We start from the raw sequence: 55446 nt of genomic DNA, 5'->3' as shown, positions 1-55446 counted from the left end.
GCCCACAGATCGGGGCGGCGCACCAGCGCGCCGCCGGTGGGGATGCCGCCGCTGCTGGCGCCCTCGGCAGCCAGCCGCCCCGGGCGGGTGTAGCCGAGGGCGATGAGATGCTCGGCGCAGTCGATGAAGTCCGTGATGGTGGCCTCCTTGCGCTCGCCGCGCCCGGCCTCGTGCCACTCACGGCCGTAGGCGCCGCCGCCGCGCAGGTGCGCGACGGCGTAGACGCCGCCACGCTCGTACCAGGCGAGCATCTCGGGACGGAACTCCGGCAGGTCGATGAACCCGTGGGAGCCGTAGCCGGTGAGCATGGCCGGGTTGTCGCCGTCCAGCTCCAGGTCCTTGTGGTGGATGACCGTGAGCGGGATCGGCGTCCCGTCCCTCGCGGGCACGTGCAGAGTACGGACGTGCACGTCGCCGAAGTCCACCGGTGAGCGGGGCGCCAGCTCGGTGTCCTGGAGGGACTGGCCGTCGTAGCGGTAGAGCCGCGGCGCGTCGGTCCAGCCGGCCACCAGCAGCAGGGCTTCGGGCCGCGTCGGGTGGGTGGTCCACTCCAGGATGGCGCCGTCCACCGGCATCGGGAGGTCGGCGGGCTCGCCGCCGGACAGGGGTACGTGCCGTACCCGGCTGACGCCGCCGTCGAGATCGCGCACCAGCAGCCGGTCGCCCACCACCCGCACCGACTCCACCGCCCGCTCACCCGCGGGCACGACCACCCGGGCTCGGGACAGATCTGGTGCGGCAAGCGGAACGGCCAGCACGCGGGAGCGCGGCGCGTCCCGGTAGGAGACCAGGTAGAGGGTGTCGTGGCTGGTGGCGAAGGTGGTCACGCCGTCGACCACGCCCGCGACCTTCCGCCACGGGCAGGTGGCCGGGTCGGCCAGCCCGGCGCGCGGCGCCACGTATATCGTGCAGTCGCTCAGCTGCTCACTGGTCCAGGGCCAGGGGCTGAGCGCGCCGTGGGAGATGATCGCCAGCATCCACTCGCCGTGTGGCGGCACCACCAGGAAAGGCCGGTCGCGCGGGGTCAGCTCGATGTGAGGGTTGAGGCCGCGGGCCAGCACCACCGTGTCCTGCGCCGGGTCGGCACCCAGCTGATGCAGGAAGGAGCGGCTGTCCAAGCGGTGCTGCTCTGCGTAGCGGTGATAGACGAACGACCGGCTGTCCTCCAGCCAGCTCAGGAAGGCGAAACGCGTCGTGGGCGGGATCGTGTCCAGGAGGGCGCCGGAGTCGGCGTCGATTACGTGGATGGAGCTGTTCTCCGACCCGGAGTCGGAGACGGCGCAGGCGACGTGGCGGCCGTCGGGGGAGGGCACGTACCAGTCGATGGCGTGGTGCCCGTCGCCGGGCACCGTGGCGGGGTCGAACAGGAGCCTGCTCGCTCCGTCGGCCTCGGTCACCGTCAGCACCGGCACGCGGGCGTCCGGCTCGCGTACCAGGGCGAAGACCTTGTCGGCTGTCATCGCGAGGCCGAAGTACTGCGTGAGCGCGCTGCCCAGTTCGCGGATCCGGGTCAGCAGGCCGGCGCGGTGCGGCAGGGCGTCCAGGTGCTCGCGGGCGTGCCTGGCCTGGCCGTCCAGCCAGTGGTGGAACTCCTCGCCTTCGGTTTCCATCCACCGGTAGGGGTCTTCGAGTGTGATGCCGTGGAGGGTCTCGCGCACGACGTCCACCCGGGCGATCGGGGATTCGGTGATGTCGCTCATATGCGCATGATCATATGCTTGAGATCCAGTGACTTATCGGACATTGGATCACGCGTCCCTCCGCCGGGCTCGCCTGACGGCCATGCCGAGTAAGCAACAGTCACGGCCTCTGACCAGCCCTATTAACCCTTTCTGGCGTACTTGGTCTGCCCCCCTTCCAGTGCCGCCGGTCGGCTGGCTCGCAGCTCGCGCAGGTCCGGGATGTGGTTGTAGAGCGTGCCGGGGCTCACGCCGAGCAGACGCGCGATCGCAGTGATCGAGTGCTCGGGATTGGGCAACAGGTCCCGGGCCGCGCGCAACAGCTCGGGCGTGACCACGGTGGGCCGGCCGCCGATGCGACCGCGGGCCCGGGCGGCGGCCAGACCCTCGCGGGTGCCGGCGACGATGAGCTCGCGGATGAACTCGGCCAGCGCGGCGAAGACGTGGAAGACCAGGCGCCCTCCGGGGGTGGTGGTGTCGAGGTTCTCGTGCAGCGAGGTGAAACCGATCTCGCGCTTGCGCAGTTCACCCACCATGGCGATCAGATCGGTCAGCGAGCGGCCGTAGCGATCCAGCGACGGCACCACGAGCGTGTCCCCGGCGGCCAGGAAGGCGTGGCAGGCGGCCAGCTCGGGCCGCTCAGCGGTTCTGCCGGACTTCTTGTCGGCGAAGATACGTCGGCAGCTGGCCGCGGTGAGCGCATCGAGCTGGCGTTCCAGCTTCTGCCCGCCGGTGGAGACGCGGTGTTTTCTGAAGGCGAAGGGCTGAAGGGGGTAGCCGAAATCCCTAAGTTACTGGTGAGTTACTTTGCCCCTCGCCGTAGCTTCGGGAGCACTGGGCCAACACGGAACGGTGACGAAGTCAGGAGCCTGATCGACGAGCGGAGGGACGTGGAGATCCGTCCGCGGACGCTCCCGATCATGGTGCTGCCTGTCTCGTGGCGTTCCACCCCGAACAGGGCTGGGGTCTGCTCTGCGACGGCGTCGTGCTGTTGGACGACCCAGGCGAACCGCTGCCCGACGGACGCGGCAAGGCCCTCACCCATTTCAAGACCATCGACAGCGTGTCAGGGCACCTAGCAGAGCGCCAGGGCCGTATGGATCAGATGGAGGTGGGTGAACGCCTGAGGGAAGTTGCCCAGATGGCGCGCCTGGACGGGGTCGTACTCCTCGGCAAGCAGGCCCACGTCGTTGGTGAGGGCCAGCAGCCGCTCGAACAGGTCCGTGGCCTCGTCCTTGCGGCCGACGAGGTAGAGCGCTTCGGCCAGCCAGAAGCTGCAGGCGAGGAAGGCGCCTTCGGTTCCGGGCAGGCCGTCGATGTCGTTGCTCTCGGAGATCGGATAGCGCAGCACGAAGCAGTCGGTCATCAGCTCGCGTTCGATCGCGTCGATCGTGCCGATGACCCGGGGGTCCTCAGGGGCCAGGAAGCCGACGATCGGGATGAGGAGCAGCGCCGCGTCGAGTTCGCGAGAGCCGTACGACTGGGTGAACGTGCCGCGCTCGGTGTCGAAGCCCTTGTCGCAGACCTCGGCGTGGATCCGGTCCCGCGTGGCCCGCCAGCGCTTGAGGGGCCCGGTGTGGCCGAGCTCTTCGATCGCCCGTACCTGCCGGTCGGCCGCCACCCACGCCATGACCTTGGAATGGACGAAGTGCCGCCGCGGGCCGCGGATCTCCCACAAGCCCGCGTCAGGCTGGGCCCAGTTGCGCTCCAGGAAGTCCATCAGCCTGCAAACGGTGGACCAGGCGTAGTCGTGGGGCGGCATCCCCAGCTTACGGGCCCGGTAGAAGCAGCTGAGCACCTCGCCGTAAACGTCGAGCTGAAGCTGGCTGGCCGCGCCGTTGCCGATCCGCACCGGCCGGGAGCCTTCGTAGCCGGGAAGCCAGTCGAGCGTCTGCTCTGGCAGGCGCCTTTCGCCTGCCACGCCGTACATGATCTGGAGGTCCTCCGGGCGGCCCGCGATGGCGCGGAGCAGCCAGTCGAGCCAGGTGCCCGCCTCGGTGATGTATCCGGATTCGGTCAGGGCGTCGAGTGTCATCGCGGCGTCGCGCAGCCAGCAATATCTGTAGTCCCAGTTACGCACCCCGCCGAGATGCTCGGGAAGCGACGTGGTGGGAGCCGCCACGATGCCGCCGGTCGGGCTGTAGGTGAGCGCCTTGAGTGTGATGAGGGAGCGGATCATGGCGGCGCGGCAGCGGCCCGGAACCCAGCAGCGGGAGACCCACTCCTCCCAGAACAGGCTGGTCTTGGTGAGTTGCTCGCTGGGATCGATGCCGCAGGGTTCCGGCTCATGCGAGGGGTGCCACGTGAACACGAACGACCGGCGTTGCTCTGCGGCGATCGTAAAGGTGCCGGTGTGCCGGTCGCCGCTGCCCTTCAGGTGGAGGGGAGCGTCGATCCAGACCGAGTCGGGCCCGCCGATGGCGTGGAGGCGGACGCCGAAGCGGCGGGTCCAAGGGACGATCCTGCCGTAGTCGAACCGGATGCTGATCTCTGTGGTCATGTCCACCGTCCCAGACACGCCGTCCACGATCCGGACCAGGGTGGGGTTGGCGTGCCGGGGAGGCATGAAGTCGATGACCTTGACGGTCCCTGTGGAGGTCTCCCATACGGTCTCGAGGATCAGCGTGTCTTTGGCGTACGCGCGTCGCGTGGCCATCTCGTGCTTGGCGGGGGCCAGCCGCCAGAATCCGTTGGACTCGTCGCCGAGGAGCTTGGCGAAGCATGTGGGGGAGTCGAACCGGGGAAGGCAGAGCCAGTCGATCGATCCGTCGCGGCCGACGAGGGCGGCTGACTGCGTGTCCCCGATGAGGGCGTAGTCCTCGATCCGCATGTGGACCACGCTACTCGCCGGGCGGCGCGTCATCGCTCGGGCGTGTGACCGTAGGCGCCAGAAGGCTGAGCAACTCCGCTCGGAGACGGCGAGCGCGGCCGACAGCTTCGCCGGCCGTCCCGCGGCGGGCGGTGAGGGGTCGGTGTGGACCCCGCGAATACGGCACCTCGGCCAAGGGGCGGCCCCGCCTGGCGCGGGTCCTGGCGATGGCCTCCCTCGTCGGCTCGGTCGGGATCATCGTGCTCGCCGCCGCACTCCCCTCGACCTGACTCCCCCACGCCCGCCACATCCGCCGCTGACCGGATAGTCCAGCACCATCACAGGGGCGCTCCGCAGCAAGCGATCCCCACTCCGATTGCCGGACGTAGGCGGCTGGGGTGCAGGGCAGGTGACCAGCAGGCCGGCCTCGGGAGGAAGTCGCCGGAGCTGATCCGCCCGCTCCGGTGGGCCTTTGCGGAGCTCCTCCCCTGGCCGACGCAGCCGGGGCAGCTGTGGGGAAGGCGGCCGGCGACCGCTCGTGCGACGTCCCTCGCACGCCGTTCACGGATGGCGGATCGGCGGTGTTCCTTACCGGCCCCGTCCGTGCCGGTCAGCGGCGGCACTCGCACGGCGCCGTACGCGAGGGCGGCGCCGTACATGAGCACGATGTCGTACGGGCACTACGACGCCGTACGCGACCACGATGCCGTATGCGCGTACGACGTCGTACGCGAGTGCCGGATCACTCGACGCGCAGCCCCTCCGGGCGCATGAGTCGGAGCTGGACCGGAAGGCTCGCCACGGTCACCAGCCCGACCACCCCCACTCCGGCGGCCACCGGCACGAACAGGTGCGCAAGGCTGACATGGATCGGGAAGTCCAGCATCGCCAGCAGGGCCACTCCGAGTGCGGTGCCGGCCAGCATGGCGGGGATGAGCGCGAGCGCGACCGGCACCGCCATCTGCCAGAGCGTCGCCCGGGTCAGCGTGCCGCGCTTCGCGCCGAAGGCGGTCAGCGCGGCCAGCAGGGCGCGCCGCTCCCTGAGCTGGTCCAGGGTCGTCGCGAGCATGCTCGTCCCGATCAGCAGCAGGACCGCGACCGTGCCCGCGAAGATCCCGCTCAGGATCCCCTTGAACCTGTTGTTGTACTCGACCTCCTCGATGCCGTCCACGGACATCAAGGGGCTGACCCGCGCCGCTGTGTTCCGTACGAACTCTCCGGTGTCCGGATCGGACTGGTCGAAGTCGATTGACAGCAGCAGATGCAAGGGCGCGGCCGCGAGCCGGCCCGCGGCGCCGGGCGTCACGAGGATCATCCGGGTCCACATGGATCCGGACGGCAGCGCCCTGCCCTCCACCCGCTTGGCGGTTGCCGGGATCGTCCAGTCGGCGTCCATGACGGTCATCCGCTGTCCGGCGCGTGGCATGTCGGAGTCGCCCACGAGGAAGATGTCTCCGGAGCCGCACCGGGTGATCTGCGCCATCTCCCGCAGGTCGGCGCAGGAACCCACCACGACCGAGGCGTACTCTTCGGTGCCCTTGTCGAGCGCGTCGGTGTACGCGACGGTCGTGACGGTGCGCACACCCCGCGTCTCGGCGAACCGCCGGGCGATCTCTCTGGCGTCGGCGTACGTCGTTCCCTGATCGAGCGAGGCGGTCACCTGGGCCCGGCTGAGATCCGCGCCGGTCGCGGAGGTGAACGTCGTCTCCATCCCGGCGACGAACGTCTGCAGGGCGATGGCCCCGGCGGCGGCCACCGCGACCCCGCTGACCAGCCGGGCGGCGGAGGCGCTGTCCATCTGGATCCGGCGGACCGCGATCTGCCACGACACGCCGCCTCCGGCGCCGAGCCGCCGCACGACCGCCTCCACCAGCCACGGCAGCAGCGTCGCCACCCCGGCGAGCAGGAGGACCGCGCCGCCGCCCACCTGGACGCGGGCGAGTTGTCCGTCGGTGTCCACCACACCGACGAGCATCGGGGCGAGGAGAGCCAGGCCGGCGGCGGGTGGCAGCAGCCGCCACCACAGCCGCCGGCGGCCCTGTCCGGCGCGGCGGACCACGCCCAGGGGTTCGACGGCGACCTTGCGCAGCACGCTCAGGGCGACCCCGACGGCCAGCGCCGGGACCGCGACGACGATCAAGGCCGTCAGGGGGAGGCTCGGCCGTACGTCCGCCGGGAACACGCTGATGTCCCAGAGCGTGAACTGCCCGACCAGCTGCCGGCCGGCGAGGAAGATCACGGCGCCGACGCCGAGCCCCAGCAGGCCGCCCGCCAGCGCCTCTCCCGCCGCGAACCGCCGGGTCATCGGCAGGTCGGCGCCCATCAGCCGCAGCGCGGCGAGCCTGCGGTCGCGCGACTCACCGCCGAAACGCACCGCGGCCGCCATGAAGATCGCCACCGGTGCCAGCAAGGCCACGAAGGCGACCACGGCCAACAGGATGAGCCGCGAGTCCGTCCCGGGACTCGGATGGGGATCTCCGAAGGCGGCCTGCCGCCACACAGCACCCCTCGTGCCCTCCAACTGGTCGGTGCCGGCGTAGAACGCGTACTCCCCGGGCCCGGACAGGCCCGTGTCGGCGATGCGACCGACGACGCGATAGTCCAGCCTGGCCCGCAGCAGTGTGCTATCCGGGTCGGCCAGCAGGTCGGCCAGCGCGGGCGACACCACCATCTCGCCCGCCTTGGGCAGCGCCGACACACCGGGAGGGGCGGGCGCCGCGGAGCCCTCGGCCTGCAGAAGGCGCCCTCGGATCCTGACGCCGCGGAACTCGGTGTCGGCCCTCCCGACCAGCAGGGTGCGGTCGGACCGCGCCGCGTCCTGGGGGGTGTCCACGCGGGCGCTGACCCGCGTGTCCCTCGCCTGCAGCAGGTTCGGCACGGACGCGGCCAGCAGCAGGAAGGCGACGCCGAGGCCGACCGCCGTCGCGGTCAGCGCCACCCGGGTCCACCCGGTGACGCCGCCCCGGGAGGCGAGCCGTACGCCGAAGGCGAGCTGGCGCAGCCAACGCGCGCTCATCGGGCCGACCCCGCGCTCGTCCGGATCCTGCCGTCGCGCACGACGACCTCGCGATGGGAGTAGGCGGCGACGGCAGGCTCGTGGGTCACCAGCACGACGGCGGTCCTCGACTGCTCGGCGCACTCGGTGAGCAGCCGCATCACCATCTCGCCGTTGAGCGTGTCGAGCGCGCCGGTCGGCTCGTCGGCGAAGACCACGCTGGGCTCGGTGACCAGCGCCCGCGCGATCGCGACCCGCTGTCCCTGTCCGCCGGACGCCTGGCCGGGGCGCTTCCCGGCGACGCCCGCGACGTCGAGCCGCTCCAGCCAGTACGCGGCCCGCCGCTCGGCCTCCTTGCGCCGGACGCCCTCCATCCGCAGCGGCAGCGCCACGTTCTCCAGGCAGGTCAGCTCGGGGACGAGCTGGCCGAACTGGAAGACGAACCCGAACTCGCCGCGGCGCAGCGCGCTGCGCTCGGCGTCGGACGCGGCGGTCAGGTCCCGGCCGCGGTAGCGCAGCTCTCCGGAGTCGGGGCGGACGATCCCGGCCAGGCAGTGCATCAGCGTCGACTTGCCCGACCCCGACGGGCCCATCACCGCCAGGATCTCGCCGGCCCGCACGTCCAGGCTCACTCCGTCGAGGGCACGGGTCGTGCCGTACGTCTTGGACAGGTCGCGGGCGGTGAGCAGCGGAGCGTCGGCGGTCACGACCGGACCTCCTCGGCGAGCCGGTCCAGGCGGGCGCTGGTCAGCTCGAGCCAGCGCAGGTCCGCCTCCAGGTGGAAGATGGCGTGGTCGCAGATGAGCGCGTCCGCCAGATCGCCGCGTGTCTTGCGCCGGGTCAGGGTCCGCATCAGGTCAAGGTGGGCCGCGCGCTGGACGTCGAGGACCGCCGCCGCGTCCCGGCCGGTCAGCAGCGCGAGCACCACCTTGGTGTAAAGGGTGCTGTGCAGGTAGAGCTCGGGGCTTTCCGGCCGGGACAGCCACCCCTCCACGTCCGTGACGCCGGCGGCCGTGACGGCGTACCGCTTGCGCTCCGGACCGCCGCCGTGCTCGACCGCGTCGACCTCGACCAGACCGTTCTTCAGCAGGCGCGCGAGGGTGGCGTAGACCTGCCCGTAGTGCAGCGGGCGGTCCTGGCCGAACTGCGCGTCGAACTCCTGCTTGAGGTCGTATCCGTGCCGGGGGCCCCGCTCGAGTAGCGCCAGCAACGTGTGGGAAAGTGACATGACCGTGACTATACACTCTCTCTATACACACTATGCATAGAGAGAGTGCGGTCTCCCGCCGCAGGTCACGGGGCCCGGGCCACTCAGACCCGTTTGCCGATGGCCTGCCGGATGACGTCACGGGCGCGGTCCATCATCGCCACCGGCGTGCCGATGAGAAGGTTCTTGGTCACCGACTCGGTGCCCGGATGGGGGTGGGTGGGCCCGATCGCCTCGGCGGCCTTGACCGCCGCCGCGAGGACCCGCCGCTCGGCCAGGGTGGTGTGCGCCCGGAAGCGCGGGAACTCGTAGCGTTCCTCGCTGCGCGCGTGCGCGGTCACCGCACCGCGCAGCAGGGCGAGCTTCTCCATGAAGTCGGGGCTGTCGGGCCCGGCCTTGTCCATCTCCATGAGGAGCCGCTTGGCCTGGTTCTCCTCCGCCAGCCGGTCCTCCACGACTCCCGCGCCGCCGTCGAGCTTGCGCCGCGCGTACGGATGGACCACCTCCTCCTCGGCGGTCTCATGCACGGCCAGCATCCGCACCAGGCGGGTGAACGCCTCACCTCGCTTGTCCGGCGGGGCCTGCTCCACCTCGTCGAACATGTCCCTGATCACGGCGTGCTGGGCCAGCAGCAGATCGATGACGTCGGTCTCGTCCATCAACTCGGGAGCGGTCCGCTTCTGCGTCATAGTGCCTCCTTCCGGGCAGGTCCGGTCTTCCCCGGCGCGGGACGGGCCACTCCGGGGCTTGCCAAGCGCAGAACGTTCATGGGCGCGTTGCGGGGAATCCCTGGAGAGCTTCACGGGTACGCCCGGCATCGCGGTCGCCGACGACTCCCCGCACGTGTGTACGCGGGGCGGCCCCCGAGCGGGACGCGTTGGACATCGGGATCCGGTGCGCGTGACAGCGCCGGTCAGCTCGGACGAGCCGAGGCAAAGGAGCCGAGGGTAGATGACGTTCAACCCATTGCGCGAGCGGGGCATCCCGCTCGACCAGCAGGTGCGTAACTGGAGCGAGCTCGACGTCATGCCGATCGACCCGGATCACGCCGATCCGTACACGCGCTGCCGGGTCATCACGATGAACGGCATCGAGACCGAGGCGATCTTCTTCAGCCACCACATGGCCCGGCACTGCCCCGACCTGGAGACCAAGCAGCAGCTCGCGCGGGTGCGCTACATCGAGGCGCAGCAGCAGAAGGCGGTCAACTGGCTGCTGCCCGGCGTGGCCTCGGTGCTGGAGACCACCATCGCGTACGAGCAGGTCGCGGTGGACCTGACGGCCTGGGTGGCCAGGATGGAGCCCGACAGCTACCTGAAGCAGGCCTACCAGTTCGGCGTGCTGGAGGACTTCGACCACCTCTACCGGTACGCCAACCTGTTCGAGATGATCGAGCACCGCAAGGCGGAGACGATCGTCGACCGGCTGACCGAGGTGATGCCGGGCCGCCCGACCTACCTGCAGCACCGCGACCCGATGGACAACGTGCGTGAGCCGTACAACAGGGCCGCGGCGGCGCCGCTGTCCAAGCTGCACGCGCTGACGATCATGTCGGCCGAGCAGCAGACGATGAACTTCTACATGAACACCGGCCCGATGTACATGGAGCCGATCGCCCGGCAGCTCTACCAGGAGATCGGCCTGGTCGAGGAGGAGCACGTCACCCACTACGAGTCGCTGATGGATCCCGGCGAGACCTGGTGGGAGCGGCTGCTGCTCCACGAGTACAACGAGTGCTACCTCTACCACTCGTTCATGGAGACCGAGTCGGACCGGAGGGTGAAGGCGATCTGGGAGCTGCACCTCAACATGGAGCTGGAGCACCTGCGCCTGGCGGCGGAGCTGTTCAAGAAGCACGACGACCGCGACCCGGAGCAGGTGGTGGGCGACCGGTTGCCCGCGCCGGTGACGTTCGAGCCGAACAAGGAGTACATCCGCGAGATCCTGTCCACCCAGATCGACTACACCACCCTGGGCACCGGGTACGTGCAGGAGGCGCACGAGCGCTTCCAGCGGATGCAGGAGAAGATCCTGGGCGGCGAGCGCTCCCCGTCGGAGGTCGTCATCGACGACAACCGGCACAAGTCCGGCGAGGAGTACCGGCTGGAGATCGAGGGCCCGCACCCCATGCCCAGCCTGCGGGTCCACCGCTGACGCGCTCGCGGCGACGCCGCCCCGAGCGGTGAACGACGGGGCTGCGGAAAGGCGGGGCGTAAAGACGGACGGGGGCGGCTCCGTCCCGCGGCCGGATTCACCGGCCGGGGAGGAGCCGCCCCCGCGTCGTGCTCAGGCCAGGGCGGGCTCGGCCGAGCCGCCCGCCTTCCGGGCGGGCGCGTCGTCGAGGGGCTGCGGCGGGGCCGTGAAAACGGCCTCGTCGAGCCGGTTCTCCGACCGGCCGACCAGGACGGGGACGACCATCTGGCCCGCGACGTTGGTGGCGGTGCGGATCATGTCGAGGATCGGGTCGATGGCCAGCAGCAGGCCGACGCCCTCCAGGGGCAGGCCGAGCGTGCTCAGGGTGAGGGTCAGCATCACGATGGCGCCGGTCAGGCCGGCGGTCGCGGCGGAGCCGACCACGGAGACGAACGCGATCAGCAGGTAGTCGCCGACGCCGAGCGGGACGCCGAACACCTGCGCCACGAAGATCGCGGCGAGCGCGGGGTAGATCGCGGCGCAGCCGTCCATCTTGGTGGTGGCACCGAACGGCACTGCGAAGGAGGCGTAGTCGCGGTCCACGCCGAGCCGCTCGGTGGTGACGCGCTGGGTCAGCGGCATGGTGCCGACGGACGAGCGGGAGACGAAGCCCAGCTCGATCGCGGGCCAGGCGTTGCGGTAGAACGTGAGCGGGCTGACCTTGCCCACGAAGGCGAGCAGCACCGGGTAGATCACCAGCAGCACGATGAGGCAGCCGGCGTAGACGCCGCCGCTGAACTTCGCCAGCGGGGCCAGCAGGTCCCAGCCGTAGGTGGCGACGGACTTCCCGATCAGGCCGGCGGTGCCGATCGGGGCCAGGCGGATGACCCACCACAGGGCCTTCTGCACCAGCTCCAGGACCGAACGGCTGAAGTTCAGGAACGGCTCGGCCTTCTCGCCGACCGCCATGGCCGCCGCGCCGAGGACCACACCGATGAAGACGATCTGCAGGACCTTGAGCTCGGTGAACGCGGTGACGATGTTGGTCGGGACGATGCCGGTCAGGAAGTCGATCCAGGTGCCCGCGCCTTCGAGGTCGACGGCCTTGGCGCCCTCGGTCGCGATGGTCACGCCCTTGCCGGGGTTGATCGTCAGGCCGAGGCCGATACCGGCCGCCACGGAGATCAACGAAGTGATCATGAACCAGAGAAGCGTCTTGCCGGCGAGCCTGGCGGCTCCGTTGACGTTGCGGAGGTTGGCCACGCTGACGACGACCGCGGTGAACACCAGCGGCGGCACGGCGAGCTTGAGGAGCTGGACGAAGATCTTGCCGACCTCGGTCAGAGTGTCGGTCAGCCAACCGACCTCCGCGGAGCGTGCGACGAGTCCGAGGACGACGCCGACGACGAGGCCCAGCAACAACTGCAGGGAGAACGAGAACTTCTTCACGAACAAGACTCCGGGAAGAGGGCGCGCCGGAACAAAGACGGCACGCGGGTGAGGTGGGGGAAAGAGGGGAAGCGCGGGAAACGCGGGGAAAGGCCGAGCGCGGGCGTCAGCGACAGAGATCGCCGTCGACGCGGCACAGATCGACGTGCAACCGCTCGACGAGCCACACGACGACCACCGAGAACCTCACGAGCCGCTGCAACATGCCGCACATAGGTCTTATTCCAGTCTCATCTGTGATGTACCTCACAAGGCGCAGATTTTCGGACGTGACACCCCCTCCGCACCTCGAAAAGAGTCGTCGCGGCAGGCTGGGACCATGAGCGACGACGTGACTTCCTTCGACCGATGGCGCGCGACGGCGGGCGAGCCCGCCTTCAGCGAATGGCTGCGCTCCTCCTGCGAGCCGGACTGGACCGCGGTGGTGACCCACCCGTTCGCCGAGGCGATCACGCGCGGCGAGGCCGACATGCGGCACTACCTGGCGCAGGACTTCCAGTTCGTGGACGCATTCACCGCGCTGCTCGGAGCCGCCGTGGCGAGCGCCGACTCGTTCGAGGCCCGGGTGCCCATCGGCCGGTTCCTCGGCCTGACCGTGGCCGACACCGAGCGCGGCTACTTCCATCGCGCACTGGCCGCGCTCGGCGTGGACCTCGCCGCGCCGACGCCGGAGCCGGTGACGGAGGACTTCCGCGCCCTCATGGACGAGGCGCGCTCCAGCGCGGATTACCCGCTGATCATCGCGGTGCTCTGCGTCGCCGAGTGGACCTATCTCGGCTGGGCGAGCCGGGCCGCCGCCCCGCTTCCGGAGAGCTTCGTCCACCGCGAGTGGATCGAGCTGCACGAAGGTCCGGAGTTCCGCGCCTGGGTGGGGTTCCTCCGGGGCGAGCTGGACCGTCTGGGCCCCGGCCTGCCGGAGGCGGAGCAGCGGCGGGTCCTCGACGTCTTCCGCCGCGCCACCCACCTGGAGCGGCGCTTCTTCGACATGGCCGCGCGGGCGTCCGGCCAGTCCCGTCCGTAGTCGTACGCGGCACGAGTAGCCCGGGCCTGCGCGCGGCCGGCCCGGTGTTCGCGTCGCCCCTGGTCCCGTCGCTGCCTTGCACATACCCTGCCCACCTATGGTATTAACTCGTACAGCATTGTTCGAGTTAATGAGGATGCCATGGCGCACAGCTCTCCCGCCTCCCCGCCCTCTCACGTCGGCCGTCCCGAGCCGCCCGACCCCCGACGCTGGCGGGCACTGGCGCTGCTCGGCGTCGCCCAGCTCATGCTCATCCTCGATGTCACCGTGGTGAACGTCGCCCTGCCCGATATCGGCGCCGACCTCGGCCTGGGCCGGGCCACCCTCACCTGGGTCGTCACCGCGTACACACTGTTCTTCGGCGGGCTGATGCTGCTCGGCGGCCGGCTGGCCGACGTGCTCGGCGCCCGCCGCCTGATGCTCGCCGGTCTCGGGATCTTCGTCCTCGCCTCGCTGGCGTCCGGCCTCGCGAACGGCGCCGCCATGCTCGTCGCCGGACGCGTCGGCCAGGGCCTCGGCGCCGCGCTGCTGTCCCCGGCCGCGCTGGCCACCGTCACCACCACCTTCCACGGCGCCGAACGCACCAAGGCGCTCGGCGTGTGGGCCGCCCTCGGCGGGGCGGGCTCGGCCATCGGCGTGCTCCTCGGTGGGGCGCTGACCGCGGGGCCCGGCTGGCGCTGGATCTTCTTCATCAACGTCCCGGTCGGCCTGGCAGTGCTCGTCACGCTGCCCCTCGTCGTCCGGGTCGGCGCGGCCCATACCGGCCCGCGGCGCGTCGACCTCCCCGGAGCGCTGCTCGTCACCGCCGCCACCGCGTCGTTGATCTACGGCCTGGTCAACGCCGGCGACGCGGGCTGGGGCGACACGGTCACGCTCACGGCCGTGGCGGCCGCGGCCGTCCTGTACGCGGTGTTCGGCGTCGTGGAGCGGGCGGTGCGCACCCCGCTCATGCGGGTGCGGCTGCTCACCCGGCGACCGGTCCTGTCCGGGGCGTTCCTGATGCTGGTGGCCACCGGGATGCTGATCGGGCTCTTCTTCCTCGGCTCCTTCTACCTTCAGCGCCACCAGGGCTACAGCGCGCTGCTCACCGGTCTGCTGTTCCTGCCGGTGGCCGTCGGCACGGGGCTCGGCGCCCACCTGGGCAGCCACCTGGTGGACCGCCTGGGCGGACGGCTCCCCGCGGCGATCGGCCTGACCCTGGCCGCGGCCGGCACCGGCCTGGTCGCCCTGCTCGCCGTCACCCCGACCCTCATGGTGACGGGACTGACCGTCGCCTCGATCGGGCTCGGAGCGGTCTTCGTCTCGGGGACCACCACCGCGCTCGCGCCGGCCGCCCCCGAGGAGTCGGGGCTCGCCTCCGGCGTCGTCAACACCTTCCACGAGCTCGGCGGCGCGGTCGGCGTCGCCGTGGTCTCCAGCCTCGCGGCGCCCAGCCTGACCGGCCCTGTCCTCACCGGGTTCACCACCGCGTTCACGTCCTGGGCGGTCGTCGGCGTGGTCGCCGCGCTCGTCGCCCTGGCCCTGCTGCCGCCGGGCCGCCTGCCCGCGTTCGACGGCCCCCGCGTCCACTGACGGCGACTCCCCGCGGGTCTCCTCCCCGGGCGCGTCCGCGTGGTCGATACGCTCGTTGCGTCCGGCACGCGGTTCCGCGGATCTCGCGGACGCGCCCGGCGCCGCCGCCGGCCCTCCGGCGGGTGACGCACCGTACCCGGCCGCGGGCACGCCGCCGTGCCCGCGGCTCCGACGCGAGCAGGAGACCAGGTCCATGACGCCTCCCCGGCAGCCCCGGCCCGCCCGGCGCGCCGACGCCGAGCGCAACATCGCGGCGATCGTCTCGGCGGCGCTCGACCTGCTCGCCAAGGATCCCGACGCGAGCACCGCCGACATCGCCAAGGCCGCCGGGGTGGGACGGGTCACCCTCTACGGGCACTTCCCCACCCGGGAGGCGCTCGTGGAAGCGGTGCTCGACCGCGCGGTCGCTCTCGCGGACGCCGCCCTCGACGACCCGGCGTACGAGGGGCTGCCCGCGCAGGAGGCGATGAGCCGGCTCATCGCCTCAGCCTGGGAGGTCCTCGACGGGAACCGCCGGCTGCTGACCGCCGCCGACCGCGTCCTGCCCGCCGAGCGCATCCGCCACTACCACGACGGCGCGCTCGCCCGCGTCGAGCGGCTCATCCGCCGCGGCCGGGACGAGGGGGTCTTCCGTACCGACCTGCCGCTGAGCTGGCTGGTCACACACTTCTACGCCACACTGCACAGCGCGGCCCAGGAGGTGGAGGCGGGGCGGCTCGACCACGCCGACGCGGCCCGCGTGCTCGACGCGACCCTGCGCTCCGTACTCGCGGCGGGCCGCTAGCCGTCTTCGGGCGGCCGTCCAGCCCGGCACGCCAAACATCGGCCGGTCTTGGACCGGGGTTTACCGCCGGCTCGCTAGCGTCGGTGGTGTGGGTGAGCAGGAGGCCACCGCCAGACCGGACGCCGCGGACCGCCTCTTCGAGGCGATCAACGCCCATGACCAGGACGCGGTGACACGCTGCTACACCGCGGAGGCGGTGCTCGTGACCCCCGAGATCGTCGCCGAGGGCCGGGAGCAGATCGCCTCCTATTACGTCCATACGTGGGAGGGGTTCCCCGACGTGACGCTGGCCGTCATGGGGAAGGCGGTGTGCGGCGATCTCATCGTGGTCGAGGCGCTCTCCGCGGCCACCCACGGCGGGCCCTACCTGGCCCTCGGCGGCGACGTGCTCCAGGCGACGGGCCGGCGGGTCAGAGTCCGCTCCTGCTGGCTCTTCACCGTCGAGCACGACCTCATCGCCTCCCAGCGCCTCTACTACGACCAGTTGCAGACGTTCACCCAGCTCGGGCTCACCCTGTGCGACAGCGGCGAGCCGCTCCCCTAGCCCACCGGCCCGCTCTCCCCGCCGGCCCGCAGCAGCCGCTCCCCCACCTCGCGCAGATGGCGACGCAGCTCCGAGGGCGGCTCGGGGGTCTCGCCGAGGGTGAAGTCGGCGCCGAGCGCGACCAGGTCGAGCGCGATCCGCTCCGGCGAGTCCGCACCGAGGTGGACCACGCACGTGTGCTCGTCCACGGCCTCGATCCTGCGGGGCAGAATCGACGGCGCCCGGGCGCGCACCTCCTCCGCGGACGCCCGCACCGTGGCCCGCGCCCTGTAGCGGTACGGCGTCCGCGCCACCGCCCGGGAGAGGTACGCCCGCACGTCGGGCGCGGGCGGCTCACGCGGCGTGAACCGCCACCCCGTGGAGCGGAGGTCGGCGATCCGGTCCACCCGGAAGGTCCGCCAGTCCTCCCGGTCCGGATCGTAGGCCAGCAGGTACCACAGGCCGTGCCCGCTGACCACGCTGTACGGCTCGACCCGGCGCCGGCTGACGGCCCCCTCCCGGCTGCGGTGCTCGAACGCCAACAGCTCCCGGTCGCGGCAGGCGGAGGCGATGGCCGCGAGCACCATCGGATCCACCCGCGGCAGGCCGGCCCGGGCCACGGGGCTGATGGCCTCGGCCAAGGCGGCGACCCGGCCGCCGAGCCGTACCGGGAGGACCTGCCGCAGCTTGGCCAGCGCCCGCACCGACGACTCGGCGATGCCGGACACCGTGCCGTCCGCGGCGGTCAGCAGCCCGACGGCGATCGCCACCGCCTCGTCGTCGTCCAGCAGCAGCGGCGGCAGGTCGCGGCCGGAGACCAGCCGGTAGCCGCCCGCCGTCCCGGTCGTGCCCTCCACCTGGTAGCCCAGCTCGCGCAGCCGTCCCACGTCGCGCCGGACGGTCCGGTCGCTGACCCCGAGCCGTTCGGCCAGCTCCGGGCCCGGCCATTCGCGCCTGCTCGGCAGCAGGGAGAGCAGGCGCAGCAGCCGGGCGGGCAGGTCGTTGCTCATTTCTTGAATCTGCCACACCTTGCGGACACGCCCTGTCCTGAAGGGGTCCTAGCGTCGGCGCATCCTGAGCGACCGACGAGAGGACGACGAGATGATCCACGTGAACGGCCCGGTGCTCCGCCCCGAAGACGCCGGTTACGACGAGGAGCGGACCGGGTTCCAACTGGCCGGGCGGCACCGGCCCCAGATGATCGTGCGGGCGGCCGGTCCGGAGGACGTGCGGGCCGCGGTGGCGCACGCCGCCGCCGCGAACCTGCCGGTCGCCGTGCAGGCCACGGGGCACGGCGTCGCCGTACCTGCCGAGGAGGGCGTGCTGATCAGCACCCGCGCCATGACCGGCGTACGGGTGGACCCCGCGGCGCGGACCGCCTGGCTGGAGGCGGGCGTGCGCTGGGGGCAGGTGATCGAGGCGGCGGCCCGCCACGGCCTCGCCCCGCTGTCGGGCAGCTCGCCGCACGTCGGCGCGGTCGGCTACACCCTCGGCGGCGGCCTGGGTCTGCTGGCCCGCCGGTACGGCTACGCCGCCGACCACGTGCGGGCGGTCGAGCTGGTCACCGCCGACGCCCGCCGGATCCGGCTCACCCCCGACGACGAGCTGTTCCCCGCGTTGCTGGGCGGGGGCGGCAACTTCGGCGTGGTGACCGGCATGGAGATCGGGCTCGTTCCCGTCACCCGCCTGTACGGCGGCGGCCTGCACTTCCCCGCCACGGCCGACGTCCTGGAGGCGTGGCGCGACTGGACCGCCACCGTGCCGGACGAGCTGACCTCCAGCATCGCCCTGGTCCTCATGCCCGACCTGCCCGCGCTGCCCGAGCCGCTGCGCGGGCGGCACATCGCCATCGTCCGGATCGCCTACATCGGCGACGCGTCGGTCGGGGAACGGCTCGTCGCGCCGCTGCGGACGGCCGGCCCGGTGCTCGTGGACACGCTGCGCGAGCTGCCGTACACCGAGTCGGAGTCGATCAGCAACGACCCGCCGTTCGCGCACGCCTACAGCGGCGAGAGCGCCATGCTCGGCCGTCTGGACGCGGCCACCGCGTTCGACCTGGCCGGGCCGGGCGCGGCCGTCCCGTGCGTGCTGCAGGTGCGCCACCTGGGCGGCGCGCTGGCCAAGCCCTCATCCGCCGTCATCGGGCACCGGGACGCCGAGTACGTGCTGCACGTGCTCTCCGCCCTCGACGGCCACGACCCGGCGGCCGTCAAGGACACGCACCGGCGCCTGATCGGCGCGCTCGGCGGATCGGCCACGTTCCTGAACTTCCACTACGGCCCGGCCACCGCGGAGCAGGTGCGCGCCGCCTACGACGCCGACGCCTGGCATCGCCTCACCCGGCTGAAGGCCGCCCACGACCCGGACAACATGTTCCGCTTCAACCACAACATCGCGCCGGCCCGCTGACCTACCGGGGCCGGTACACGTACGGCGTGGTGGTGGTCAACGGCACGAACCCGAGCCGCAGCAGGATCGGCCGGCTCTGGTCGGACGCGTCCACCTGGAGGTAGCGACAGCCGCGCTCGGCCGCGAGCCGGGCGCGGAAGGCGACCAGCGCCCGGTAGAGGCCGCGCCCGCGCCACTCCGGGACGGTGCCGCCGCCCCAGAGACCGGCGAAGTCCGTGCCGGACGAGATCTCCATGCGCGCCGCGCTGACCGGCACGTCTCCGGCCATGGCGACGACGGCGGCGGCCGTCTCCGGCGCGTCGGCGAGCCGGGCGAGGAAGCCGGCCACGATCTCGGGGCGGTCCACGCCGAAGGCCGACCGGTGGACGTCGGCCATCAGCTCCGCCGAGGCGGCGTCGGTGACCGGCAGCAGGTGAATGCCTTCCGGGAGCTCGACGGCGGTCGGCACGTCGGCGACCTCGGCCACCATCACGGTCTCCTCCGGCTCGGGCGCGAACCCGGCCGCGCGCAGCCGCCCGGGAAGGTCGGCCGGCCGGTCGTGCGTGTACAGCTTCCACTCGAACTCGCGCCCGGCGGCGGTGAAGCGGCGCACCTGGGCGGCGATCGCGGCGTCGGCGCCGGCCTCGTCCAGGTCCGACCACAGCACGCCGTTCCAGTCGTCGCCGGAGCCGACCTGCCGGACCACCCCGTCGGCCCGCTCGATCCGCGCTCCGGTGTTGTCGGCCCGGGCGTCCCGTCTCATCTGCTGGTCGAACAGCGCCAGCACCATGTCCTGATTCACCCGCACACCCCAGCAGCCGCGCCCCGCGTCCGGCAACCGGATTTCCCGGGGATCGGACGCCTCCCGATACCGTCGAGAAAAAGACGACAGAGGGTGTCGGGTATCCGCGACATCATCGCCGCACCGGTCGCGCACGCCGCGTGACCGGACACAGAAGGAAGCGCGGAATTGAAGCGCGGAGGGAAGGACGGACACACATGTCAGGACCACTGGCCGGCAAGGTCGCCCTGGTCGCGGGGGCGACGCGGGGCGCGGGACGGGGGATCGCGGTCGAGCTCGGGGCGGCCGGGGCCACCGTCTACGTGACCGGCCGCAGCACCCGGGAGCGGCGCTCGGAGTACGACCGCCCCGAGACCATCGAGGACACCGCCGACCTGGTCACCGCCGCCGGCGGCCGGGGCGTCGCCGTACCCGTCGACCACCTGGTCCCGGACGAGGTCCGGGCGCTGGTGGAGCGGATCGACGCCGAGCAGGGACGGCTGGACGTCCTGGTCAACGACATCTGGGGCGGCGAGCTGCTGTTCGAGTGGGAGGCCCCGGTGTGGGAGCACGATCTCGACAAGGGGCTGCGGCTGCTCCGGCTCGCCGTCGACACCCACGCGATCACCAGCCACCACGCGTTGCCGCTGCTGCTGCGCCGACCCGGCGGCCTGGTGGTGGAGGTGACCGACGGCACCGCCGAATACAACCGGGACACCTACCGGGTCTCGTTCTTCTACGACATCGCCAAGGCCGCCGTGCTGCGCATGGGGTTCGCACTCGGGCACGAGCTGGGCCCGCGCGGCGCGACCGCCGTGACGCTCACCCCGGGGTGGATGCGTTCGGAGATCATGCTCGACCACTTCGGCGTCACCGAGGAGAACTGGCGGGACGCGCTCGAACGGGTGCCGCACTTCTGCATCTCCGAGACGCCGCAGTACGTGGGACGCGCCGTCGCGGCGCTGGCCGCCGACCCGGACGTCGCCCGCTGGAACGGGCAGTCGCTCTCCAGCGGCGGGCTGGCCCAGGTGTACGGCTTCACCGACCTCGACGGCAGCCGCCCGGACGCGTGGCGGTACATCGTGGAGGTCCAGGACGCCGGCAAGCCCGCCGACGCGACCGCCTACCGCTGACAGAGCGGCGCGGCCCGCGCACGGCGGTCACGTCCCGTAGAGGTCGGCCGTGCGGCGGGCCGCCCCGGCGATCCGCTCACGCAGCTCGGGCGGGTCGAGCACCTCGGCGTCCGGCCCGAGCCGCAGGAGCTGGTCGTAGGCGACCTCCTGCGACTCCACCGGCAGCCGGACCGTGACCAGGCCATGTTCGTCCGGCTCGCCCGCCGCGGCGAGCGCCTGCGCCGCCGCGACGGGCTCCAGCACCCGGGGCAGGCGCGCCACGCCCAGCCGGCTGAGCCGTACGGTGACGTGCTCGCGCAGCAGCGACCGGGCGAACTCCGCGGATTTCTCCTCCCAGAAGGCGGCGAGGTCGAAGTCCGCGGCGCGGACGAAGCGCTCCTCGCCCGCCTCCGCGGCCTCGAAGCGGTCCACCCGGTAGGTGCGGAGCCGCCCGTCGTCCGCGCGGGCGACGAGATACCAGTGCCCGGCCTTCAGGACGAGCCCGTACGGTTCCACCGTGCGCTCGTGGACCGCGCCGCCGCGCGCGTACCGCGCCCGCAGGACGCGGTCCTCCCACACCGCGCGCGCGACGGCGCCGAGGAGCGCGGGCGGGCGCGCGGCCTTGAACCACGCGGGCGCGTCCAGATGGAACCGCTGGACGACGGTGCCGGGGGCGTCGCCGAGCGTTGCGGCCACCTTCAACCGCGCGGCGAGCGCCCGCCCGGCCAGCCCCATCTCGTGCAGCGGACCGGGCAGCCCGGCCAGGAGCAGCACCTCCGCCTCGGCCCGCTCCAGCCCGGTCAGCCGGGTCCGGTAGCCGTCCACCAGGCGGTATCCCCCGGCCCGCCCGCGCTCGGCGTACACCGGCACGCCCGCCTCGGTCAGCGCGGCGACGTCACGCTGCACGGTGCGCTCGGACACCTCCAGCTCCGCCGCCAGCTCGGCGGCCGTCATCGCGCGCCGCGTCTGCAGCAACAGCAGCAGGGACAGGACCCGAGCGGCTCGCACCCCTTACTCCTCGCGCCCGGCGCCCGACGGGGACGGCGCGGGCGCCCCGGCCCGGCCCACCGCCGCCGCGGCCCGGCGCGACTCGGCGACCGTGCCCGCCGCTCCGCGGACGAAGTTACCCGCCACCTCGACGTTCCCCTCCGGATTCACGCCCGGCCTCGGGGGCGAGCGTCTCCCTGTCGTTCACCGTCCATCTTCGCGCGAAAACACATCGCCAAAGCCCACACGCCGTCCCCCCGCCCGGACGGCACGCCGCGGCCGGACCGCGACGGTGTCCGCGCGTACAGCCGGAGACGACTAGCCTGGCCCATCTCGGGGCAGCCGAGCCTTCGGGCGAGGCGGAACAGGAGTGGCGTGCTGCGGTGGGTGATCATCGTGATGGCGGGGGCGCTTGCCCTGCTTCTCGGGGGGCACGGGCTCCTGCCGGATCTGAACGGGTTCACGCCCGTGCTGGAGAGCCTCCTCCCCTGGCTGGGCCTTGGCGTCCCCATCCTGCTGGTCGGCGCGCTCGTCAGCCGTTCCGGCAAGGCGGCCCTGGCCGTCCTGCTGCTCCCGGCACTGGTGTGGACCGTCATGTTCGGCCCCGACCTGCTGCGCTCCGCGCCCGGCGGCCCGAGCGACCTGACGGTCGCCACGCTCAACGTCGGCGTGGTCAACAACAGCTCGGGGCGAGCCGTACGCGCGGTGGCCAAGGGCCGCGACCTGTTCGCCGCGCAGGAGCTGACCCCGGGCGGGCCGGCGGCCAAGGAGCTCGACCAGCTCTTCCCGTACAAGGTGCAGGTCAGCACCATCGGACTGTGGAGCAAGCACCCGATCGTCGAGCAGCGCCGGGTGGACATCGGCCTGGCGTGGACCCGCGCGCTGCGCGCGGTGGTCAAGACGCCCAAGGGCAAGGTGACCGTCTACGTCATGCACCTGGCCTCGGCGCGCCCCGGGGCGACGGCCACGCGTGACGACACCCTCGACCACGCCCGCCGCCTCATCGACGGCGACCCGAGCGAGCACCTGCTGCTCCTCGGCGACCTCAACACCGCCACCACCGACCGCAAGCGCTCCGACCTGGTGCCCCCGCTGCTCGACGCCCAGCAGGAGGCGGGCGCCGGCTTCGGGTTCACCTGGCCGTCGTCGTTCCCGATCACCCGGCCCGACCACATCCTCTACCGCGGCCTCACCGCGACCAGCGCGGGCGTCGAGGAGGCCGTCGGCAGCGACCACCGCGCGGCCGTCGCCACCCTGCGCCTGAACTGACGCCGCTGACGGGGCTCAGACGCGGTGCAGGTGGGCGAGGGTCTGCCGCAGCTCGGCCTCCAGCACCGCGCCGGCCGCGTCGGCGTCGCCGCGCGTGACGGCGTCCACCAGGGCGGCGTGGGCCGCGTCGCCGTGATCGGGGTCGTCCTCGCGCAGGCCGAGCAACCGCACCAGTTCGACGAGCCCCTGCCGCAGCGCGGGGACGAACTCCGCGAACAGGTCCACGAGCACGGGGTTGCCCGCCGCGGCGACGACGGCGGCGTGCACCGCGATGTCGGCGTCGACGAAGGCCGCGTCGTCCCCGCTCCCGGCGGCGCGGCGCGCGTCGAGCGCGGCGGCCAGCGCCGCGACGTCGGCGTCGGTGCGGCGGACCGCGGCGAGGCGGGCGGCCTGCACCTCGACCATCATGCGCACCTCGTAGACGTCGCCGATCGCGGAGCGGCGCAGCCGGGCGGACCAGTCCTCGGCGGGCTCGGTCGCGATGACGAAGACGCCCGCCCCCTGGCGCGCCTGGACGAGTCCGGCCCCGGCGAGTGCCCGCAGCGCCTCCCGGACCGTGGACCGGCCGACGCCGAGCGTCTTGGCCAGGGCGTTCTCCCCCGGGAGCCGGGCGCCGACCGGCCAGTGCCCGCCGGTGATCTGCTCGCGCAGGTGCTGGGTGGCCTGTTCGACCAGCGGGCTGGGGCGCAGCGTCCCGAGCGCCATCCGTTTTCACCTCTCAGGTTGTCTGAGGACCTGTGATGTGGTTAGTGTACTCGCCATGACGCTGCGCGGTCTCCTTCTCGGCTGCCGCGGCGGGGCCTGACGCGACCGGCACCCCGCCGCGGTGCCCACTCGTGCCGGTCGACGTACCGACCCCGCCACCGGCAAGGAGACAGATCCGCGATGACCGATTCCCCCACCAGCAGCTCCACCGCCACCCGGGCGTTCCCCACGCTGCGCACACCGGACGGCCCCGTCCCCGCCGACGCCCCGGCCTGGAACCCGCAGCGTGCCAGCGCGATGCCGTACCACCGCTACCGGCCGGCGCACGAACGCGTCCACGTCGCGCTGGGAGACGACCGCCGCTGGCCGTCCCGGCGCCTCGACCGGGCCCCGCTGTGGGTGCCGGTCGACCTGCGCGACGGCAACCAGGCGCTGGCCGAGCCGATGGACCCCGCACGCAAGCGGCGGATGTTCGACCTGATGCTCGCCATGGGCTTCAAGGAGATCGAGGTCGGCTACCCGTCGGCCAGCCGCACGGACTTCGACTTCGTCCGGCTCCTGGCCGAGTCGGACGCCGTACCCACGGACGTGACCGTCGTGGTCTTCACCGCCGCCCGCGCGGATCTGATCGAGCGGACCTTCGCCTCCATCGAGGGCCTGCCGCGCGTGGTCGTCCACCTGTACACCGCGACCGCCCCCACCTGGCGCGAGGTCGTCCTCGGCCACGACCGCGCCGACCTGCGCGACCTCATCCACGGGGCCGCCGAGCGGATGGCGCGGCTCGCCGACGCCCGCCCCGGGCCGCCGGTGCGGTTCGAGTTCTCCCCGGAGGTCTTCAACCTCACCGAGCCGGACTACATCCTGGAGGTCTGCAACGGCCTGACCGCCCTGTGGGACGCCTCCCCCGACCGGCCGGTGATCCACAACCTGCCCGCCACCGTCGAGATCGCCACCCCGAACGTCTACGCCGACCAGATCGAGTACATGCACCGCCACCTGGATCGACGTGAGTCGGTGATCCTCTCGATCCACCCGCACAACGACCGCGGCACGGGCGTCGCCTGCGCCGAGCTCGCCCTGCTCGCCGGGGCCCAGCGCGTCGAGGGCTGCCTGTTCGGGAACGGCGAGCGCACCGGCAACGTCGACCTGGTCACCCTCGCCCTCAACCTCCACTCCCAGGGGGTGGACCCGATGCTCGACTTCGGCGACATCGACGAGATCAGGCGGACCGTCGAGCACTGCAACCGCCTCCCGGTTCCCGACCGGCACCCGTACGCGGGCGACCTGGTCTACACCGCCTTCTCCGGCACCCACCAGGACGCCATCAAGAAGGGCCTGGCCCACCACGAACGGCGCGCCGCCGACCTGGGCGTCCCCGCCGCGCGGGCCCCCTGGGAGGTGCCGTACCTGCCGATCGACCCGGCCGACGTGGGCCGCGACTACCAGGCGGTCATCCGGGTCAACAGCCAGTCGGGCAAGGGCGGCATCGCGTACCTGCTGCAGACCCACCACGGGCTGGACCTGCCGCGCCGCCTGCAGATCGACTTCTCCGCGGTGGTGCAGCGCGCGACCGACGACGGCGGCCACGAGGTCACCGCCAAGGACCTGTGGGAACTCTTCCACGCCGCCTATCTCGCCCCGGGCGAGGACGGCCCGCTGACACTCGCCGCCTGGGCCACGGCCGAGACCGCTCCGGGCCGGCACGAGTTCACCGGCACCCTGGTCGCCGACGGGCGCGAGAGCGAGCTGCGCGGCGTGGGCAACGGCCCCCTGTCCGCCCTCGCCGACGCGCTCGCGTCCGCCGGCGTCGCGATCGACATCCTCCAGTACGCCGAGCACGCGACGGGGACGGGACCGGACAGCCCGGCCGTCGCGTACGTGGAGTGCCGGGCCGGCGGCGTCACACGCTGGGGAGCGGGACGGGACACCTCCGTCCTGACCGCGTCGGTACGGGCGGTGCTGGCCGCCGTCAACCGCGCCCGCTGAACCGGGCGGCCGCGCCCCGCCCTGTCGTCGACGACGCTCTCACCAGGTGACGCAGGGAGCGTCGGTACCGGTCAACGTATCCGGCGGAACGGGCGCCCGCGCGAGGCGTCGAGCACTGGTCACTGGTCGCGCTGGTGGTGGCGCAGGACCCGGGCGAGCAGCCCGGCGAGCTGGTCCCGCTCCTCGGTGGAAAGGGGGGCGAGCAGCACGTCCTGCACCTCCGCCAGCACGTCGTCGAGCCGCCGGAGCTGCCGCACCCCGGCCGCGGTGATCGTGATGATGTTCCTGCGCCGGTCGCTGGGATCGGGGGCGCGTTCGAGCAGCCTCCGATCCGCCAGCTCGTTGATCATCGAGACCATGTCGCTGCGGTCGACGCCGCAGCGACGGCCGAGCGCCGCCTGGCTGGCCGGGCCGAACTCCTCCAACGCCGCGAGCAGCCGGTAATGGTAGGCGCGCGCCTCCGCCGCGGAGAGCCCCTCGGAGACCATGCGATGGGCATGGGTCGCGGTCTGGGTTATCAGCCAGCTCGGCGTGTTCATCAGCCGTGAGGGGGCGGCTGCGTCGGCCGTCTCGTCCACCATCCGGGGAGTCTAGCGGCGGCTCTCTCCCTCTCTCGTCAGGCGGCCCCCGCTCACGGGGTCCTGCGTCCATATGCGGCTGCGCAGGTCCATGCCGCGGATGACCTGGACGCGGAAGGGGACGAGGCGCAGGATGTGCAGCTTGGGATCGGCGGGCGACCGCCAGAAGTCGCCCAGGTCATAGCCGGCCCCCCGCGGGCTGGTGGCACGGTAGAGATCCCACACGTGCCGCCGGACGTCCCGGTCGTCCGCCCACTCCGCGACGGCGTCGACGGCGACCGAGTTGTTGCCGGGCCTCCAGTAGGAGAACGAGGTGTGCGGGTTGCCCGCCAGGTGGGCCGCCTTGACCGGTGTCCGGTAGGTGGCCAGCCAGCCGAGCGGCCGGCCGTCCACGGTTTCCCAGACGGGGATGAGCACCCGGGTGCGCGGCCGGTTCCGGGCGTCCACGGTGACCATGGTGGCGTACACGGTGGCCCCGATGAAGGCGTTGAACTCGGCCTCGATCTCGGCGAACGACGTGACGGTGCGACGCATCGGTCGGGTCCCTTCTTCAGATAGAGGTGATCAGGCGGAGGGCTTCCGGCGAGGTGTCAGGCCGGGCGCTTTCTCAGGCCGGACGCGCTGACCGCGGCGGCCAGAGCGGCGGCGACGATCGGCACGGCGAGCGCGGCGCGATACGCGTCCAGCGGGTCCCCCGCGTCCGCCACGGCCACGATCACCGCGGTGCTTGCGGCCAGCCCGAGCGCGGCGCCGAACTGGAAGGAGGTGTACAGCAGCCCGCCGGCCAGCCCCTGCTCGCTCTCGTCGACGCCGTCGGTCGCGACGATGGTCAGCGGGCCGTACGCGAGGGCGAACGCCAACCCCAGGATGATCATGGTGGGGAACATGGCGAGGTAGACGGTGTCCGTGCCGATGGGCAGGAACAGCACGTACGACAGCACGGCGAGCAGCAGCCCGGCCAGGATGACCTTCGGATTGCCGAAGCGGTCGACCAGCCGCGGGGTCAGGGTCGGTGCGAGGACGGCGTCCGCGCCGATCGCGAGCATCGCCAGGCTGGTCTGCAGCGAGGTCCAGCCACGCAGTTCCTGCAGGTACAGCACGGCGATGAACTGGAAGCCGAAGAAGGCTCCGGAGAACAGCAGCCCCGCCAGGTTGGCGCGCACCAGCGGCGCGGAGCGGAAGATGCCCAGCCGCACCAGCGGCGCGGCGGAGCGGCGTTCGGTCACGAGGAAGACCGCGACCAGGGCCAGTCCGGCGGTGAGCGTGCCGACGGTCCCTCCGGCGCCCATGTGGGACGCGCGTTCGACGCCGAGCACCAGCAGCATGATGGCGCCGGTGATGGTGACCGCTCCCATCACGTCCACGCGCCGGTCCTGGGAACGTTTGGACCGAGGAGCACCAGCAGGAGATCTCCACCGCCCGCACCGCGTACGACGAGCGGGCGGCCGAGGAGGAGCGGCTGCTCCAGGCCCCGGCCGCCCTGCCCAGCTGACATCGACGCCACCCGGTCTCCCAACGGGTGAACCGATGGACCGGCGGGGTATGACTCGTTAAGCTCCAGGGTATGACCAAGAAGATCACAATCTCGCTGCCGGACGATCTGGCCGCGGAAGCGCAGGCGTCCGGCAACGCCTCCGCGTACATCGCGGACGCGCTGCGCCAGCGCCGCCGCGTCGAGCAGGATCTCGCGATCATGGACGACCTGTGGGGCGCCGGCTGGCAGGACGGCATCACCGACGAGGAGCGCGCCCGCGCGGCCCGCCTCCTCGCCGGAGACTCCGAGGCCGACGCGGCGTGAGCGACGCGATCCCCCCGGCCGGGCACGTCTCCGGCCACGTTCTCGACCTCGACGCCCTCGTCCACCTGATCGAGGGCAAAAGCATGTACGGCAGGGAGGTCGTACGGCAGTCCTCGACCTACGGCGTCACCCTGCTCATCCCGCCGCTCGCCGTCCAGGTCCTCTCCCTCGGCCCCGCCGCTCCCCGGCTGGAGCGCTTCCTGCGCATGTCGATGGTCGTGGTCGGTGCGCTCTCCCCCGACGACGCGGCGGCCGCCACCTCGGTCGCGACCACGATCCGCGCCAACCTGCACCGCCACCGTCCGGGATCCGGCGAGGAAGGGCTGTCCGAGGTCCTCGTGGCCGCGCACGCCGCCGTCTACGCGACCCGGCGCCAATGGCGGATCCTCACCACGACCCCCTTCCTCTACGACGGGCTGGACGTGCGGCTGGAGATCCTGCCCTGACCTACCCGGGGGCCGCGCTCCGTCGGCGGCCCCCCGCCGGGGCCTTCGCGCGCGGTCGACGCGGCGTTCGCCCAGGTCGCCGTTCGCCGCGGTTCCGCGCCGGACGTCGACCGTCAGCCTGCGACCAGGTCCATACGGAGGAACTCGGTGATGCGGAGCAGCCTCGGCGGGCGTGCCACTTCGTCGGGGAGGGCCTGGAACGCCTCGTCTTCCCCGATGAGGCGTGGGGCGGCGAGTTCCACCTCCCTCCCGTCGACCCGTAGCCGTGCACCGCCGGACGCCAGGACGTTCCGCACCCAGTCCGAGCGCGATCCATACACCAGAACGAACAGGTAGCCGCCGTCGACAGGGTGCGCGTCGAGCGGCGTGCGGTACGTCGCGCCGGAAACGCGACCGACGTGAATCAGCACCGGCCACCTCCCGCCCGCGATCGCGCGAGGGTTGAACACCCTCTTGTTCACGTGCCCCCACCACTTCGGCATCGGCATCGGGATCTCCTTCTCTCGCCCCGGCGGGGCGCGTCGCAGGTCAGACGTTCGCCGAGCCCCCGACAGATGCCAACCCTGGAGGACTTACACCCGTAAGGCGGCTTACGGGCGTAAGGTTGCCTTACGCTTGTAAGCCTGTCAACCCGCCCAAGCCCCGGAGCCGTCGTGTCACCACCACAACCGCTCAGCAGAGGTCGCGTGCTGGAAGCCGCGATCCGAGTCGCGGATCGCGGCGGCGTGGAGGCGATCACGATGCGACGCGTGGCGCAGGAACTGGGCGTGGAGGCGATGTCGCTCTACCACCACGTGCCGAACAAGGACGCGATCCTCGACGGCGTGGTGGACATGGTGTTCGCAGCGATCGAGCTACCCGGCGCCGAGTGCGACGATTGGCGCGACGCCATCCGTGCGCGCGCTTCCTCCGCGCGCGCGGTCCTGTCGCGGCACAGCTGGGCTCTCGGCCTCATGGACTCCCGCCGCAACCCGGGGCCGGCGACACTACGCCACCACAACGCCGTCCTGGGTGTCCTCCGGGAGGCGGGGTTCACGCTGCCGATGGCCGCGCACGCCGTCTCGCTCATCGACAGCTACATCGGCGGGTTCGTCCTCCAAGAGGCGAGCCTGCCGGTGACGACCCCGGACGATGTCGAGGCAGTGGCCGACGGCATCCTCGGGCACCTGCCGACGGGCGAGCTGCCGTACCTCAGGGAGATGATCGTCGACCACGCCCTGCAGCCGGGCTACGACCACACGAGCGAGTTCGGCTACGGCCTGGACCTGATTCTGGACGCGCTCGAAGCTCGCCGGAGGCAGAGCCCCGACGCCGCCCCGTGAACCGCTACGTGGCGAGCGAGGACGCGTTCGGGAGAAGATCCCCGAGTCCGGCATACTGGCGCGACCCGATCTTTCGTGATCTTTCCTCCTGAAGGACCCGTATGAACGCGAGCGCGAGCTGGGTGCCGGCCCGCTCCCTCCGCCCGATCCGCGGCCTCGCCGCCTCGACCGTGACCCTGATCGCGCTGTCGGCTCTCGCGTCCGCCTGCCTGTCGACGGCCCACCTGATCACCGGGGAACCCCCGGCCGCGCGGACCGTCCACGTCGCCGGCCTGTACGCGCTGGTCCAGGCCCCGGCCGGGATCGCCTTCGTCTGCTGGCTCCTGCGTGCCCGCGCCAACGCGTACGCGATCTCGCCGGAGGCCTTCCACCGGTACGCCGCGCTCTTCATGGTGGCGGGCTGGCTGCTGCCCGTCGTCCAGCTCTTCGTCCCGAAGGGGATCGTCGACGACATCTGGGCCGCCTCGCAGCCGGCCGAGGGACCGCGCGGCTTCCTCGGTGACCTGCGCGACGCCCGCCGCCCGGCGCTCGTGTGGGCGTGGTGGCTCGCCTACCTGGCGATGAACGCGGCGTGGGCGGCGGCCGTCCGGACCGTTCCCGGTACCGCATCGCCCGCCGTATCGCCCGCCGTCCTGGTCTCCGCCGCCCTTGCCGCGCACGCCGCGCTGTCGCTGCTCGCGGGAGCGCTCGCCGTCGGCGTCGTCACGCGGATCACGGCGTTCCAGGGACGCGCTCACGGCCGCCGGCCCCAGCCCGCCGGCTGACCACCCACCCACGTACGGCCGGCATTGTCCGTCAGACCTCTATGTCGAGGTGTTCCCCGTCGGCGTCTGGCCGTGATGGCGCAACCCGAGGCTGGAGGACGCCTCGCTTCCCGGCATCGGTCTCCTGCCGACCCGAACCCCGACGCGGTCGCTGAAGCGTCTGCGAGAGGGCAGCCCTTGAGACCTCACAGGACCGGCCCGGGCACATGATCCTGTGAAAATTCACATGACGGCCCGTGCAGAGATCGGCTAGGGATACCCCATGCCGATTCGTGTGCGCCTTGACGACCTGTCCCGGGAGACCTGGGAGGAGGTGGCCGACCTGACGGTGGCCGACGACCAGCGCGACCTCATCGCGTCCAACCTGTACTCGATCGCGGAGAGTCACTTCTTGCCGGGCTTCGTGACCCGTGCGGTGACGCACGATGAGCGCGCTGTGGGCTTCGCGATGTACGGCCCCGATCCCGACGACGGTCAGATGTGGCTCTACCGCTTGATGATCGACAAGGATCACCAGGGAAAGGGCCTGGGCCGAGCCGCTCTCCAGCAGGTAATCGCCCATGTGCGGGACGAGTTCGACGCGCCGGTGCTGCGGCTGGGCGTACGCACGGACAACGTCGCGGCCAAGGCCCTCTACACCTCCGCCGGGTTCGTCCCCACTGGGCAGGTCTTCGGCGATGAGGACATCCTGGAGCTCCGTCTCTCCGCCACCGACTGAGCCGCCCCCGATCTTCCTGACCGCTCGGCGCCGCCGCCTCCGGCCCGTCCTCCTCGGCTCGGTCGGCCCCCACGGCGGTGTGACCGCCGCGCCGGCCATGGCCCCGGCCATCCCGGGCGGCAGCGTCGGTAGGGGTGCCACGGGCTGAGGACGACCTCCCCCACTTCCTCGGCGAACCCGTCCCATCAGGGGGCGTGTCGCGGCGCCCGTTCAGCTCCAGCCTGCCCCGGGCAACGCCGCCGTGCCCGCCGGGGATCCGGCCGGCCCCTCCCGGGCGTGTGGAGGTCAGCCGAACCAGCCGGGGACGTCGAGGCGGAAAACGTCGTGCGGCGTGACGCGCCGCAGGTCGGCCTCCAGGGCGCGCAGCCGGTCCTCCCCCAGCGTCGCGGCCCAGCCCGCCCGCAGCTCGTCGAAGATCCGCGCGGACAGCGCCAGGGCGTCCAGGCCGTGCGGAGTCAGCCGTACGATCTTACGTCGCGTGTCGCGCGGGTCGCGGGCGCGCTCGACGTAGCGGAGGCGTTCCAGCGTCTCGACGGTCTTGCCGGCGGCCTGTTTGGAGACTCCGAGGGCGCGGCCGAGCTCGACGGCGGTGGTGCCGTCCACGCCGATCGCCCGCATGACGAACCCGTGTCATCCGTGGGGGTCTCGGCCGCCGACGCGTGCGACCTCGCGCCCAAGGGCGCCGAGCGGCTCGTGCCGCCCTGGATCGCCTGACCGCCCGTTCCCCATTCGCGAGTCCGAAGCCCCGCGATCGGCCCCGGGCGAGGCCACCGGACGCGCGGGAGGGACGACACCCTAGCCCCGCCCCTCCCGCGCGTCCCCGAGCAGGTGGGCGACGACGTCCGCCGCGCCGTACCTCTCGGGCAGGTCGCCGAGGAAGTCCAGATCCTGGCCGAGCGTGAGCAGGGGCGGTTCCGCGTAGCCGTCCGGCCGGTGCTGCCCGAGACCGATGGCGGCGACCAGGCCGTTGCACAGGCACCGACGCCCCTGGGTCTCCTCCGGCCGCCCTCCCTTGCGCAGGTAGGCGTCCACCGGCTCGGCCGGGCAGCGGAAGCCCACCCCGCCGTCGGGGCGCACGTACGGAGTGCGAAGGTGGCCGAGGTCGCACAGCCGGGCCCGCCGCTCGTAGACCTCCGGCTCGGCCAGGGTCTCCTCCAGCCCGGCGACCTTGAACGGGAACCCGGCCGGCGAGGCGTGCGGGTCGTTGCGCACCCGCAGTGCGCCCGCCCCGGCCCGCTCCAGCAGCCGCCGCCGCTGCTTGTCGTCCAGCCCCGACTCCCGGCACAGCGCGAACGCCGTCCCCACCTGGACGCCCTCCGCGCCCGTGGCCCGCGCCCGCGCCAGCCCGTCCCGGCTCGCGTACCCTCCGGCCAGCCAGAACGGCAGGCCCAGCGCGGCCACCTTTCCCAGGTTCACCTCGTCGCGCGGGCCGTACACCGGCTGCTCGCTCTCGTCCAGCCGCATCCGCCCGCGCGGCGGCGCACTGTGCCCGCCCGCCACCGGCGTCTCCACCACGAACCCGTCCGGCCGGGTCTCCGGCGTACGCGCGAGATAGCCGGCGAGCACGTCGGAGGAGACGATCGCCAGCAGGCGCGGCCGCTTCAGCGGCTCGGGCGCACGCCCGAGCAGCGCGACCGGGTCGACGCCGACCGTGTGCCGCTCCCCCGACTCCGCTCCCACCACCGTGACCGAGACCTCGGCCGGCAGGTGCGCGGCGAGCCGGTCGAGCAGCCGCGGAATCTGCGACGGGATGCCCGCCCCCATCAGCACGTAGTCGACGCCCGCGAGCATCGCCCCGTACGCCGCCGCCGGCGTCGCCATCTGGATCTTCTCCAGATAGTTGATCCCGATCAGGCCGCCGTCCCGCCGGGCCAGGAACACCTCGGCGAAGTTGGCGACCACGGCCAGCTCGTCGCGCGCCCGGTTCGGGCGCAGACCGAGCCGGGGCACCGGCCGGTACGGCACGCCGGGCCCGATCCCGTCGCGCACGTAGTACCTGGCCAGGATCCGCTCGCTGATCGCGGGAACCGGGAACGCGGCCAGCGCCGCGCGCAGGTGCCCTCCCGGGTCGCCCTGCTGGAGCCGCCGGGCCAGCGTGACGTCGAGCGCCACCCCGGACACCACGCCGAGCTGTCCGGTCCGGGCGACGGCCCGCGCCAGCCGCCACCCGGACACGCCTACTCCCATTCCTCCCTGGATGAGCGTGGGCAGCCCACCCCCGGACACGGCCGGCGCGGACGGTACCGGGCCGCGAACCGGCCGCTCGGCGATGGTCAAGGGGAGAACCTCCTGCTCGGTGGCGTGCCGGACCCGTGCGCGGTCCGGGCACGTCAGTGGGTGCGGGACGAGTCAACCGGCCCCTGGCGATCTTCCTGTAGTGACCAAAGTCCCGAGAGGCGGGGCCCGCCGTCACATCGAGGCCGCGCCGTCACTCCGAATCGCACGGTTTATCACTCTCCGTGACGGAGCATCCCTGATGTGACCAGAGGGAACGGGGAGTGGGGCCATGGCGGGGATCGACGGGCCGGTGAGCGACGCCCTCGTGCGGCTGGGCCGCTACCTCCACCCCGGGACCGTCTCCGCCGACCTGCGCAGCCTCCACCAGGTGGGCAGGCGCCAGGGCGACGTCTTCTATCGCGACCGCTGGAGCCATGACAAGGTCGTGCGCTCCACGCACGGGGTGAACTGCACGGGCTCCTGCTCCTGGAAGGTGTTCGTCAAGGACGGGATCATCACCTGGGAGACACAGCAGACGGACTACCCGAGCGTCGGCCCGGATCGTCCCGAGTACGAGCCGCGAGGGTGCCCGCGGGGCGCCGCGTTCTCCTAGTACACCTACTCGCCGACCCGGGTGCGCTTCCCGTATGCCCGGGGCGCGCTGGTCCAGATGTACCGGGAGGCGCGAGCCCGGCTGGGTGACGTCGCCGAGGACTCGCCCTACGCCCACGTCGTCGCCGCCGTCCTGGCCACCCTCCCCCCACCCGGCCCGCGCGAGCGCGCCGCCGCGCTGCGGCTGGCCGCCGAAGGGCCGCCGGCCGAGGACGTCGGCCTCGACCCGTGCTCGGTGACGGGAGGACCGCTCATCCCGCCGTCACCGCGTGTGGCGGGAGATCCGCGATGACCACCGCGGCCGTCCTCCTGTGGGGCGCCGTCCCGTACGTGGCGCTCGCCTCGTTCATCATCGGCAGCACCTGGCGCTACCGCTACGACAAGTTCGGCTGGACCACCCGCTCCTCCGAGCTCTACGAGCGGCGGTTGCTGCGCGTCGCCAGCCCGCTGTTCCTCTTCGGGATACTGATCGTCCTGATCGGCCACATCGTCGGGCTGCTCATCCCGCAGAGCTGGACCGCCGCGATCGGCCTGTCCGAGAACGCCTACCACTTCCTGGCCGTGGCGCTCGGCACCGTCGCCGGCGCCTGCACCCTGATCGGCATCGCGCTCCTGATCTACCGCCGCCGCACGGTCGGCCCGGTCTTCCTCGCCACCACCCGCAACGACAAGCTCATGTACGTCGTGCTCACGCTGACCATCCTGCTCGGGCTGACCGCCACGGTGGACGCGAACGAGGAGCTGTCCGGCGCGGCGGGCCTGGCCGGCTACCGTACGCTCGGCGCGTCCTTCGACGGCCCGGTCGTGTGCGTCGCCACCTCCGGCGGCTTCAAGGACGCCGGCGTCGGCGCGGACGACGCGGACGAGACGGTGACCGTGGACGGCTCCTGGGAGAGCGCCCGACCCTACCTCGGCGTCCCGGACGCCTGACCCTCCGCGTCCGGGCCCGGGGCGGCGTGCAGGTTCTCCAGCATCCGGCGCAGCATCCCGGCGAGCCCGCGCACCTCCTCCTCGGAGAACCCCGCGAGGAGCCGGACGCTGGCCCGCCCGAACACGGGCGCCAGGCGCGGCACGAGCGCCCGGCCCTCCTCGGTCAGCTCCACGACGATCGAGCGGCGGTCGCCTGGGTTCCGCCGCCGCCCAACCAGCCCCTTGGCCTCGAGGCGGTCGAGCAGCCGCGTCATGCCGGCGGTGTCGGTGCCCAGGTGGGACGCGAGCCGGTTGGGGCTGCTCTCCCCGCGTGCCGCCCGCATCAGGAGCGCCGCCTGCTGGGAGGTGACCCCGTAGGGGGCGAGCATCCCCTCCACCGCCGTGCGCAGGTCGCGCCCCACCTGGTTGATGAGCGAGCCGCCGCCGAGCACGAGCTCGACGGGCACGCCGCCGGGTGATCGATCCTCCATGCCGCAACAATAGCTGTTCCGCCATTTACTGTCACGACAGTGAAATGCTACGGTGAGCGCCCCATCGAAAGGACCCCCATATGCGCGTTGTGATCGTCGGCGGCGGGCTCGGCGGGCTCTGCCTCGCCCAGGGCCTGGCCAAATCCGGCGTCAGCGTCGCCGTCTACGAACGCGACCCCTCACCGCATGCCCGCGACCAGGGCTGGCGCATCACCCTGAAGGAGGACGGCAGCCGCGCCCTGCGCGAATGCCTCCCCGCCCCGCTCTTCGACCTCTGCGTGGCCACCGCCATCCGCCCCGCCACCCAGATGGCGTTCCTCGACCACCGGCTCACGCCCGCGTTCACCAAACCCATCCCCGCACCGCCCGCCGACACCGTCTTCGGGGTCAACCGGCTGACCCTGCGAGAGATCCTCCTCACCGGCCTCGACGTGCGCTTCGGCGCGACCTTCGCCCGCTACAGCCACACCCCGGACGGGCGGGTCCGCGCCCGCTTCGCCGACGGGACCACCGCGCACGCCGACCTGCTCGTCGGGGCGGACGGCACCGGATCCGCCGTGCGCCGCCTCCTGGTCCCCGGCTCCGACTTCGACGAGATCGGCGGCTTCGTCTACGGACGGACCCCGATCACGCCGGGCCTGCTGCGCGAGACGCCCGAGATCCTGATCGACAGCTTCAACCGCCTCACCGCCCCCGGCGGCGCCGCGATGTCCCTCGCCACCTGCCGCCCCCTGCGCGCCCCCTCCGAGGCCGCCGCCGCGTACGCGCCGGACGCCCGGCTCACCGACGTCCCCGGCTACTTCGCCTGGACGGTCGCCGGAGACGAAGGGCGGCCGCCCGGCGGCGACGGCTTCCACCGCTCCGACGGCCCGACCCTGCACCGCCTGGCCCTGGATGCGATCCACGGGTTCCACCCCGCGGCCCGCAGGATCGTCCAGAAGGCCGACGCCGCGGCCACGTTCCCGGTGCGGCTGCGCTCGGCCCGGCCCGTCCGCCACTGGGAGACTACGAACGTGACGCTGCTCGGCGACGCGATCCACACGATGTCGCCCGGCCGGGGCGAGGGCGCCAACGTCGCGCTCAGGGACGCCGCGCTGCTGTGCCGGGCCGTCACCGCGGCCGCCGCCGGCGCCCCACTGACCGAGGTGATCCGGCGCTACGAGGCCGACATGCTCGCCTACGGCTTCGCCGCCGTCCGGGCCTCCCTCGCCCAGCCGTTCGCCCCACGCGCCGCACGCCACTAGGAACTGCTGCGCGCGGCCCAGATGGCGCCTCGCTGCGTTGTCGTCGACCCAGCGGCAAACCGGGCGCCGGTCAGGCGCCGCCCTCCGGTGACGCGGAACCGGCACGGGAGCGGACGAACACCTCGACCCCGTCCAACACCCGCGCCAGGCCGAACTCGAAGGCGTGCTCGGGGTCGTAGGCCGCGTTGTGCGCCTCCCCCGCGGCCGCCCCCACCCGCGCCGCGATCGGATAGCGGCGGGGATCCATGACCTTGCTCAGGAACGGGGCGTGCGCCCACCACCACTGCTCATCCGTCATGCCGGTCAGCCGCTCGACCTGCTCCGCCTCCACCGCGCCCCGGACCGCGCCGTTGACGAACCCGGTCACCAGCGTCACCACCGCGTCCATCTCCGTGTCGCTCAGCCCGATGCCGTCCACCGCCCGCAGCGAGTAGTCGTAGACCGCCGTCACGTTCGGGCCGAGCGGCGGCCGGCTGGTCCCCACCTGCAACATCCACGGGTGGCGGTGGTAGAGCGCCTTGTGGTCCCGGGCGATCGCCTCCAGGCGCGCCCGCCAGCCGCCGCCCGGCTCCGCGGCCACGTCGGCCGCCTCCTCGCCGCCGGACATGGGCAGCTCGCCGTACACGGTGTCGAGCATGACGTCGATCAGCTCGGCCTTGCCCGGCACGTACGTGTAGAGCGACATCGTGCCGACGCCGAGCCGCTCGGCGACCTTGCGCATGGACAGCGCGGCCAGCCCCTCGGCGTCGGCCACCTCGATCGCCGCGCGCACGATGCGGTCCACGCTCAGGTCCGGCTTGCCCTTCCGGCTGGCCCGCTCCCCCGTCCGCCACAGAAGCGCCAGGCTGCGGGCCGGATCACCCCGGCCGGTGTACTCGGTCGTCATGGTCTGCGAAGTCTACTTCCCTCTCGTACCGTATGGTGTACGGTACGGCGTACTGAACCGACTCGGGGAGAAGCCACATGACCTTCGCCGTCGTCGCCGAGGGCCTGCGCAAGCGGTACGGCGACACCGAGGCCCTCGCCGGCCTCGACCTGGCCGTGACGCAGGGCACCGTTCACGGCCTGCTCGGCCCCAACGGCGCGGGCAAGAGCACGGCCGTGCGCATCCTCACCACGCTCCTGCGCGCCGACGCCGGCCGTGCCGAGGTCGCCGGCCTCGACGTCGCCACCCGGCCCGCCGAAGTACGCCACCGGATCGGCCTGGTCGGCCAGCACGCGGCAGTGGACGAAATCCTGACCGGCCGGCAGAACCTGGAGATGTTCGGCCGGCTCCACCACCTCGGCACCCGCCGCGCCCGCACCCGCACCCTCGAACTGCTGGAGCGGTTCTCCCTCACCGACGCGGCCGACCGGCCCGCCGGGCAGTACTCCGGCGGCATGCGCCGCCGCCTCGACCTCGCCGCCGGCATGATCCTGGTGCCGCCCGTGCTGTTCCTCGACGAGCCCACCACCGGGCTCGACCCGCGCGCCCGCACCGAGGTCTGGGACGCCGTCCGCGCCCTCGTCGCCGACGGCACCACCGTGCTGCTCACCACGCAGTACCTCGAAGAGGCCGACCAGCTCGCCTCCCGCGTCTCCGTGATCGACTCAGGCCACCGCATCGCGGACGGCACCCCCGACGAGCTCAAGGGCATGATCGGCGGCGACCGCCTCGACGTGACCGTACGCGACCCGCGCGACCTGCCCACCGCCGCGGCCGCCCTCGCCCGCGTCGCCACCGCCGACCCCGAGGTCGATCCGGACACCCGCCGCGTCAGCGCACCGGTACGCGAACGCGCCGCCGCCCTCACCGAGGTCGTCCGCGCCCTGGACGACGCCGACGTCACCGCCGAGGACATCGCCGTCCGCCGTCCCACCCTGGACGAGGTCTTCCTCCAGCTCACCGGCAGACGCGCCGACCCCGACACCACCCCGCGCGGCACGGAGGTGGCCGCCTGATGACCGTCATCCTTCCGCCCGTCCCCCGCACCCCGGCCGCCCGGCTGCGCTGGGCCGCCGCCGACGGCTGGACCATCGCCCGCCGCACCCTCACCCACTGGGGACGACGCCCCGGCGAGACCGCCGTCGCCCTCCTGTTCCCCGTCCTGATGGTGCTGATGTTCGGCTACCTCCTCGGCGGCGGCATCCTGATCCCCGGCGGTGGCGGCTACCGCGAGTTCCTCATGCCCGGCATGTTCGCGATGACCATGCTCTTCGGCATCGAGACCACCTTCGCCGCCGTCGCCACCGACGCCGCCAGGGGCGTCACCGACCGGTTCCGCTCCATGCCCATGGCACCCTCGGCCGTCGTCACCGGCCGCGCCGCCGCCGACATGCTGCACTCCGCCCTCGGCCTCGCCGTCATGACCGGATGCGGTCTCGCCGTCGGCTGGCGATGGCGCGGCGACACCGCCGACGCCGCGCTCGCCGTCGCCCTGCTCCTGCTGCTCCGGCTCGCGTTCCTCTGGGTCGGCATCTACCTGGGCCTCCTCGCGCGCGGGCCCGAGTCGCTCGCGGCCGTGCAGCTCCTCGTCTGGCCGGTCGGTTTCCTCTCCAACGCGTTCGTCCCGACCGGCACCATGCCGGGCTGGCTCGGCACGCTCGCCGAGTGGAATCCGATCTCGGCCGCGGCCGCCGCCGCCCGGCACCTGTTCGGCAACCCGGGAACGGGCGACTCCTGGGTCGCCGAGCACGCCGTCACCGTGGCCGTCGCCTGGCCCGCGCTGCTCATCGCGATCTTCTTCCCGCTGTCCGTACGCCGCTACCGGCGGCTCAGCCGCTGACACCCGGGCCGCGCCGGCAGGCGGTCATTCCAGCGTGGGCAGGGCGTGGTCAGGAGGCGCCGCTCCGCGACAGGGAGTCGAGCCACCGGGTGAGACGGGCTCCTTCGCGCGTCATGACGTCCGGGTCGCGCAGGGCGTTGGCCAGCAGCGACATGCCCTGGTAGCCCGCGACCAGAGTGAGCGCCAGGCCGTCGGGGTCGGGCAGGCCCAGCTCGCGGAACTGACGCTCCACCCAGCCCAGCAGGAGGCCGATGACCTTGCCCGCCTCCTCGTCGAGTCCTCCCTCGGCACGTTTGTCCAGCTCAGCAGCCAAAGTGCCGGTGGGGCAGCCGAAGCGGGCCGCGACGTCGCGCTGCTCGACCCAGGCGGCGACCAGGGCCTTGAGGCGGTGGAGGGGGTCGGGGTGCCGGTCGAGCTCCCCGGTGAGTTCGGCCAGGTGGGCGGTGTGCTCGCCCAGGGCCGCCTGGACCAGCTCGTCTTTGGTCTTGAAGTAGTAGTACACGTTGCCCACCGGCACACCGGCGACGGCGGCGATGTCGGCGATGGTGGTGCGCTCCACGCCCTGCCGATGGAGGACGTCGGCGGCCGCGGTCGTCAACCGCCGCCGCTTGTCGGCCGACCGGGACACCGTTGAGTCAGTCACCTCACTAATCATAGACAGCCGGACCGTGCTCTGATCGGGCTGCCGTACTCCGGCCGCCTCGAACCGGGCGGCCGGAACGGCGGGCGCGTCGTCCCGGTGCCGGACACCGGGGCGACGCGACGCGCGCTCACCAGCGGGGTCGATGATGGAAGCAGGGCCACAACGGCACGGTGACGTCCTCGCGGAGGGGAGGCACGGCCATGGCACACCCGGCGCGCCACGAAGGACCGCCACAGGAGGCACCCCGCCCCCCGGGCCCGCGACACGACGAGCCACACGGGACGCGACCGCACGACACCGGTCAGCCGGACCGGACCCCACCCGAGCCGGCGGACCCGTCGCCCCCCGGCGACGCGACAGGCACCGCGCCCTTCCGCCCTCCGCTGAGCCCCGACGAGCGCGACCTGCTGCTTCAACGACTCCTGCCCTCCCTCGACGCCGGCGTCTACGTACTCGACAGCCGGGCACGCCTCACCTACGTCAACCCCCGCGGCGAGCAACTGCTCCGCCGAAGCGCCGCCGACCTCGTCGGCCACGACGCCCACGACCAGCTCCACCGCACCGTCGACGGCACCATCGCCCAACGGTCCGAATGCCGCCTGCTCCAGGCGTTCCTCGCCGGCGGCACCACCTACGCCGACAGCGAGTGGTTCGCCCGCGGCGACGGCACCCTCCTGCCCGTGCGCTGCGTCAGCAGCGCCTACACCATCGACAACGAGCGCGCCGGGAACATCGTCATCTTCTCCCCGCGAAACCCCGACGAGGAGCAGGACCGCTCGCACCACACCGAACTCGTCGACCTCACCGACCGCCTCGCCCTCGTCGCCGAAACCACCGTCGCGCTCACCTCGACCCTCGACATGGACGAGGCCCTGCGCCGGCTCGTACGGCTCGTCGTCCCGCGACTCGCCGACTGGGCCATCGTCGACCTCCTCGAAGACAACGACGAAGTGCGCCGGGTGAGCGTCGTCCACCACGAGAACGACGCAATCGTGAACGTCTCGGACCTCGAAGGCCCCCTGCCCCCGGTGTCCGAACACTCCCGGATGCCCCTGTCCCAGGTACTGCTCGGAGCCCCGACCATGTTCGTCTCGGCCGAGATGTACAACACCGTCCCCGACTCCGGAATCGCCGCAGTGCAGCGCGACCTCTTCACCTCCACCGGTATGCACTCCGCCGTCATCGCCCCCCTGCGGGGCCGCCTGCACCAGGTCCTCGGCGCCCTGAGCGTCGGACGGGCCGCCGACCCCCGGGAGTTCGGCCCGAGCGAGCTGTCCCTCGTCGACGACATCGGCCGCCGCGCCGGGCTCGCCGTCGACAACGCCCGCCTGTACGAACGGGAACGCCGCTCAGTCGAAACCATGCAACGCCATCTGCTGCCGCCGATGCTCGAGATCGACGACCTGGAGATGACCGCCCGCTACCTCGCCGCCCCGCACGCCTCCGAAGTCGGCGGCGACTGGTACGACCTGTTCGTCCTCCCCGACGGCGTCACCGCCCTCGTCATCGGCGACGTCATCGGCCACGACCTCACCGCCGCCGCCCAGATGTCCCAGCTCCGCAACATCCTCCGCGCGTACGCCTGGGAATACTACGGAGGGCCGCCCAGCTTCGTAGTGGACCGGCTGGACTGGGCGCTCCCCCACATCACCACCGCCACCCTGGCCACGCTGGTGTTCGCCCGCGTGGAAGGCCCCGAAGGCGGCCCCTGGCGGCTGCACTGGACCAGCGCCGGCCACCCGCCGCCCCTGCTGGTCACCGACGACGGCAAGGTCTCCTTCCTGGACGGCGGCCAGGGCCTCATGCTCGGCATCGGCATGCCCGCCGGACGCCCCAACGCCGTCACCCCCCTCCCGCCCCGGGCCACCCTCGTCCTTTACACCGACGGCCTCATCGAGTCGCCGCACGAGCCCATCGACCGCGGGATGGCCGACCTCGCCCGCCACGCCGCCTCTCTCGCCCGCCGACCGCTCGGCGTCTTCTGCGACCAGCTCATCGCCCGCGCCCGCCCACAGGACAACGAGGACGACATCGCCCTGCTCGCGCTCCGCCTACCCGCCCGGCACGCACCGGCCGAACCCGAAACCGCAGCACGCGGCGCCGGGCCGTACCCGCGGTCGCCTTGATCGCCGACCCACGTACGGCGACAAAGCGGCACGGGTCCACCGGGGCTTGAGGCTTTTCCACGCATCGGCGCAGCACAGGTGGCGGAAAGTCTCCGGGGATCGTTCAGCGACAGCCCTGAGGCCATGAGTCCTGACAACCGCGAACAACCCGGCGGCGGCCTCAGGGTTCGCGGGCGCGGAGGTACGCGTCCAGGTCGGCGGCGCCCTTCAGCATGGCGCGGCCCCGGGCGGACAGGCGGGCCTGCCAGTCGCGCAGGGTCGACTCCAGCGGGGCGACGCCTCCGGCGGAGCGAACCTGAGCGATCAGCGGGGCGATCTGCTCCAGCAGGTAGCCGCCCCGCCTCAGCTGGTGGGCCAGCCGGACGTCCCGTACGTCGGCCGCGCTGTAGATCCGGTAGCCCGTCTGCGGATCACGGCGCGGCTGGACCAGCCCGGCGTTCTCCCATTTGCGCAGGGTGGCAGGGCGGATGCCCAGCCTCCTGGCCAGGGGGCCGATGAACATGTCTCCGCGCTCCTGCGGCACGGGCGCCAGATCGCGGAGCACGGCCTCGACGGCCTGGAGGGTGCGGCGGTCGTCGAGGAGCTGGCCGTGGCTCTCGTCGATGAGCCGCAGCGCGTCCTCGGTGGCACCCCGATCAACCGCCTGCATGATCGACGTCGCCGTCTGGTGACCGTGCCCGGGCACGAGGGCGAGGAACGCGCGCAGGGCTTGCGCGTGCAGCGGCGTATAGGTGCGATAGCCGTGGACGGTGCGTTCGGCGGCGGGCAGGATGCCGGCGTCCTCGTAGTTCCTGATCGCCTGTGTGGACAGGCCGTGCTCACGCGCCAGGTCCACTGGCCTCATGGATGAATCACCGATTGAAGGTCCGTCGCGATTAGAGGGGGGATTTCCGCTGAAAGTTTACACCGAAGGTTCAACGATAGCGTTGAGGCCATGGACATCAAGGACACGGCCCGTCCGCTCGACGGCGCGGGCGTCTCGGCATTCCTCCGGTCGCTGCCCGCCCGCCCCCTGCTGCTCGGCCTGGGCGAGGCCAGGCACTTCGTGGGGGAGCTGGGCGAGCTGCGCAACGAGATCTTCCGGCACCTCGTCGAAGAGGAGGGCTACCGGTCGTTCGCCATCGAGAGCGACTGCCTCATGGGCCTCGCGGTGGACGACTACGTCACGACGGGCACGGGCACGCTCGATGACGTCATGGAACGCGGCTTCAGCCACGGCTTCGGCGCGTCACCGGCCAACCGCGAGCTCGTGCGCTGGATGCGGACGTACAACGAGGAGCATGACGAAAAGCTCCGGTTCTTCGGGTTCGACGGCCCTCTGGAATATTGGGCGGCGAGCCCGCGCCAGGCGCTCACCGCCCTCTACGACCTCCTCGACGGCCCGCTCCCCCGCACTGTGGTAGCCAGGGAGACCCTCGACACGCTCCTGGGCCCGGACGACCGGTGGTCGAACGAGGCCACGGCCATGGATCCGTCCCAGTCGATCGGCCGGTCCGCCGACGCCGAGCGGCTGCGACTGATCGCCGACGACCTGGTGGCGCTGCTCGACACGCAGGCACCGCAGCTGAGCGCGGAGGACAGGGAGCGGGCGGAACTGTACGCGCGCACCGCCACCGGCCTGCTCCGCTACCACTACTGGATGGCCGACACGTCCCCGGCACGGTGGACCCAGCTGTCGGCCCTGCGGGACGCGATGATGGCCGCCAACCTGCGTGCCGTCGCCGCGCAGGGCCCGGCCCTGGTCTTCTCCAGCAACCTCCACCTGCAGCGGAACAAGAGCGTGATGTCGTTCGGCGACCAGCTGCTCGAGTGGTGGAGCGCGGGAGCGATCACCGCGACGTACCTGGGCGACCGGTACGCCTTCCTGGCCTCAGCCCTCGGCACGGTCGGCGACGACGCCCCGCACCCGGACACCGTCGAGGGCATCCTGTCCACGCTCCCGTGGGACCACTCTCTCGTCGACGCCCGCCGCCTGGCCGAGGCCATCACGAAGCCCGCCCCGCGCATCTCCCGAGATTTCGCCTATTTCCCGCTGGACTCGGCTCAGCTCGACATGATCGACGGCGTCGTCTTCCTCAAGCAGGCTGTCAGCCTGGGCAGGCTGGGTTGACAGGCGCGGTGCGTGTCAGTCCTGTGCAGACACGCACCGCGCATCAATCGCACCATCCCTGCCCGCCCGCTCACCAAAGGCGGCGCCCGCCATCCTTGCTGCGCGGGCCGCTCGGCCTCATCGGCCGCCTCTGCGCCTCGCCGCAGCAAGCGATCCCGGTGACCCCTGACCGGTGGCGGGGCCGGACCGCGCTCGACACAGGGCACCGGGGAAGGCGAGAACCCCAGATCCGCAACTTCCGGATCTCAAGCGCCCCGGCTGGCACAATGGCCGCGCTCCGACCACACCACCAGGGAGAACGATTGTCAGAGATCGCCCAGATCGTCACCCGGATCCGCACCGAGCTGGCGGACGAGCTGCGCGAGCGCCTCCGGGACCACCTGCGCGCCCAGCCCACCGAATGGCTGGTCGAACAGATCCTGGCGCTCGCCCACCTCGACGACACCGCCGACCTCTCCGCCCCCGCCCTACCGGCCGACACGAGCGCGACCGAACGGCCCGACGCGCCCGCCATCCCGCGCCAGGCCCGTCACGAGCGTCCCGTACGCGAGACCGAGGAGGAGCGCGCCGAGCGGGCCGCCCGCATCCGCCTCCTCCACCTCGACGAGGAGTCCCTCCCCCGATACCTCCAGCGCTACGCCGCGCTCAAACGCGACGTCCTGGAGGCCGCGGGCTACCTGCGCAACCCGCCACCCAAGGGAGCCGACCTGATCCCCGCGTCCTGCCGCTCCTCCCAGGGCGAGGCGCTGCTGTGCCAGGCCAAGGACGTGCTCCACGCCCTCCTGTTCGGCGGCGAAGCCGAAGGCGTACGGCTCAGGCGGGTCGAACGCGAACTCCTCACGCTCGCCCTGCCCCGTGCCAAGAGCCACGCCGCCGCGCCCCTGCTGGGCGCCGCCGAGATGTGCGCCGAGAGCGCATGGCGCGACCACAGCCGCACCGTCGCCGACGACCCCACCGTCGACCTCCTCTTCCAGGTCGAGTACGGCGAGGTCGCCGGCGGGCTGCTCGGCAACACCCTCGTGGCCACCCTGAGGCTGATCAACAACCTGGAGATCAACGAGCAGATCCTCCACGCGCGCACGGAGAGCATCGAACAGAGCACGCTGGAGGTCTGAGACCACCGCGCGCGTCCCGGCCCCCGATGGCCCGCGACCGGCGCCACCCCTCCCACGCGCCACTCCTGGAATCAGATCCGATCCCAGGGAAGGCTTTCGTACAGCTCGCGCAACCGCCGCACCGCCGGCGGGTCCGCCTTCAGCTCCACCTCGTCCACCCGGCCGACCGCGACCAACCCCCGCGAGTTGGTGAGGAAGACCGCGTCGTACTCCGGCAGGTCACCGGCCCGGAGCACACGGCGCTCCTGGCGCACCCCCTCGCGCTCCATCGCCCGCTCCAGCAGCGCCATCGTGATGCCGCGCAGCATCGGCGCATCCGGCCACACCACGGTCTCCCCGTCGAAGCACCCCACGTTGGTGATCGCCCCCTCCGAGATCACGCCGTCGGCCGTGGTGAGCAGCGCCTCGTCGTACCCCTCGGCTCCCACCCGCAGCCTGAGGTGGTGCTGCGGGAAGCCCCCGACATGCTTGATATGGGGGAGAAAGCGCTGGTAGACGACCGACCGGACGCTCCACGGCGGACCGGCCATCCCGGCCGGCGGCCGCGCCGTGGCGATCACCAGCGGGCTCTCCCCCTCCAGCAGGACGTACACCCGGACACTCGCGTCGCGGACGTCGGCCCCGAGGACCGCCTCGATCGAGCCGAGCAGTCGCTCCCGCCCCAGCTCGCCGCCGAACAGCTCCCTGTTGGCCTTCTCCAGCCGGTCCAGGTGCAGGTCGAGACCGCGCACCCTGCGATCCCGCACCTGCATGGCGGTGAAGTGCCCGTACCTCGCGTCGACGGCGCGACCGACGTCGACGCCCGCGACCCGCCCCTCGATCACCGTGCGATTGATGGCGATCATCCCCTTCCCCGCGAACATCCCGCTTCGGAAACCCGCCCATAACGCTAGCCCGGCGATCACCCGGTGGCGGGCGGAGCCGGATACGCGCCCGCACGGGTCGTCGCGCGTTCGCTCCAGAGAGGACCTCCAGCGGGTGGTGCGCTTCTTGGTCGCTACACACCACGCCAGGAGGTCCGCACTCCTTTCGAGATCCTCGACGGGCAGGTCACGAATCCCGTCCTTGCGTCCCCAACGTCCGTGGTCAGTACACCGAGGTGAGCGGCGCAAGGAACGGATCTATGCGGCATCACCAGGCTTGCCGTGGTGGTCGGCTCAGAGAGTCGCGGTCACGGGACGGCGGCCGCCAAGGTGGGCGGGAACGGAGGTGAGCGCCGCCACCACGAGCACGGTTGCCAGCACCAGGGCGATCAGCTGCCAGGGTGCGGGAAGCGTGGCCTTGTCGCTGTCGCCGCCGGTGATCGTGTTGATGGCGGAGAACAGCAGGAACCCTCCCGGGAAGACACCCATGACGGCGCCGAGGAGCGCGGGCAGCACCTGAGCGGTCGCCAGGGCGACGGTCACTTCCCGCGGGGTGGCGCCGAGGGCGCGTGCCAGCGCCGACGCATGCCGGTTGTCGAGCACCGTCGCCCAGGTGATGACGATGGCGTTGACCGCCGCCAGAGTGAGCAGGATGACCGTCCAGACCAGGAGCACGTGCCGCAGCACCGCCACCTGGGCTTCGGTGTACGCGCCGGTGCCTGGCTGGTCGGCGAGGAAGGCGTTGAGCACCAGCAGGACGTAGATGCCGCTGACCGTGACCGCGATGCTGACCACGCCCAGCGCCACCCGTCGCGGTCGGCGGGCGGCGACCCGCAGAGCGAGCAGCAGCGGGACGGGCAGTCGCGTCGAGAGAGTGATCAGCCAAACGGTGCGGCGAGGTGGGCGTGCCGCGTCGGCCAGCGCGCTGACGGTGCTGGAGCGGGCGCCGCGCACGGCCGGAACAGCGGTCGCCACCACGGCGACGCCGAGTGCCACGGCGGTCACCAGACCGCATGTGGACCAGGTCAACGACGCCGTCCCCGCGCTGCCGACGAGGCCGGCGCTGGACTCGGTGAGCAACGGAGCGGTCAGCGCTCCGATCGTCAGACCGGCCGCGGCCGCGACGGCGGCCACGAGGAGATACTCCGCGAGCAGCACGGCAGCGATCAGGCTCGGGGTGCCGCCGACTGCCTTGAGGAGTCCGACGCGTCGGTGCTGGTCGGCCATCCGGCCGCCGACCAGGACCGAGAGACTGGCCACGGCGAGCAGGCCGAGCAGCCAGGCGCCGATGAGCAGCAGGATCTGGGAGTCTTTGGCCAGGTCGGTGGCGTCGGCGAGGATGCTCTCCCAGGTCTGCATGGGCATGGCGTCGCCGTTCCGGTCGACGAATGCCTGCGTTTTGTCCGGGTCGGCCAGCTTCAGGTTCATCACATAGGACAGGGAGCTTCGGTCCGAGGCGAGGTTCAGCACGTCCGCCTGGGTGAGCCAGACCAGCCCGGGATTGTGCAGCAACCCCGCCGGCAGATTCCGGTCGTCGGGGATGGCGCCGTTGATGCAGCCGACGGAGACGATGCAGGACGCCCCGGGATAGGGCGGCATGGCGGCGGTGACCGCGACGCCGACGACATTGAACGACCTGCTGCCCAGGGTGATCGAGTCACCGACGCCCACATCGATCGAGTCGGCGAAGGCGGCCTCGAGCACCACGCCGCCGTCGCTGACCCACCTGCCCTGCGTCACCTCGGGCTGATCGACCGCCGCGACGGTGGCGTCGCGCCCCATGGCCTGGACATCCGACGTCCGGCCAGACGCCTCGAGCTTTCCGGCGATGACGGGGTACGGTCCGCTGTGCTCGGTGACGCCGGAGGCGGTGGCCAGTTTCCCCAGCTCCGCGAGGCCGGCGAGGTCGTCGGCCTGGCCGACGTTGGCGACCACGTCGGGTCCCTTGGTCGCCGCCCGGGTGCTCTGGTACGGGTCGCTGGCCGCGTCGCGCAGGACGAGCCCGAGCGTCAGCGTCGTGGTGGCGGCCAGAATGGCGATCAGCAGAAGCGCGGCCTCGGTACGGCGACGCCGGACGTCTCGCAGGGCGAGACGGATCACGAGGAGGATGCGGCCCATTGCGGTCAATCCTCCAGCCCGACGAATGCGCCGAGCTGCCCGGTGGTGCCGCCGGTCAGCCAGGTCTCGTCCACGAACGCGCCGTCGCGCATCGAGAACTTGCGGTCCGCGGTGGCCGCGATCCGCGCGTCGTGGGTGACGATGACCAGCGTCTGCCCGGACTCGTGCAGGTCCTTGAAGAGCTGGAGGACGTCCAAGGTGGCGGCGCTGTCCAGGTTTCCGGTCGGTTCGTCGGCGAGGACGACCAGCGGGTCGTTGCTCAGCGCGCGGGCGACCGCGACCCGCTGCCGCTGGCCGCCCGACAGGGCGGAGGGCAGGAACCGCGCCCGGCCGGCGAGCCCGAGCTGATCCAGCAGCTCCTCCGCGCGCCGCCGTGCGACCCGCGGCGAGCGTCCGGCGAGCAGCGCCGCCAGCTCGACGTTCTCGACGGCGGTGAGCTCCTCCATCAGGTGGAAGGACTGGAAGACGTAGCTGACCTCGGTCCGCCGCATCCGGGCCAGGGCCTTCTCGCTGATGTTGTCGATGCGCCGGCCGTTCAGCGACACCTCGCCAGCCGAGGGCCGGTCCAGCCCGCCGAGCAGGTGCAGCAGCGTGGACTTACCGCAACCGCTGGGCCCCATGATCGCCACCGTCTCCCCCGCGCTGACGTCGAGATCGACGCCGTCGACGGCGCGCACCAATCCTTCCCCTTCGCCATGCTCCTTCCGCAGCCCGCGGGCGCTCAGTACGGGCATGTCGGCGGCATTGCTCACGATCCATTCCTTCCGATAGGTCCAGTTCTGCTTACGGGTCTTGAGCCGGAGCAGGTCCGCCTCAAACGGGAGCACGATGCCCTCCGCCAACAGCGCTGCGGTCGAGCGGGTCCGGCTCGGCCATGGCGGGGCGCTGGGTGTCGGCGACGGTGAGAGGGGCGGCCGGCCCAGCCGCTGCAGCAGGCGCGTCAAAGAAGCGCCAGCGCTTTGGCCACACCCGGGTCGCGCCCGGTGGCCAGGTCGAGGGCGGTCATGGGGGCCGTAGTGGTCGACTGGCACGCCGATCGTGTCGATGATTTCGCGGGCGGGCCCGAGGTGACGGACCTTGGGCAGGAGCACGGCGCTGCCGTCGTCGAGGAGGTATGCCTGGCTCGGGCCGGAGACGGCTCCGGCGGTGCGGGTCCCGATGAGGGTGCCCAGGTCGTTGTCTTTGACCGCCGCGCTGAAGTCCTCGCAGGCCGAGGCGCATCCGCGGTCGGTGAGGACGATCAGGCGCGAGCCGAGCAGCGGGACGCTGTCGTCGGTCCGGTTGGGCACGCATTCGCCTTTGAGCGGGCAGAAGTAGCTGGTGACCTTGCCGTGGGCGAATGCGCCGAGCAGCCGGGTGACCTCGCGAGGTGACCCGCCGCCGTTGCCGCGCAGATCGAGGACCACCGCCTTCGGTTTGTCCCGCAGCTTGGCGATGACCTGGTCGGCGGCGCCTTCGTAGAATCCGGGCAGTTGGACGTAGGTGACGCCGTCGGCGAGCTTCTTTGAGGTCACCGCAGGACGCTGCGGTATGATAAGGCCCTCTTTGAGCTCGACGGTGCGGGTCCGTCCCGTCGTGGGGCGCTTGAGCGTGAGCTTTACCGGGTTGGTGGCGAAGGCTTCGACGATGCTCTGGTTCACGGTGTTCCCGATGAACGCCGGCACGCCGTTGGCCTTGACGATGATGTCGCCGGGTCTGATGTCGGCCTTGGCGGCGGGGCTGCCGGGCAGGACGCCAGTGATGAACAACGGCGGTCTGGCTGCCGGGTCGAGTCGCTGGCCCTGCCGGGCCGATATGCCCACGATGCCCGTTCCGGTTGGCCCGCCCTCTTGCGACGGGGCCGGCCTGACCGCGCGGGCGTGGTTGTCGTGCAGTCCGGCGACCATGCCGGTGATCGCGGCGCGCAGGGCGGCGGGGTCGTCGGCGCCGAGGACTTTCGCGAAGGCGGCCCAGTCGGTGTCGCGGTTCCCGGTCAGGGCGGGCAACCGAAGGCCGGCCCGGTCCGCGCCGCGCCGCATCAGGTTCTGGGTATAGGCGGCGAAGGCGCTCTTCAGCAGCTCCTTCGAATCCATGACAGGGCCGCTGTAATAGTTGTCCAGCACGCAGAAGTACGCCTGCCGGAGCGTGTTCACCGATGTCGGCGGTGCCGATTGCGGCGGTGACGGCGTGCTGGTGGTGCAGCCCCCGTCTGTGGTGGCCGATGGGGACGCTTCGAGCGCGGACGCGGGCGCGGATATGGAGCAGGCCGCCACCAGGACGGCCGCGCAGAGGGCTCTGATCATGGCGGCCAGCGTGGCCTGAAGCGGGTTACACGGTCGTGAACGGATCCGTTAACGCCATTGAAATGCCGGTTCGAGTATGAACGTCGGATGCGGATTTTGGTGGCCGAAGACGAACGCGACCTGGCCGATCTCGTGGCGGTGGGATTGCGCCGCCATGCCATGGCCGTCGACGTGGTGTACGACGGGGCCGCCGCGGTGGAGCGGCTGACGGTGCACGACTACGACGTTCTCGTGCTGGACCGGGACCTGCCCGAGATCCACGGCGACCTCGTGTGCAGTGAGCTGGTGGCGCGCGGGAGCCGTACGCGGATCCTGATGTTGACAGCGGCGGCTTCGGTGCCGGAACGAGTCGAAGGTCTCGGGATGGGGGCCGACGACTACCTGCCCAAACCTTTTGACTACACCGAGCTGGTCGCACGAGTGCAGGCGTTGGGGCGGCGCAGCCAGTCGCAGGTGCCACCGGTGCTGATGCGGCACGGGATCGTGCTCGACAGACACCGGCTGCAAGCCTCGCGGGACGGGCGGCACCTGCATCTGTCACTCAAGGAGTTCGCCGTCCTTGAGGTACTGATGAGGGCGGACGGCGCCGTCGTGAGTTCCGAACGGCTGCTTGAAGAGGCCTGGGACGAGAACGCCGATCCGTTCACCACAGTGGTGCGGGTCCTGATCAGCCGCCTGCGGGCCAAGCTGGGCGACCCACCGTGCATCCAGACCGTTCCGGGCGCGGGATACCTGCTGTGACGACGATCCGGGTACGGCTCACGCTGATCTACTCCGGGCTGTTCCTGCTCACCTCGGTTGTGTTGCTGGTCACGGTCAACCTCCTGCTGCGTCGGACACTGGACGCACGGATCGGCCGGCTGACTGGCGGAGGGGCGGCGCCGCCGCGGGGCGTGCCGAACGATCGGCTGCCACAGCTGCCCGAACTGGTGAACAACGTGATCGGCTACCAGTGGCAGGTGACCGCGCTGACGGTCGGGGCCCTGACACTGGTCTCGTTGGCCGTCGGGTGGTTGCTCGCCGGGCGGATCCTGCGGCCAATCCACCGGATCACCGCCACCGCGCAGCGGCTGTCCCTGTCGACCCTGCACGAACGGATCGCGCTCGCCGGGCCGAAGGACGAGCTGAAGGAACTGGCCGACACCTTCGACGCGATGCTCGACCGGCTCGAACGCTCCGTCGAAGGGCAGCGGCGGTTCATCGCGAACGCCTCCCACGAGTTGCGGACTCCGCTGGCCGTCCAGCGGGCGGCGATCGAGATCGGGCTTCCCGAGGACGTCGGCGAGATCCGCGGCACGCTCCTGCGCCACAACCGCCGCGCGGAGAACCTCATCGACGCCCTGCTGGTCCTGGCCCAGGCGGAACACGGCCTGGACAACAGGAGCCCGGTAGCCCTGGACCAGGTGGTACGGCGCGCCCTGGCGGAAAGAGACGCGGACGGCGTCAGTGTGACGGGGCGGGCAGAGCCGTTCGTCGTCGACGGGGACCCTGTCCTGCTGAACCGGCTCGTCACCAACCTTCTCGACAACGCGATCCGCTACAACCATTCCGGCGGAACCGTTGAGGTAACGCTCTCCCGTGGAGCGCTTACAGTCCGTAACACCGGCCCGCATGTGCCCCAGGAACGTTTCGGCGACCTCTTCAAGCCCTTCCGACGGCTCCACACGACCCCCGGACAGGGTGCCGGGCTCGGCTTGTCGATCGTCGCAGCGATCGCAAAGGCCCACGGGGCCGACGTGCGAGCGAACCCCAACCCGGGCGGCGGGCTGGAGCTCGTCGTAGTTTTCGCGGGATCCGAGGACGCATCCCCCGCAGGAGGAACAGCGGAGTGATACATGTGACACAGAATGTGCATTATCTGTCACACCGGCAACCGACGGGTCACCGAGGCGACCGCTCCATCCCACGCACCCGGCTGGAGACGCTCTTCACCGACCCTGCGCACGCCCTGCGGGAAAAGGTCCTCTGGAGGCTGCTGTATGACACGGCCGCGCGCGCCGAGGAAATCCTCACCCTCAACGTCGAAGACCTCGACCTGGAGTTCCGCCGCGCCCGCGTCGTCTCCAAGGGCGGCGCCATCGAGTACGTGCACTGGGCCACCCCCACGGCCCGGATCCTGCCCCGCCTGCTGGCCGGCAGGGGGATGGTCGCGCCTACCGCCGAACCCGCTGAGCTGCGACTACAGCAGCCCACGGCCCCTTTCTGGCGTATTCCGGCCGCCCCTCAGAAGGTCTCGCACGGCTTCTCCCTCGAACGGTCGAAGCCACACCACGAGCGCGGCGCTTCCCTTCGGAGCGGGTTTTCGAGAGGGGTGAGTGATTTTCGAACGCCCCAGCGCCTTTACGTTGTAGATTTATTATAGGATCGCCGTGATGAACGTCCCAGCCGTGCCGGAACCCGGCGCTCTCGCCCGGCCCCAGGCGGATCCCTACCACGCCTACCTGGACTCCCTCCCCAGTGCCGAGTCGAAGCGGACCATGCGCGGCTGCCTCGACCGGATCGCCCGCTTCATCACCGGCGACCCCGACGCCATCGGGGCGGGCCAGCCGTGGGAGCGCCTCCGGTACGAGCACACCATCCGCCTCCGTACGGCGATGCGCGAGCAGGGCTGGTCCCCCTCCCACGTCAACAAGCACCTGGTGGCGCTGCGGCGCGTACTCAAGGAGGCGTGGCGGCTCGGTCTGATGACCAGCGAGGACTACCAGCGCGCCGCCGACCTGCCCGCGTTCAAGCACGCCCGGGTGCCCGCGGGCCGGCACGTCCCTCCCGAGGTCCTGGGCGCCGCGCTCGCCGCCTGCGACGACGACCACTCCCCCACCGGGCTGCGCGACGGCGCCATCCTCGCCGTGCTGTACTCCACCGGCTGCCGCCGGGCGGAGCTCGCCGGGCTCACCCTGGCCGACTTCGACTCCGCCGCCCGGTCGCTCCGCGTACATGGAAAGGGCGACAAGGAGCGGTTCGTCTACCTCACCGCCCCCGCCGTCGCCCGCCTTGAGCTGTGGCTCTCGGTACGCGGCGGCGACGCGGGCCCGCTGTTCTGCGCGATCAACAAGGCGGGCCGGCTCCGCCGTACGCGGATGAGCGGGCAGGCGGTCTCCGACATCGTCGCCCGCCGCCTGTCCGACGCGGGCGCCGCCAAGCGGACCCCGCACGACTTCCGGCGCACCTTCATCGGCGAGCTGCTCGACGCCGGCGTTGACCTCGCCACCACCCAGGCGCTGGTCGGCCACGCCTCCCCCGCCACGACCGCCCGCTACGACAGACGGCCGGAACGCCGCCGCCGGGAGGCGGTGGACCGGCTGTCCATGCCCGCGGCCAAACCACTGCGCTGATTGCGGCCACCGCACGGGCGGCCCAACGCTAGGCGGGCGTGACCAGGCCGGTTTCGTAGGCGACGATGACCAGTTGGGCGCGATCGCGGGCGTCGAGCTTGGTCAGCAGCCGCCCCACGTAGGTCTTCACCGTGGCGAGACTGAGATGCAGGTGGTGGGCGATGTCGGGGTTGGACAGTCCGCGGGCGGTCAGCGTGAGGACTTCGCGTTCCCGGTCGGTGATGTGCTCCAGACGCGTCGGCGGGCCGTTCGGTCTGCAGGTAGTCGGCCAGCGCCTGGCGGGCGTCGCGGCCGAGGAACACCATGCGGCTGGTGCGGCCCTTGCCGCGTACGCCGGTCAGGCGGGCCTTCTTGGCCTGGCGCAGCCGATCGGGATTCGGCGGGTGGTGGGCGTGGGCGCGCCTGCCCTCATCCTCCCACGCTCGTTCGCAACCTGCCTGACCTGCGGCGGAGGCTTATCGTTGAATTCCGGCCGGATAGTCCCAAGACCCCGGCCTGGCAGCGGTCACGGTGCCGACCGGTCCTTCTCCACTGGGCGATCTCACGTCGCCGGCCGTAGCGGACGTACGCGGGACGAGGGCATTCACCGCCTCCCGCCCTCCACCTCGATATCCACCGCGCGGTCGGAACGGGCCGGTGGATATGCGGGAAGGGTGGCCAGACGGGTCCCGTGATGCGATCATCCGGCGGCCACCTGGGCCGGCCGGCGGATCGCCGCTACGGGCGCGCTTCGATCCGCTCCATATAGTCCCGAATGATGGAGACGTACTCGCGGCGAAGCGGTTCCTCCTCGAGATAGCCCATGTGGGCGGCGCCGGACTGCGTGACATGCTCGGAATCCGGGATGCGGCCGGCGATATCCGCGAGATGCGAGGGAACACATTCGTCGAACTCTCCGCCGAGGACCAGCGTAGGAACTCGAATCCGTTCAAGCCTGTCGAAGATGTCCCAATCCTTGAGGGCTCCCGTCACGTGGTAGTCCGCCTGACCGATCATCGTCCGGAACGTGATCAAGCTCATGAGATCCGGGTCGAGGCTCACCGAAGAGGTGCGCACGACGCACGCGCGCATGTACTCGCCCTGGGCGACCCAGTAATCCGGATCATCCGTCTCTCCTCGCAGCTCACGACCGTAGGTGCGGTCCAGGACATCGCCCGGTAGCTTCGCCAGTAGATCTCGTACCTCTTCTTCGAACCGGGGGACGCTGGCCAGTCCATTGGCACAGATCAGACTCGTCCATTCGGGCGCGCGCTCGGCGGCGTACTGCAGCCCGAGCATGGCTCCCCAGGAGTGGCCGTAGACGTGAGGTCGTTCCAGGCCGAGACCTTCGATGACCGCGCCGAGTTCGTCGAGGAAGCGATCCACCGTCAGCAGCGAGGCGTCGTCGATCCGATCCGAACGCCCCACCCCGAGCTGGTCGTACCAGATGACTTCGCGTTCCAGGGCGAGCGGTTCAAACGCCTCGAACAACAGGTCGCTCGGATAGCCCGGCCCGCCGTGAACAAGCAGAAGCGGCACGCCGCCGCTGCCCATTCTTCGGTACCAGACCTTGCCTCCGGGCACGTCGATCTCGCCTTCAACCATGTCGATCCG

52 protein-coding genes and 4 pseudogenes (2 of these 56 cut by a window edge) are annotated in these 55446 nt (G+C 71.9%); 27 read left to right on the top strand and 29 right to left on the bottom strand.

Annotated elements, in window-relative coordinates:
- Both AWQ68_RS15285 and AWQ68_RS15280 read right to left on the bottom strand, forming a co-directional pair.
- Positions 1-1700 carry the 5' portion of a prolyl oligopeptidase family serine peptidase gene (locus AWQ68_RS15285; RefSeq protein WP_066940837.1) on the bottom strand. Its footprint begins 385 nt before the window's first position, so 1700 of the gene's 2085 nt are visible here — the first part of the coding sequence; its start codon is at positions 1698-1700; the stop codon falls past the left edge of the window.
- Between the two features lie 122 nt (positions 1701-1822).
- Positions 1823-2410: pseudogene (locus tag AWQ68_RS15280) on the bottom strand (recombinase family protein); the annotation flags it as partial.
- Positions 2411-2577: 167 nt separating this feature from the next.
- On the opposite strand from AWQ68_RS15280, the pseudogene AWQ68_RS44930 reads away from it, so the two are divergent.
- Positions 2578-2703: pseudogene (locus tag AWQ68_RS44930) on the top strand (DUF5999 family protein); the annotation flags it as partial.
- A gap of 51 nt (positions 2704-2754) precedes the next feature.
- On the opposite strand, the gene AWQ68_RS15270 reads toward AWQ68_RS44930, so the two are convergent.
- From AWQ68_RS15270 to AWQ68_RS15245, 5 genes are all read right to left on the bottom strand, one after another.
- Positions 2755-4509: a glycoside hydrolase family 15 protein gene (locus tag AWQ68_RS15270; RefSeq protein WP_066940925.1), complete on the bottom strand. Its 1755-nt coding sequence runs from the start codon at positions 4507-4509 to the stop codon at positions 2755-2757.
- A 721-nt stretch (positions 4510-5230) separates the two neighbouring features.
- Positions 5231-7504 carry an FtsX-like permease family protein gene (locus tag AWQ68_RS15260; protein ID WP_066940831.1) on the bottom strand — a complete coding sequence of 758 codons (2274 nt, stop codon included), beginning with the start codon at positions 7502-7504 and terminating at the stop codon, positions 5231-5233.
- Entirely contained in the window at positions 7501-8190 is a 690-nt protein-coding gene (locus AWQ68_RS15255) for an ABC transporter ATP-binding protein (protein ID WP_066940829.1), read from the bottom strand. The genes AWQ68_RS15260 and AWQ68_RS15255 overlap by 4 nt, the downstream gene beginning before the upstream one ends.
- Positions 8187-8711: a PadR family transcriptional regulator gene (locus AWQ68_RS15250; protein WP_066940828.1), complete on the bottom strand. Its 525-nt coding sequence runs from the start codon at positions 8709-8711 to the stop codon at positions 8187-8189. The genes AWQ68_RS15255 and AWQ68_RS15250 overlap by 4 nt, the downstream gene beginning before the upstream one ends.
- 83 nt (positions 8712-8794) lie before the next feature.
- Positions 8795-9379, bottom strand: a complete 585-nt coding sequence (locus tag AWQ68_RS15245; RefSeq protein ID WP_066940826.1) for a hemerythrin domain-containing protein — start codon at positions 9377-9379, stop codon at positions 8795-8797.
- Between the two features lie 262 nt (positions 9380-9641).
- Here AWQ68_RS15245 and AWQ68_RS15240 point away from each other — a divergent pair, with 262 nt between their 5' ends.
- Positions 9642-10844: an SAM domain-containing protein gene (locus tag AWQ68_RS15240; RefSeq protein ID WP_066940824.1), complete on the top strand. Its 1203-nt coding sequence runs from the start codon at positions 9642-9644 to the stop codon at positions 10842-10844.
- A 132-nt stretch (positions 10845-10976) separates the two neighbouring features.
- Here AWQ68_RS15240 and AWQ68_RS15235 read toward each other — a convergent pair whose 3' ends face one another.
- Complete coding sequence (locus tag AWQ68_RS15235) at positions 10977-12272, bottom strand: dicarboxylate/amino acid:cation symporter (RefSeq protein ID WP_084464028.1); 1296 nt, start codon at positions 12270-12272, stop codon at positions 10977-10979.
- Positions 12273-12591: 319 nt separating this feature from the next.
- On the opposite strand from AWQ68_RS15235, the gene AWQ68_RS15230 reads away from it, so the two are divergent.
- The 4 genes from AWQ68_RS15230 (at position 12592) to AWQ68_RS15215 (ending at position 16193) form a co-directional block, all read left to right on the top strand.
- A complete protein-coding gene (locus AWQ68_RS15230) occupies positions 12592-13293 on the top strand; it encodes a TenA family protein (protein ID WP_066940818.1) in 702 nt (233 codons plus the stop codon).
- Between the two features lie 141 nt (positions 13294-13434).
- Positions 13435-14865, top strand: coding sequence for an MFS transporter (locus AWQ68_RS15225; protein WP_066940817.1), 1431 nt, complete (start codon positions 13435-13437; stop codon positions 14863-14865).
- 193 nt (positions 14866-15058) lie between these two features.
- Entirely contained in the window at positions 15059-15649 is a 591-nt protein-coding gene (locus AWQ68_RS15220) for a TetR/AcrR family transcriptional regulator (RefSeq protein WP_066940815.1), read from the top strand.
- A gap of 88 nt (positions 15650-15737) precedes the next feature.
- Positions 15738-16193 carry a nuclear transport factor 2 family protein gene (locus AWQ68_RS15215; RefSeq protein ID WP_066940814.1) on the top strand — a complete coding sequence of 152 codons (456 nt, stop codon included), beginning with the start codon at positions 15738-15740 and terminating at the stop codon, positions 16191-16193.
- On the opposite strand, the gene AWQ68_RS15210 is transcribed toward AWQ68_RS15215, so the two are convergent.
- Complete coding sequence (locus AWQ68_RS15210) at positions 16190-17182, bottom strand: helix-turn-helix transcriptional regulator (RefSeq protein WP_066940812.1); 993 nt, start codon at positions 17180-17182, stop codon at positions 16190-16192. The genes AWQ68_RS15215 and AWQ68_RS15210 overlap by 4 nt on opposite strands.
- A gap of 91 nt (positions 17183-17273) precedes the next feature.
- Between AWQ68_RS15210 and AWQ68_RS15205 the strand changes: the two genes are divergently transcribed.
- Positions 17274-18581, top strand: a complete 1308-nt coding sequence (locus AWQ68_RS15205) for an FAD-binding oxidoreductase (RefSeq protein ID WP_066940810.1) — start codon at positions 17274-17276, stop codon at positions 18579-18581.
- Position 18582: 1 nt separating this feature from the next.
- On the opposite strand, the gene AWQ68_RS15200 is transcribed toward AWQ68_RS15205, so the two are convergent.
- Positions 18583-19362 carry a GNAT family N-acetyltransferase gene (locus tag AWQ68_RS15200; RefSeq protein ID WP_066940923.1) on the bottom strand — a complete coding sequence of 260 codons (780 nt, stop codon included), beginning with the start codon at positions 19360-19362 and terminating at the stop codon, positions 18583-18585.
- A gap of 197 nt (positions 19363-19559) precedes the next feature.
- Between AWQ68_RS15200 and AWQ68_RS15195 the strand changes: the two genes are divergently transcribed.
- On the top strand, positions 19560-20474 hold the full coding sequence (locus AWQ68_RS15195) for an SDR family oxidoreductase (RefSeq protein ID WP_066940808.1): 915 nt from the start codon (positions 19560-19562) through the stop codon (positions 20472-20474).
- Between the two features lie 27 nt (positions 20475-20501).
- Here AWQ68_RS15195 and AWQ68_RS15190 read toward each other — a convergent pair whose 3' ends face one another.
- Both AWQ68_RS15190 and AWQ68_RS42480 read right to left on the bottom strand, forming a co-directional pair.
- On the bottom strand, positions 20502-21461 hold the full coding sequence (locus AWQ68_RS15190) for a helix-turn-helix transcriptional regulator (RefSeq protein ID WP_066940807.1): 960 nt from the start codon (positions 21459-21461) through the stop codon (positions 20502-20504).
- Between the two features lie 3 nt (positions 21462-21464).
- Positions 21465-21611 carry a hypothetical protein gene (locus AWQ68_RS42480; protein ID WP_157545325.1) on the bottom strand — a complete coding sequence of 49 codons (147 nt, stop codon included), beginning with the start codon at positions 21609-21611 and terminating at the stop codon, positions 21465-21467.
- Between the two features lie 204 nt (positions 21612-21815).
- Here AWQ68_RS42480 and AWQ68_RS15185 point away from each other — a divergent pair, with 204 nt between their 5' ends.
- Positions 21816-22709 (top strand): endonuclease/exonuclease/phosphatase family protein, encoded by an 894-nt coding sequence (locus tag AWQ68_RS15185; protein WP_084464010.1) that lies wholly within the window; start codon positions 21816-21818, stop codon positions 22707-22709.
- Between the two features lie 15 nt (positions 22710-22724).
- Here the strand turns inward: AWQ68_RS15185 and AWQ68_RS15180 are convergent, their stop codons facing one another.
- Positions 22725-23414 carry a FadR/GntR family transcriptional regulator gene (locus AWQ68_RS15180; protein WP_066940805.1) on the bottom strand — a complete coding sequence of 230 codons (690 nt, stop codon included), beginning with the start codon at positions 23412-23414 and terminating at the stop codon, positions 22725-22727.
- 297 nt (positions 23415-23711) lie between these two features.
- Between AWQ68_RS15180 and leuA the strand changes: the two genes are divergently transcribed.
- Positions 23712-25400, top strand: coding sequence for a 2-isopropylmalate synthase (leuA, locus tag AWQ68_RS15175; protein ID WP_218006889.1), 1689 nt, complete (start codon positions 23712-23714; stop codon positions 25398-25400).
- A gap of 119 nt (positions 25401-25519) precedes the next feature.
- On the opposite strand, the gene AWQ68_RS15170 is transcribed toward leuA, so the two are convergent.
- Genes AWQ68_RS15170 through AWQ68_RS42475 form a run of 4 tightly spaced genes read right to left on the bottom strand, consistent with a single transcriptional unit; the run spans position 25520 to position 27473 of the window.
- Positions 25520-25981, bottom strand: a complete 462-nt coding sequence (locus AWQ68_RS15170) for a MarR family winged helix-turn-helix transcriptional regulator (protein ID WP_066940802.1) — start codon at positions 25979-25981, stop codon at positions 25520-25522.
- 9 nt (positions 25982-25990) lie between these two features.
- Positions 25991-26512, bottom strand: coding sequence for a pyridoxamine 5'-phosphate oxidase family protein (locus AWQ68_RS15165; RefSeq protein WP_066940800.1), 522 nt, complete (start codon positions 26510-26512; stop codon positions 25991-25993).
- Between the two features lie 56 nt (positions 26513-26568).
- Complete coding sequence (locus tag AWQ68_RS15160) at positions 26569-27333, bottom strand: MFS transporter (RefSeq protein WP_084464027.1); 765 nt, start codon at positions 27331-27333, stop codon at positions 26569-26571.
- A complete protein-coding gene (locus tag AWQ68_RS42475; protein ID WP_157545323.1) occupies positions 27333-27473 on the bottom strand; it encodes a hypothetical protein in 141 nt (46 codons plus the stop codon). The genes AWQ68_RS15160 and AWQ68_RS42475 overlap by 1 nt, the downstream gene beginning before the upstream one ends.
- A 69-nt stretch (positions 27474-27542) precedes the next feature.
- Between AWQ68_RS42475 and AWQ68_RS15155 the strand changes: the two genes are divergently transcribed.
- Positions 27543-27776 (top strand): hypothetical protein, encoded by a 234-nt coding sequence (locus AWQ68_RS15155; RefSeq protein WP_066940798.1) that lies wholly within the window; start codon positions 27543-27545, stop codon positions 27774-27776.
- The gene (locus AWQ68_RS15150; protein WP_066940797.1) at positions 27773-28222 is read left to right on the top strand and encodes a hypothetical protein; all 450 of its coding nucleotides are present in this window, start codon (positions 27773-27775) and stop codon (positions 28220-28222) included. Before AWQ68_RS15155 ends, AWQ68_RS15150 begins: the two co-directional genes overlap by 4 nt.
- Before the next feature lie 113 nt (positions 28223-28335).
- Here the strand turns inward: AWQ68_RS15150 and AWQ68_RS15145 are convergent, their stop codons facing one another.
- On the bottom strand, positions 28336-28710 hold the full coding sequence (locus AWQ68_RS15145) for a nitroreductase family deazaflavin-dependent oxidoreductase (protein WP_066940795.1): 375 nt from the start codon (positions 28708-28710) through the stop codon (positions 28336-28338).
- A 165-nt stretch (positions 28711-28875) separates the two neighbouring features.
- Here AWQ68_RS15145 and AWQ68_RS15140 point away from each other — a divergent pair, with 165 nt between their 5' ends.
- From AWQ68_RS15140 to AWQ68_RS15130, 3 genes are all read left to right on the top strand, one after another.
- The gene (locus tag AWQ68_RS15140; protein ID WP_066940794.1) at positions 28876-29544 is read left to right on the top strand and encodes a TetR/AcrR family transcriptional regulator; all 669 of its coding nucleotides are present in this window, start codon (positions 28876-28878) and stop codon (positions 29542-29544) included.
- 101 nt (positions 29545-29645) lie between these two features.
- Positions 29646-30308, top strand: coding sequence for a DUF4328 domain-containing protein (locus AWQ68_RS15135; RefSeq protein WP_066940793.1), 663 nt, complete (start codon positions 29646-29648; stop codon positions 30306-30308).
- Positions 30309-30570: 262 nt separating this feature from the next.
- Positions 30571-31026, top strand: a complete 456-nt coding sequence (locus AWQ68_RS15130; RefSeq protein ID WP_084464008.1) for a GNAT family N-acetyltransferase — start codon at positions 30571-30573, stop codon at positions 31024-31026.
- A 285-nt stretch (positions 31027-31311) separates the two neighbouring features.
- Here AWQ68_RS15130 and AWQ68_RS15125 read toward each other — a convergent pair whose 3' ends face one another.
- Positions 31312-31644, bottom strand: a complete 333-nt coding sequence (locus tag AWQ68_RS15125; RefSeq protein ID WP_084464007.1) for a MarR family winged helix-turn-helix transcriptional regulator — start codon at positions 31642-31644, stop codon at positions 31312-31314.
- Between the two features lie 177 nt (positions 31645-31821).
- Positions 31822-33213 carry a nitronate monooxygenase gene (locus AWQ68_RS15120; RefSeq protein ID WP_066940918.1) on the bottom strand — a complete coding sequence of 464 codons (1392 nt, stop codon included), beginning with the start codon at positions 33211-33213 and terminating at the stop codon, positions 31822-31824.
- A 319-nt stretch (positions 33214-33532) separates the two neighbouring features.
- Between AWQ68_RS15120 and AWQ68_RS15115 the strand changes: the two are divergent.
- Positions 33533-33946: pseudogene (locus AWQ68_RS15115) on the top strand (nitrate reductase subunit alpha); the annotation flags it as partial.
- A gap of 197 nt (positions 33947-34143) precedes the next feature.
- The gene (gene narI, locus AWQ68_RS15105) at positions 34144-34785 is read left to right on the top strand and encodes a respiratory nitrate reductase subunit gamma (RefSeq protein WP_084464006.1); all 642 of its coding nucleotides are present in this window, start codon (positions 34144-34146) and stop codon (positions 34783-34785) included.
- Here narI and AWQ68_RS15100 read toward each other — a convergent pair.
- Positions 34761-35255, bottom strand: a complete 495-nt coding sequence (locus tag AWQ68_RS15100) for a MarR family winged helix-turn-helix transcriptional regulator (protein WP_066940789.1) — start codon at positions 35253-35255, stop codon at positions 34761-34763. The two genes, narI and AWQ68_RS15100, sit on opposite strands and share 25 nt — an antisense overlap.
- Positions 35256-35335: 80 nt before the next feature.
- Here AWQ68_RS15100 and AWQ68_RS15095 point away from each other — a divergent pair, with 80 nt between their 5' ends.
- The gene (locus AWQ68_RS15095) at positions 35336-36499 is read left to right on the top strand and encodes an FAD-dependent oxidoreductase (protein WP_066940788.1); all 1164 of its coding nucleotides are present in this window, start codon (positions 35336-35338) and stop codon (positions 36497-36499) included.
- 70 nt (positions 36500-36569) lie between these two features.
- Here the strand turns inward: AWQ68_RS15095 and AWQ68_RS15090 are convergent, their stop codons facing one another.
- Positions 36570-37385 (bottom strand): TetR/AcrR family transcriptional regulator, encoded by an 816-nt coding sequence (locus tag AWQ68_RS15090; protein WP_066940787.1) that lies wholly within the window; start codon positions 37383-37385, stop codon positions 36570-36572.
- Positions 37386-37462: 77 nt separating this feature from the next.
- Here AWQ68_RS15090 and AWQ68_RS15085 point away from each other — a divergent pair, with 77 nt between their 5' ends.
- Positions 37463-38440, top strand: a complete 978-nt coding sequence (locus AWQ68_RS15085) for an ATP-binding cassette domain-containing protein (RefSeq protein ID WP_066940786.1) — start codon at positions 37463-37465, stop codon at positions 38438-38440.
- The gene (locus AWQ68_RS15080) at positions 38440-39264 is read left to right on the top strand and encodes an ABC transporter permease (protein WP_066940785.1); all 825 of its coding nucleotides are present in this window, start codon (positions 38440-38442) and stop codon (positions 39262-39264) included. The genes AWQ68_RS15085 and AWQ68_RS15080 overlap by 1 nt, the downstream gene beginning before the upstream one ends.
- A gap of 49 nt (positions 39265-39313) precedes the next feature.
- Here the strand turns inward: AWQ68_RS15080 and AWQ68_RS15075 are convergent, their stop codons facing one another.
- Positions 39314-39907, bottom strand: a complete 594-nt coding sequence (locus tag AWQ68_RS15075) for a TetR/AcrR family transcriptional regulator (RefSeq protein WP_084464005.1) — start codon at positions 39905-39907, stop codon at positions 39314-39316.
- Between the two features lie 200 nt (positions 39908-40107).
- Between AWQ68_RS15075 and AWQ68_RS15070 the strand changes: the two genes are divergently transcribed.
- Complete coding sequence (locus AWQ68_RS15070; protein ID WP_066940782.1) at positions 40108-42033, top strand: SpoIIE family protein phosphatase; 1926 nt, start codon at positions 40108-40110, stop codon at positions 42031-42033.
- 160 nt (positions 42034-42193) lie between these two features.
- Here AWQ68_RS15070 and AWQ68_RS15065 read toward each other — a convergent pair whose 3' ends face one another.
- Entirely contained in the window at positions 42194-42877 is a 684-nt protein-coding gene (locus tag AWQ68_RS15065; RefSeq protein ID WP_066940780.1) for a TioE family transcriptional regulator, read from the bottom strand.
- 90 nt (positions 42878-42967) lie between these two features.
- Here AWQ68_RS15065 and AWQ68_RS15060 point away from each other — a divergent pair, with 90 nt between their 5' ends.
- Both AWQ68_RS15060 and AWQ68_RS15055 read left to right on the top strand, forming a co-directional pair.
- Positions 42968-44143 (top strand): erythromycin esterase family protein, encoded by a 1176-nt coding sequence (locus AWQ68_RS15060; protein WP_066940778.1) that lies wholly within the window; start codon positions 42968-42970, stop codon positions 44141-44143.
- A 302-nt stretch (positions 44144-44445) separates the two neighbouring features.
- The gene (locus AWQ68_RS15055; RefSeq protein ID WP_066940776.1) at positions 44446-45258 is read left to right on the top strand and encodes a hypothetical protein; all 813 of its coding nucleotides are present in this window, start codon (positions 44446-44448) and stop codon (positions 45256-45258) included.
- Between the two features lie 71 nt (positions 45259-45329).
- On the opposite strand, the gene AWQ68_RS15050 is transcribed toward AWQ68_RS15055, so the two are convergent.
- The 3 genes from AWQ68_RS15050 to AWQ68_RS45965 all read right to left on the bottom strand — a co-directional run bounded on the left by AWQ68_RS15050 (position 45330) and on the right by AWQ68_RS45965 (position 50521).
- Entirely contained in the window at positions 45330-46103 is a 774-nt protein-coding gene (locus AWQ68_RS15050) for an aminotransferase class IV (protein WP_066940917.1), read from the bottom strand.
- 312 nt (positions 46104-46415) lie between these two features.
- Entirely contained in the window at positions 46416-48239 is a 1824-nt protein-coding gene (locus AWQ68_RS15045; protein ID WP_066940774.1) for an FtsX-like permease family protein, read from the bottom strand.
- Between the two features lie 5 nt (positions 48240-48244).
- On the bottom strand, positions 48245-50521 hold the full coding sequence (locus AWQ68_RS45965) for an ATP-binding cassette domain-containing protein (RefSeq protein WP_084464004.1): 2277 nt from the start codon (positions 50519-50521) through the stop codon (positions 48245-48247).
- A gap of 87 nt (positions 50522-50608) precedes the next feature.
- On the opposite strand from AWQ68_RS45965, the gene AWQ68_RS15035 reads away from it, so the two are divergent.
- Genes AWQ68_RS15035 through AWQ68_RS15020 form a run of 4 tightly spaced genes read left to right on the top strand, consistent with a single transcriptional unit; the run spans position 50609 to position 53853 of the window.
- Positions 50609-51262, top strand: a complete 654-nt coding sequence (locus tag AWQ68_RS15035; protein WP_066940772.1) for a response regulator transcription factor — start codon at positions 50609-50611, stop codon at positions 51260-51262.
- Positions 51259-52353, top strand: a complete 1095-nt coding sequence (locus AWQ68_RS45715) for a HAMP domain-containing sensor histidine kinase (RefSeq protein ID WP_066940770.1) — start codon at positions 51259-51261, stop codon at positions 52351-52353. The genes AWQ68_RS15035 and AWQ68_RS45715 overlap by 4 nt, the downstream gene beginning before the upstream one ends.
- 5 nt (positions 52354-52358) lie before the next feature.
- A complete protein-coding gene (locus AWQ68_RS44910) occupies positions 52359-52883 on the top strand; it encodes a tyrosine-type recombinase/integrase (protein ID WP_245655927.1) in 525 nt (174 codons plus the stop codon).
- Positions 52884-52893: 10 nt separating this feature from the next.
- A complete protein-coding gene (locus tag AWQ68_RS15020; protein WP_066940766.1) occupies positions 52894-53853 on the top strand; it encodes a tyrosine-type recombinase/integrase in 960 nt (319 codons plus the stop codon).
- A gap of 28 nt (positions 53854-53881) precedes the next feature.
- On the opposite strand, the pseudogene AWQ68_RS15015 reads toward AWQ68_RS15020, so the two are convergent.
- Both AWQ68_RS15015 and AWQ68_RS15010 read right to left on the bottom strand, forming a co-directional pair.
- A pseudogene (locus tag AWQ68_RS15015) lies at positions 53882-54106 on the bottom strand (response regulator transcription factor); the annotation flags it as partial.
- A 464-nt stretch (positions 54107-54570) separates the two neighbouring features.
- On the bottom strand, positions 54571-55446 hold the 3' portion of the coding sequence (locus AWQ68_RS15010) for a proline iminopeptidase-family hydrolase (protein ID WP_157545319.1). Its footprint extends 12 nt past the window's final position; only the last 876 of its 888 coding nucleotides appear in the window; its start codon lies off the right edge, out of view; it ends in the stop codon at positions 54571-54573.

The sequence above is a fragment of the Microtetraspora fusca genome (genome assembly GCF_001570365.1).
Taxonomy (GTDB): Bacteria; Actinomycetota; Actinomycetes; order Streptosporangiales; family Streptosporangiaceae; genus Microtetraspora; species Microtetraspora fusca.
Note: the sequence above shows the minus strand (reverse complement) of the source record. Positions and strands in the feature narration are given on the sequence as shown.

Excerpts from the sequence above, each read along its gene's own strand:
- AWQ68_RS15250 (WP_066940828.1), bottom strand. The coding sequence starts at position 8,711 with ATGTCACTTTCCCACACGTTGCTGGCGCTACTCGAGCGGGGCCCCCGG.
- AWQ68_RS15205 (WP_066940810.1), top strand. The coding sequence starts at position 17,274 with ATGATCCACGTGAACGGCCCGGTGCTCCGCCCCGAAGACGCCGGTTAC.
- AWQ68_RS15145 (WP_066940795.1), bottom strand. The coding sequence starts at position 28,710 with ATGCCGATGCCGAAGTGGTGGGGGCACGTGAACAAGAGGGTGTTCAAC.
- AWQ68_RS15060 (WP_066940778.1), top strand. The coding sequence starts at position 42,968 with ATGGACATCAAGGACACGGCCCGTCCGCTCGACGGCGCGGGCGTCTCG.
- AWQ68_RS15135 (WP_066940793.1), top strand. The coding sequence starts at position 29,646 with ATGAACGCGAGCGCGAGCTGGGTGCCGGCCCGCTCCCTCCGCCCGATC.
- AWQ68_RS45965 (WP_084464004.1), bottom strand. The coding sequence starts at position 50,521 with ATGATCAGAGCCCTCTGCGCGGCCGTCCTGGTGGCGGCCTGCTCCATA.
- AWQ68_RS15080 (WP_066940785.1), top strand. The coding sequence starts at position 38,440 with ATGACCGTCATCCTTCCGCCCGTCCCCCGCACCCCGGCCGCCCGGCTG.
- AWQ68_RS15020 (WP_066940766.1), top strand. The coding sequence starts at position 52,894 with ATGAACGTCCCAGCCGTGCCGGAACCCGGCGCTCTCGCCCGGCCCCAG.
- AWQ68_RS15240 (WP_066940824.1), top strand. The coding sequence starts at position 9,642 with ATGACGTTCAACCCATTGCGCGAGCGGGGCATCCCGCTCGACCAGCAG.
- AWQ68_RS15210 (WP_066940812.1), bottom strand. The coding sequence starts at position 17,182 with ATGAGCAACGACCTGCCCGCCCGGCTGCTGCGCCTGCTCTCCCTGCTG.
- AWQ68_RS15045 (WP_066940774.1), bottom strand. The coding sequence starts at position 48,239 with ATGGGCCGCATCCTCCTCGTGATCCGTCTCGCCCTGCGAGACGTCCGG.
- AWQ68_RS15155 (WP_066940798.1), top strand. The coding sequence starts at position 27,543 with ATGACCAAGAAGATCACAATCTCGCTGCCGGACGATCTGGCCGCGGAA.
- AWQ68_RS15100 (WP_066940789.1), bottom strand. The coding sequence starts at position 35,255 with ATGGAGGATCGATCACCCGGCGGCGTGCCCGTCGAGCTCGTGCTCGGC.
- AWQ68_RS15270 (WP_066940925.1), bottom strand. The coding sequence starts at position 4,509 with ATGCGGATCGAGGACTACGCCCTCATCGGGGACACGCAGTCAGCCGCC.
- AWQ68_RS15245 (WP_066940826.1), bottom strand. The coding sequence starts at position 9,379 with ATGACGCAGAAGCGGACCGCTCCCGAGTTGATGGACGAGACCGACGTC.
- AWQ68_RS42475 (WP_157545323.1), bottom strand. The coding sequence starts at position 27,473 with ATGTCAGCTGGGCAGGGCGGCCGGGGCCTGGAGCAGCCGCTCCTCCTC.
- AWQ68_RS15170 (WP_066940802.1), bottom strand. The coding sequence starts at position 25,981 with ATGGTGGACGAGACGGCCGACGCAGCCGCCCCCTCACGGCTGATGAAC.
- AWQ68_RS15085 (WP_066940786.1), top strand. The coding sequence starts at position 37,463 with ATGACCTTCGCCGTCGTCGCCGAGGGCCTGCGCAAGCGGTACGGCGAC.
- AWQ68_RS15165 (WP_066940800.1), bottom strand. The coding sequence starts at position 26,512 with ATGCGTCGCACCGTCACGTCGTTCGCCGAGATCGAGGCCGAGTTCAAC.
- AWQ68_RS15125 (WP_084464007.1), bottom strand. The coding sequence starts at position 31,644 with ATGCGGGCGATCGGCGTGGACGGCACCACCGCCGTCGAGCTCGGCCGC.
- AWQ68_RS15070 (WP_066940782.1), top strand. The coding sequence starts at position 40,108 with ATGGCACACCCGGCGCGCCACGAAGGACCGCCACAGGAGGCACCCCGC.
- AWQ68_RS15095 (WP_066940788.1), top strand. The coding sequence starts at position 35,336 with ATGCGCGTTGTGATCGTCGGCGGCGGGCTCGGCGGGCTCTGCCTCGCC.
- narI (WP_084464006.1), top strand. The coding sequence starts at position 34,144 with ATGACCACCGCGGCCGTCCTCCTGTGGGGCGCCGTCCCGTACGTGGCG.
- AWQ68_RS15230 (WP_066940818.1), top strand. The coding sequence starts at position 12,592 with ATGAGCGACGACGTGACTTCCTTCGACCGATGGCGCGCGACGGCGGGC.
- AWQ68_RS15195 (WP_066940808.1), top strand. The coding sequence starts at position 19,560 with ATGTCAGGACCACTGGCCGGCAAGGTCGCCCTGGTCGCGGGGGCGACG.
- AWQ68_RS15065 (WP_066940780.1), bottom strand. The coding sequence starts at position 42,877 with ATGAGGCCAGTGGACCTGGCGCGTGAGCACGGCCTGTCCACACAGGCG.
- AWQ68_RS15225 (WP_066940817.1), top strand. The coding sequence starts at position 13,435 with ATGGCGCACAGCTCTCCCGCCTCCCCGCCCTCTCACGTCGGCCGTCCC.
- AWQ68_RS15220 (WP_066940815.1), top strand. The coding sequence starts at position 15,059 with ATGACGCCTCCCCGGCAGCCCCGGCCCGCCCGGCGCGCCGACGCCGAG.
- AWQ68_RS15180 (WP_066940805.1), bottom strand. The coding sequence starts at position 23,414 with ATGGCGCTCGGGACGCTGCGCCCCAGCCCGCTGGTCGAACAGGCCACC.
- AWQ68_RS15090 (WP_066940787.1), bottom strand. The coding sequence starts at position 37,385 with ATGACGACCGAGTACACCGGCCGGGGTGATCCGGCCCGCAGCCTGGCG.
- leuA (WP_218006889.1), top strand. The coding sequence starts at position 23,712 with ATGCCGTACCACCGCTACCGGCCGGCGCACGAACGCGTCCACGTCGCG.
- AWQ68_RS15130 (WP_084464008.1), top strand. The coding sequence starts at position 30,571 with ATGCCGATTCGTGTGCGCCTTGACGACCTGTCCCGGGAGACCTGGGAG.
- AWQ68_RS15035 (WP_066940772.1), top strand. The coding sequence starts at position 50,609 with ATGCGGATTTTGGTGGCCGAAGACGAACGCGACCTGGCCGATCTCGTG.
- AWQ68_RS15160 (WP_084464027.1), bottom strand. The coding sequence starts at position 27,333 with ATGGGAGCGGTCACCATCACCGGCGCCATCATGCTGCTGGTGCTCGGC.
- AWQ68_RS15260 (WP_066940831.1), bottom strand. The coding sequence starts at position 7,504 with ATGAGCGCGCGTTGGCTGCGCCAGCTCGCCTTCGGCGTACGGCTCGCC.
- AWQ68_RS15120 (WP_066940918.1), bottom strand. The coding sequence starts at position 33,213 with ATGGGAGTAGGCGTGTCCGGGTGGCGGCTGGCGCGGGCCGTCGCCCGG.
- AWQ68_RS15050 (WP_066940917.1), bottom strand. The coding sequence starts at position 46,103 with ATGATCGCCATCAATCGCACGGTGATCGAGGGGCGGGTCGCGGGCGTC.